Source organism: Streptantibioticus cattleyicolor NRRL 8057 = DSM 46488, from assembly GCF_000240165.1.
In the GTDB taxonomy this organism is placed as follows: Bacteria; Actinomycetota; Actinomycetes; order Streptomycetales; family Streptomycetaceae; genus Streptantibioticus; species Streptantibioticus cattleyicolor.
In genome coordinates, this window is the sequence record NC_017585.1 from 842278 (window position 1) to 899184 (window position 56907).

General features: G+C 73.8%; 48 protein-coding genes and 5 pseudogenes (2 of these 53 cut by a window edge). 25 read left to right on the plus strand and 28 right to left on the minus strand.

All coding sequences use genetic code 11. The annotated features are described in order from the left end of the window. Window positions 1-80, plus strand: partial view of an EthD domain-containing protein gene (locus SCATT_RS31420; protein ID WP_014151333.1) — the 3' end only. The gene continues 256 nt to the left of window position 1, outside the view; the window shows 80 of its 336 coding nt (coding positions 257-336); its start codon lies off the left edge, out of view; the stop codon is at window positions 78-80. Here SCATT_RS31420 and SCATT_RS39955 read toward each other — a convergent pair. The 5 genes from SCATT_RS39955 to SCATT_RS31430 form a co-directional block, all read right to left on the minus strand. Continuing rightward, on the minus strand, window positions 77-661 hold the full coding sequence (locus tag SCATT_RS39955) for a transposase (protein WP_014151332.1): 585 nt from the start codon (window positions 659-661) through the stop codon (window positions 77-79). The two genes, SCATT_RS31420 and SCATT_RS39955, sit on opposite strands and share 4 nt — an antisense overlap. Beyond that, window positions 634-810, minus strand: coding sequence for a transposase (locus tag SCATT_RS40640; protein ID WP_265736674.1), 177 nt, complete (start codon window positions 808-810; stop codon window positions 634-636). Before SCATT_RS40640 ends, SCATT_RS39955 begins: the two co-directional genes overlap by 28 nt. 70 nt (window positions 811-880) lie before the next feature. Beyond that, window positions 881-1402 carry a helix-turn-helix domain-containing protein gene (locus tag SCATT_RS39960; RefSeq protein ID WP_014151331.1) on the minus strand — a complete coding sequence of 174 codons (522 nt, stop codon included), beginning with the start codon at window positions 1400-1402 and terminating at the stop codon, window positions 881-883. Continuing rightward, the gene (locus tag SCATT_RS39965) at window positions 1403-1570 is read right to left on the minus strand and encodes a hypothetical protein (protein ID WP_231904910.1); all 168 of its coding nucleotides are present in this window, start codon (window positions 1568-1570) and stop codon (window positions 1403-1405) included. It abuts the gene before it with no gap. 108 nt (window positions 1571-1678) lie between these two features. Next, complete coding sequence (locus tag SCATT_RS31430) at window positions 1679-2077, minus strand: TIR domain-containing protein (RefSeq protein WP_014151329.1); 399 nt, start codon at window positions 2075-2077, stop codon at window positions 1679-1681. Window positions 2078-2132: 55 nt separating this feature from the next. Here SCATT_RS31430 and SCATT_RS31435 point away from each other — a divergent pair, with 55 nt between their 5' ends. Next, window positions 2133-2888: a DeoR/GlpR family DNA-binding transcription regulator gene (locus SCATT_RS31435; protein ID WP_014151328.1), complete on the plus strand. Its 756-nt coding sequence runs from the start codon at window positions 2133-2135 to the stop codon at window positions 2886-2888. A gap of 219 nt (window positions 2889-3107) precedes the next feature. Next, window positions 3108-5096: an elongation factor G gene (locus SCATT_RS31440; RefSeq protein WP_014151327.1), complete on the plus strand. Its 1989-nt coding sequence runs from the start codon at window positions 3108-3110 to the stop codon at window positions 5094-5096. 48 nt (window positions 5097-5144) lie between these two features. Here the strand turns inward: SCATT_RS31440 and SCATT_RS31445 are convergent, their stop codons facing one another. Together SCATT_RS31445 and SCATT_RS31450 are read right to left on the minus strand one after the other, a co-directional pair. Beyond that, window positions 5145-6122 (minus strand): L,D-transpeptidase, encoded by a 978-nt coding sequence (locus SCATT_RS31445; protein ID WP_014151326.1) that lies wholly within the window; start codon window positions 6120-6122, stop codon window positions 5145-5147. 161 nt (window positions 6123-6283) lie between these two features. Next, on the minus strand, window positions 6284-7540 hold the full coding sequence (locus tag SCATT_RS31450) for a threonine synthase (RefSeq protein ID WP_014151325.1): 1257 nt from the start codon (window positions 7538-7540) through the stop codon (window positions 6284-6286). 67 nt (window positions 7541-7607) lie between these two features. On the opposite strand from SCATT_RS31450, the gene SCATT_RS31455 reads away from it, so the two are divergent. Further along, the gene (locus tag SCATT_RS31455; RefSeq protein WP_407696582.1) at window positions 7608-8561 is read left to right on the plus strand and encodes a hypothetical protein; all 954 of its coding nucleotides are present in this window, start codon (window positions 7608-7610) and stop codon (window positions 8559-8561) included. Window positions 8562-8594: 33 nt separating this feature from the next. Here SCATT_RS31455 and SCATT_RS31460 read toward each other — a convergent pair. Beyond that, window positions 8595-9056: pseudogene (locus SCATT_RS31460) on the minus strand (SRPBCC family protein); the annotation flags it as partial. A gap of 293 nt (window positions 9057-9349) precedes the next feature. Between SCATT_RS31460 and SCATT_RS31465 the strand changes: the two are divergent. Genes SCATT_RS31465 through SCATT_RS31475 form a run of 3 tightly spaced genes read left to right on the plus strand, consistent with a single transcriptional unit; the run spans window position 9350 to window position 11873 of the window. Continuing rightward, window positions 9350-10207 (plus strand): ABC transporter substrate-binding protein, encoded by an 858-nt coding sequence (locus SCATT_RS31465; protein WP_014151322.1) that lies wholly within the window; start codon window positions 9350-9352, stop codon window positions 10205-10207. Beyond that, complete coding sequence (locus SCATT_RS31470) at window positions 10204-11067, plus strand: amino acid ABC transporter permease (RefSeq protein WP_014151321.1); 864 nt, start codon at window positions 10204-10206, stop codon at window positions 11065-11067. The genes SCATT_RS31465 and SCATT_RS31470 overlap by 4 nt, the downstream gene beginning before the upstream one ends. Window positions 11068-11069: 2 nt before the next feature. After that, window positions 11070-11873 (plus strand): amino acid ABC transporter ATP-binding protein, encoded by an 804-nt coding sequence (locus SCATT_RS31475; protein ID WP_014151320.1) that lies wholly within the window; start codon window positions 11070-11072, stop codon window positions 11871-11873. Between the two features lie 6 nt (window positions 11874-11879). Here the strand turns inward: SCATT_RS31475 and SCATT_RS31480 are convergent, their stop codons facing one another. Together SCATT_RS31480 and SCATT_RS31485 are read right to left on the minus strand one after the other, a co-directional pair. Then, the gene (locus SCATT_RS31480; protein WP_014151319.1) at window positions 11880-13721 is read right to left on the minus strand and encodes a glycoside hydrolase family 15 protein; all 1842 of its coding nucleotides are present in this window, start codon (window positions 13719-13721) and stop codon (window positions 11880-11882) included. A gap of 60 nt (window positions 13722-13781) precedes the next feature. Further along, entirely contained in the window at window positions 13782-14387 is a 606-nt protein-coding gene (locus tag SCATT_RS31485) for a HEAT repeat domain-containing protein (RefSeq protein ID WP_014151318.1), read from the minus strand. Window positions 14388-14643: 256 nt separating this feature from the next. Between SCATT_RS31485 and SCATT_RS31490 the strand changes: the two genes are divergently transcribed. Both SCATT_RS31490 and SCATT_RS31495 read left to right on the plus strand, forming a co-directional pair. Next, the gene (locus tag SCATT_RS31490) at window positions 14644-15807 is read left to right on the plus strand and encodes an alpha/beta hydrolase family protein (protein ID WP_041823653.1); all 1164 of its coding nucleotides are present in this window, start codon (window positions 14644-14646) and stop codon (window positions 15805-15807) included. A 217-nt stretch (window positions 15808-16024) separates the two neighbouring features. Continuing rightward, complete coding sequence (locus SCATT_RS31495; protein WP_014151316.1) at window positions 16025-17023, plus strand: beta-ketoacyl-ACP synthase 3; 999 nt, start codon at window positions 16025-16027, stop codon at window positions 17021-17023. Between the two features lie 38 nt (window positions 17024-17061). On the opposite strand, the gene SCATT_RS31500 is transcribed toward SCATT_RS31495, so the two are convergent. Both SCATT_RS31500 and SCATT_RS31505 read right to left on the minus strand, forming a co-directional pair. After that, entirely contained in the window at window positions 17062-17361 is a 300-nt protein-coding gene (locus SCATT_RS31500) for a glutaredoxin domain-containing protein (RefSeq protein ID WP_014151315.1), read from the minus strand. 134 nt (window positions 17362-17495) lie between these two features. Beyond that, window positions 17496-18629, minus strand: a complete 1134-nt coding sequence (locus tag SCATT_RS31505; RefSeq protein WP_014151314.1) for a uroporphyrinogen-III synthase — start codon at window positions 18627-18629, stop codon at window positions 17496-17498. A gap of 192 nt (window positions 18630-18821) precedes the next feature. Between SCATT_RS31505 and SCATT_RS31510 the strand changes: the two genes are divergently transcribed. The 5 genes from SCATT_RS31510 to SCATT_RS31530 are packed head-to-tail and all read left to right on the plus strand — an operon-like array spanning window position 18822 to window position 26890. After that, window positions 18822-21266, plus strand: coding sequence for a molybdopterin oxidoreductase family protein (locus SCATT_RS31510; RefSeq protein WP_014151313.1), 2445 nt, complete (start codon window positions 18822-18824; stop codon window positions 21264-21266). After that, window positions 21263-22495, plus strand: a complete 1233-nt coding sequence (locus tag SCATT_RS31515; protein WP_014151312.1) for an NAD(P)/FAD-dependent oxidoreductase — start codon at window positions 21263-21265, stop codon at window positions 22493-22495. Before SCATT_RS31510 ends, SCATT_RS31515 begins: the two co-directional genes overlap by 4 nt. Beyond that, the gene (gene nirB / locus SCATT_RS31520) at window positions 22492-25089 is read left to right on the plus strand and encodes a nitrite reductase large subunit NirB (RefSeq protein WP_014151311.1); all 2598 of its coding nucleotides are present in this window, start codon (window positions 22492-22494) and stop codon (window positions 25087-25089) included. The genes SCATT_RS31515 and nirB overlap by 4 nt, the downstream gene beginning before the upstream one ends. Next, window positions 25086-25478 carry a nitrite reductase small subunit NirD gene (nirD, locus tag SCATT_RS31525; protein WP_014151310.1) on the plus strand — a complete coding sequence of 131 codons (393 nt, stop codon included), beginning with the start codon at window positions 25086-25088 and terminating at the stop codon, window positions 25476-25478. The genes nirB and nirD overlap by 4 nt, the downstream gene beginning before the upstream one ends. Window positions 25479-25507: 29 nt before the next feature. Further along, entirely contained in the window at window positions 25508-26890 is a 1383-nt protein-coding gene (locus SCATT_RS31530; protein ID WP_014151309.1) for a nitrate/nitrite transporter, read from the plus strand. 16 nt (window positions 26891-26906) lie between these two features. Here the strand turns inward: SCATT_RS31530 and SCATT_RS31535 are convergent, their stop codons facing one another. Beyond that, window positions 26907-27842: an Lrp/AsnC family transcriptional regulator gene (locus SCATT_RS31535; protein WP_014151307.1), complete on the minus strand. Its 936-nt coding sequence runs from the start codon at window positions 27840-27842 to the stop codon at window positions 26907-26909. 111 nt (window positions 27843-27953) lie between these two features. On the opposite strand from SCATT_RS31535, the gene SCATT_RS31540 reads away from it, so the two are divergent. After that, a complete protein-coding gene (locus SCATT_RS31540) occupies window positions 27954-28751 on the plus strand; it encodes an inositol monophosphatase family protein (protein ID WP_014151306.1) in 798 nt (265 codons plus the stop codon). Window positions 28752-28970: 219 nt separating this feature from the next. Here SCATT_RS31540 and SCATT_RS31545 read toward each other — a convergent pair. The 5 genes and pseudogenes from SCATT_RS31545 to SCATT_RS40645 all read right to left on the minus strand — a co-directional run. Next, window positions 28971-29419: pseudogene (locus SCATT_RS31545) on the minus strand (SRPBCC family protein). A 16-nt stretch (window positions 29420-29435) separates the two neighbouring features. Further along, window positions 29436-29684, minus strand: coding sequence for a hypothetical protein (locus tag SCATT_RS31550; protein WP_014151304.1), 249 nt, complete (start codon window positions 29682-29684; stop codon window positions 29436-29438). A gap of 104 nt (window positions 29685-29788) precedes the next feature. Then, window positions 29789-30790 (minus strand): annotated as a pseudogene (locus SCATT_RS31555) (extracellular catalytic domain type 1 short-chain-length polyhydroxyalkanoate depolymerase); the annotation flags it as partial. A 199-nt stretch (window positions 30791-30989) separates the two neighbouring features. Further along, entirely contained in the window at window positions 30990-31403 is a 414-nt protein-coding gene (locus SCATT_RS31560) for an ATP-binding protein (RefSeq protein ID WP_014151302.1), read from the minus strand. Window positions 31404-31574: 171 nt separating this feature from the next. Next, window positions 31575-31777 (minus strand): annotated as a pseudogene (locus tag SCATT_RS40645) (winged helix-turn-helix transcriptional regulator); the annotation flags it as partial. On the opposite strand from SCATT_RS40645, the pseudogene SCATT_RS39985 reads away from it, so the two are divergent. Then, window positions 31777-32335, plus strand: a pseudogene (locus SCATT_RS39985) (imine reductase family protein); the annotation flags it as partial. The pseudogenes SCATT_RS40645 and SCATT_RS39985 sit on opposite strands and share 1 nt — an antisense overlap. An 87-nt stretch (window positions 32336-32422) precedes the next feature. Here the strand turns inward: SCATT_RS39985 and SCATT_RS31570 are convergent. The 6 genes from SCATT_RS31570 to SCATT_RS38275 all read right to left on the minus strand — a co-directional run bounded on the left by SCATT_RS31570 (window position 32423) and on the right by SCATT_RS38275 (window position 42067). After that, window positions 32423-32845, minus strand: a complete 423-nt coding sequence (locus SCATT_RS31570; protein ID WP_014151300.1) for a hypothetical protein — start codon at window positions 32843-32845, stop codon at window positions 32423-32425. 22 nt (window positions 32846-32867) lie between these two features. Continuing rightward, window positions 32868-39503 carry an RHS repeat-associated core domain-containing protein gene (locus SCATT_RS31575; protein WP_014151299.1) on the minus strand — a complete coding sequence of 2212 codons (6636 nt, stop codon included), beginning with the start codon at window positions 39501-39503 and terminating at the stop codon, window positions 32868-32870. 632 nt (window positions 39504-40135) lie between these two features. Beyond that, window positions 40136-40567 carry a hypothetical protein gene (locus tag SCATT_RS31580; RefSeq protein WP_014151298.1) on the minus strand — a complete coding sequence of 144 codons (432 nt, stop codon included), beginning with the start codon at window positions 40565-40567 and terminating at the stop codon, window positions 40136-40138. Window positions 40568-40598: 31 nt separating this feature from the next. After that, a complete protein-coding gene (locus SCATT_RS40860) occupies window positions 40599-40994 on the minus strand; it encodes a YunG family protein (RefSeq protein ID WP_014626911.1) in 396 nt (131 codons plus the stop codon). Window positions 40995-41086: 92 nt separating this feature from the next. Then, a complete protein-coding gene (locus tag SCATT_RS31585; protein WP_014151297.1) occupies window positions 41087-41848 on the minus strand; it encodes a metallophosphoesterase family protein in 762 nt (253 codons plus the stop codon). A gap of 72 nt (window positions 41849-41920) precedes the next feature. Beyond that, window positions 41921-42067, minus strand: a complete 147-nt coding sequence (locus tag SCATT_RS38275) for a hypothetical protein (RefSeq protein WP_014626912.1) — start codon at window positions 42065-42067, stop codon at window positions 41921-41923. 190 nt (window positions 42068-42257) lie between these two features. On the opposite strand from SCATT_RS38275, the gene SCATT_RS31595 reads away from it, so the two are divergent. Beyond that, window positions 42258-42719 (plus strand): DUF6098 family protein, encoded by a 462-nt coding sequence (locus SCATT_RS31595; protein ID WP_014151295.1) that lies wholly within the window; start codon window positions 42258-42260, stop codon window positions 42717-42719. 220 nt (window positions 42720-42939) lie between these two features. Next, window positions 42940-43353, plus strand: a complete 414-nt coding sequence (locus SCATT_RS31600) for a VOC family protein (RefSeq protein ID WP_014151294.1) — start codon at window positions 42940-42942, stop codon at window positions 43351-43353. Between the two features lie 27 nt (window positions 43354-43380). On the opposite strand, the gene SCATT_RS31605 is transcribed toward SCATT_RS31600, so the two are convergent. From SCATT_RS31605 to SCATT_RS31615, 3 genes are all read right to left on the minus strand, one after another. Continuing rightward, a complete protein-coding gene (locus tag SCATT_RS31605) occupies window positions 43381-44187 on the minus strand; it encodes an AfsR/SARP family transcriptional regulator (RefSeq protein WP_014151293.1) in 807 nt (268 codons plus the stop codon). 162 nt (window positions 44188-44349) lie between these two features. After that, window positions 44350-45498, minus strand: a complete 1149-nt coding sequence (locus SCATT_RS31610; RefSeq protein ID WP_014151292.1) for a P1 family peptidase — start codon at window positions 45496-45498, stop codon at window positions 44350-44352. A gap of 101 nt (window positions 45499-45599) precedes the next feature. After that, on the minus strand, window positions 45600-46589 hold the full coding sequence (locus SCATT_RS31615; protein WP_014151291.1) for an MBL fold metallo-hydrolase: 990 nt from the start codon (window positions 46587-46589) through the stop codon (window positions 45600-45602). A 142-nt stretch (window positions 46590-46731) separates the two neighbouring features. On the opposite strand from SCATT_RS31615, the gene SCATT_RS31620 reads away from it, so the two are divergent. Then, on the plus strand, window positions 46732-47421 hold the full coding sequence (locus SCATT_RS31620; RefSeq protein ID WP_231904909.1) for an NUDIX hydrolase: 690 nt from the start codon (window positions 46732-46734) through the stop codon (window positions 47419-47421). Window positions 47422-47515: 94 nt separating this feature from the next. On the opposite strand, the gene SCATT_RS31625 is transcribed toward SCATT_RS31620, so the two are convergent. Then, the gene (locus SCATT_RS31625) at window positions 47516-48295 is read right to left on the minus strand and encodes a phytanoyl-CoA dioxygenase family protein (RefSeq protein WP_014151289.1); all 780 of its coding nucleotides are present in this window, start codon (window positions 48293-48295) and stop codon (window positions 47516-47518) included. A 414-nt stretch (window positions 48296-48709) separates the two neighbouring features. Between SCATT_RS31625 and SCATT_RS31630 the strand changes: the two genes are divergently transcribed. The 6 genes in view from SCATT_RS31630 to SCATT_RS31655 are tightly spaced (at most 55 nt apart) and all read left to right on the plus strand, a layout consistent with a single transcriptional unit that may run on beyond the window. After that, window positions 48710-50164, plus strand: a complete 1455-nt coding sequence (locus SCATT_RS31630) for a B12-binding domain-containing radical SAM protein (protein ID WP_014151288.1) — start codon at window positions 48710-48712, stop codon at window positions 50162-50164. Then, entirely contained in the window at window positions 50161-51579 is a 1419-nt protein-coding gene (locus SCATT_RS31635; protein ID WP_014151287.1) for an aldehyde dehydrogenase family protein, read from the plus strand. The genes SCATT_RS31630 and SCATT_RS31635 overlap by 4 nt, the downstream gene beginning before the upstream one ends. A 38-nt stretch (window positions 51580-51617) precedes the next feature. After that, window positions 51618-52721: an AMP-binding protein gene (locus SCATT_RS31640; RefSeq protein WP_014151286.1), complete on the plus strand. Its 1104-nt coding sequence runs from the start codon at window positions 51618-51620 to the stop codon at window positions 52719-52721. Between the two features lies 1 nt (window position 52722). Continuing rightward, window positions 52723-54099: an asparagine synthase C-terminal domain-containing protein gene (locus SCATT_RS31645; RefSeq protein WP_014151285.1), complete on the plus strand. Its 1377-nt coding sequence runs from the start codon at window positions 52723-52725 to the stop codon at window positions 54097-54099. Continuing rightward, window positions 54071-55495, plus strand: coding sequence for a B12-binding domain-containing radical SAM protein (locus SCATT_RS31650; RefSeq protein WP_014151284.1), 1425 nt, complete (start codon window positions 54071-54073; stop codon window positions 55493-55495). The genes SCATT_RS31645 and SCATT_RS31650 overlap by 29 nt, the downstream gene beginning before the upstream one ends. A gap of 55 nt (window positions 55496-55550) precedes the next feature. Next, window positions 55551-56907, plus strand: partial view of a B12-binding domain-containing radical SAM protein gene (locus SCATT_RS31655; RefSeq protein WP_014151283.1) — the 5' portion only. Its footprint extends 689 nt past the window's final position; the window shows 1357 of its 2046 coding nt (coding positions 1-1357); it begins with the start codon at window positions 55551-55553; the stop codon falls past the right edge of the window.

Consider the following 56907-nt stretch of genomic DNA (forward strand, 5'->3'; position numbering starts at 1 on the left):
TGGTGCACCCGGACGAGAGCGAGTTCATCGACATGGATTCGGTGGCGGTGATGGTCACCGAAGAAACGGTTGTGGTCTAGCCGGCCGGACCGCGCGCGTCGGGCCGTGACTGTGCCCGCTCCGCGCACCTCGACGGCCTGGCGCGCGGCCCGTCGTCGAGCGGGCCGGCCAGGGCGGCTGACCGCGGCTCTTCGAGCTCAATCGTGCTCAGGGGCCTGATTGTCGTGGTTGGGCGTGGGGGCTGCTGGTCCGGGGTGCGAGGTGGCCGCGCGCGGCGGGTGGTGGCAGCGCGGGTGCGTAGGCGCTGGTTGACGGGGTTGCGGTGGCCGTAGGCGCAGCGTGTGTCGGTCTTGATGACGCGGTTCACGCCTTCGGAGCCGGGGTTCGTGACGCCGGTGGTGATTCCGGCGAGGTTCTGCGGCCACCAGGTCGAGATGGTCTGGGCCAGGCGTTCGCACTCGGGCAGTTCGCTGGCGGTGGCGTTCTCGTAGAACGTGGTGAGCAGGGAGCTGATCTGGGGTCGGGTCGGGTGGGTGCTGTGCAGGGCGAGCAGGTCCATCAGGTCTTCCTTGACGTTCCAGGCCGTGAGGATCGGCTGCCCGGTCCTCTTCGGCACCGCCCGCAGGCCGTCGATCATCGCGTCCAGGTGCGTCGCGTGCATTCGCGCGCCCGAGCGGGTGAGCCTGTTGCGTAGTTCCCATTCCCGGTCGCCTTTGCGTCCGCGCCGCCCGGCTGTTGAAGGGTGACCCGGCGGCGCACCTCGGTGACGGCGGCGTTGGCCAGTTGAGCCAGGTGGAAGCGGTCGACCACGATCGTCGCGTGCGCCAGGCTGCGGCGGATGGCGGCCTTGCATACGGTGCACTGTCAATCGCCACGACCTTCACTCCCGCCCGCCACTCGGCGCTTTGCGCCTCGAGCCAGGTTGAAACGGCCTGCGCGGTGCGTCCTTCGACCTGCCCGAGCAGTCCGGCTCCGCCGGACAGGTCGGCGAAGCCGATGTGCCAACGGTCCGCGGTGACCTCCCAGGTGTCGGCGCCGTCTGCCTCGACGCGGCGGAAGCGCGTTTGCCGCGCCGGATCTCGTCGATCCCCAGATGCTCGACGGGCGGAGTGCCGGTGGGCAGAACCGCTGCCGCCCGTGTTGCGAACGCGGCCTGGGCCACCGGCCATGAGACTTCGAAGTCGCGTGCTGCCTGGATCACCGTGCGCGCGCCGTCCGCCACCGCGGCCCCGATCGCGGCCCTGGCCCGCGCGGTGATCCGGTGCCGGGGCGGGATCTGCGGGACGGACTCGGTGAACGTGCGGCGTGCACTTCCCGGGTTGCGGCAGCGCCAGCGGCGTTTCGTCCATTCCAGCGCGGTGTGCCGCCCGGCCGGCGGCACATCCCGCAGCCGGGTGCGCACCTACGCGTGCGGATGGTGCGATGTGACGCCGCGGTTCGGGCAGCGCCTGGCCTGCTCGGCGGCCGTCACCAGGGCCAGGATCGGATTCGCCTCGCGATCGAGGGCGATTGAGGCCACCTCGACCCCTTCGAGGCCGAACAGCAGCGTCACATCGTCGGGCAAGCTCACGGCCTCCCGGGTGCACCGACCGCTGTCGGGTCGGGGTGGAGGATCGACGGATTCGGGCACGGCGGCCAGGGCCGCCGGCCGGGCCTTGGCCGATCGGCGCGGGCTTCGTCAGGAATGCGATGTCGGTGGAGCGACCTGCGCGGTGCGGCGCGGGATGTCGGTGGCGTCGTAGTAGACGGGCAGGCCCAATCCGGTCGCGATCTGCACATCCTGGTCGGCGCCTGCGGACCTGCCCGGCAGCCGCAGCACCGCGTCGCAGTGCTGCAGCAGGCGCTGGGCGGTGGGGTAGAGCACCTGCTCGGCCAGCGGGTCCTCGATGGTGGCACCCGCCGAGCGCAGCACGGGCAGTGCCACCCATTCTCCGATCATCGGGATGTGGCCGGCCTCGAACACCGGCCACGCCGCTTGTTCGAGCCGGGTGAGGTTCGCGGCCATCGCCTCGGGATCTCCGTCGGTGCCGGAGCGGTACGGCCCGGCGATCAGTATCAGCATCGGGGTGTCGGTCATGGCGCTACGCTACACACATGCACGCAGAAACATGCAAGACCAGGAAGGAATAGGAATGCTGGCTGCGGAACGACGTGACTACCTGCTGGGCGTGCTCACCGAAGAGGGCAAGATCGTCGCCAAGGACATCGCCGAACGGCTCGGCCTGTCCGACGACAGCGTCCGACGCGACCTGCGGGAACTTGCGGCCGAAGGACTCTGCCAACGGGTGTACGGCGGAGCGCTGCCCGCCTCCCCGGCCATCGCCGACTACGCCACACGGCGGCAGGTGGCGCCGGCGAGCAAGCAGAAAGTCGCCACCGCTGCCGCCGGACTCATCCGACCCGGATCCACCGTCATCCTCGACGGCGGCACCACCACCCTGGCCCTCGCCCAGGCCCTGCCCGCCAACCTGGACTGCACCGTGATCACGCACAGTCCCACCATCGCGACGGCCCTGGTCGAACACCCCACGGCCGAGGTGTTCCTACTCGGCGGAAAGATCTTCAAGCACTCGGCCGTCGCCTGCGGATCAGCCGCCGTCGAAGCCGCCCAACAGATCTCCGCCGACCTGTGCCTGCTGGGAGTGACCGGTGTGCACCCCGAGGCGGGACTGACCACCGGCGACCCCGACGAAGCCGCGATGAAACGCGCACTGGCAGCCAGGTCCGCAGACACCTACATCCTCGCCTCGACCGAGAAGATCGGCGCAGCATCCCGCTACCGCGTCCTGCCTTGGGAAGAGATCAGCGGCCTGATCACCGACGCGCCTCCGGCGAACCCCGTAATCACCCAACTCGCGCAACACGGCACCAACATCGTCGCCGCTTGACGTATACCGAAGAGCCTTGACCGCTCCCGGCTGACCGTCCCCGGAAAAAATCAGCGGCGCCGGCCCCTACGTCCCTGCAACAATGCCCCGACCCGGCCGGACGTGACCGCGTGACCGCACGTCCGGCGACCACCGGCGGAAGGGCAGACACGATGCGCCGACTCCTCGAATTCACCCAGCTCCCTGTTCTGGCGTACGAATCCGAGGATCCCCGCACGTATGACCCCCGCACCGGCAACCCTGAACATCGGCATCCTGGCGCACATCGACGCCGGTAAGACCAGCCTGACCGAGCGTCTGCTCTTCGACACCGGGGCCATCGACCGCCTCGGCAGCGTGGACGCCGGGGACACCCGCACCGACAGCGGCGAGATCGAGCGCGAACGCGGCATCACCGTGCGCTCCGCCGTGACCGCGTTCCGCGTCGGGGAACGGCAGATCAACCTGATCGACACCCCCGGCCACAGCGACTTCATCGCCGAGGTGGAACGCGTGCTCGGCGTGCTCGACGCGGCCGTGCTGATGATCTCCGCCGTCGAGGGCGTCCAGGCGCAGACCCGCGTCCTGATGCGCACCCTGACCCGGCTGCGCCTGCCCACCGTGCTCTTCGCCAACAAGACCGACCGCACCGGCGCCCGCGACACCGCGCTGCTGGCCGAGATCCGCCGCAAGCTCACCCCGCACGTCCTCGCGGTCAACGAGGTGCGCGCGACCGGCACGCGCGGCGCCCACTGCCTGCCGCGCCCGCCCGCCTCGCCGGAACACCTCGCCGAGACCGCGGAGGTCCTCGCCGACCACGACGACGGGCTGCTGGCCGACCTCGTGGACGGACGGGTGCCGCCGCCCGCCGTCGTACGCGCCGCGCTCGCCGCGCAGACCGCGCGGGGGCTGACGCACCCGCTGGTCTTCGGCTCGGCGCTGACCGGACAGGGCGTCGACACCTTGATCGACACCCTCGCCGGGCTGCTCCCGGTGCCCGAGGCGCCCCGGGACGAGGTGGTGCGCGGCCGGGTCTTCGCGGTGGAACGCGGTCCGGCCGGGGAACGGATCGCCCTGCTGCGGCTGCGGTCCGGGAGCCTGCGCCGGGGGCAGCGGCTCACCTTCCACCGGCTGTCACCGCTGGGCGCCACCACCCGCTCCGCCCGGGTCGGCGCGCTGGAGGTGGTCGCGCCGGAACCCGGCACCCTCCGCGCGCCGGCCGCCGGGGACATCGTGCGGCTGTGGGGGCTCACCGGTGTCCGGGTCGGCGACCACACCGGACCGGTCGGACCGGGGGACGCCGACGCCCACTTCCCGCCGCCCAGCCTGGAATCGGTGGCCGTGCCCAGGCGCCCGGAGCAGGCCCCGCGACTGCACGCCGCGCTGACCGTCCTCGCCGACCGCGACCCGCTGATCGGCGCCCGTACCGTGCCCGGACGCGGCACCGCGGTGCTGCTCTACGGGGAGGTGCAGAAGGAGGTCATCGCCGAGACGCTGCGCCGCGAGTTCGGGGTGGAGGCCGACTTCGAGCCGACCCGGGTGCGGTACCTGGAGCGTCCGGTGGGCCGTGGCGAGGCCGCCGAGGTGCTCGACCGGCACCGCCGGCCCGACTTCTGGGCCACCGTGGGCCTGCGGGTGGAACCCGGCGGCTCCGGCACCGGGGTCGTCTTCCGCCGCGAGACCGAACTCGGCGCGCTGCCCGCCGCGTTCGACCGGGCGGTGGTGGACTCCGTGCACGGCACGCTCCGGCAGGGGCTGCACGGCTGGCCGGTGACGGACGTCGTGGTGACGCTGACGCACAGCGGGTTCGTCGGCCCGATCAGCACCGCCGCCGACTTCCGCGGGCTCACCCCGCTGGTGCTGATGCGCGCGCTCGCCGAGGCGGGCACCCGCGGGTACGAACCGTGCCACGCGTTCGAGGCGGAGGTGCCGCACGACTGCCTCGGCCCGGCGCTCACCCGGCTCGCCGCGCTCGGCGCCGACGTCACGGCGGCCACCCCGCTGTCCGGCCGGTGGCAGGTCACCGGGACCCTGCCCGCCCGCCAAGTGCACGTCTTCCAGGGCGAGTTGCCCACCCTCACCGGCGGCGAGGGGCTGTGGTGGTCGCGTCCCTCCGGCGACCGCCCGGTCACCGGGGCGTACCCGTACGCCGAACGCACCGACGGCAACCCGCTGGACCGCAAGGAATACCTGGGCCACCTGGCCCGTACCGGCGGCGCCCGGGTCTGAGACCGCCGCGCGCCCGCCCCCGTACCGTTTCCGGGGGCGGGGCGCGGGTCAGGAGGCGGAGGTGGTCTGCTCCCCGGTGGCGCTGCCGGTCAGCCACTGCGACCAGTCGACGTTGAAGTCGGCGTAGCCGTTGTCACCCTCGGCCTTGCCGCGCGGCGAGCCGGTGATGGTGATCGGGTCGCCCACGTGGACGTAGTCGTAGAACCACTCGGCGTCCGAGTAGGACAGGTGGACGCAGCCGTGCGAGCCGTAGCTGTGGCCGGGCTGGGGGTCGCCGGTGGAGTAGTGGACGTAGGTGCCCGAGGTGGTCAGCTGGACGTCCCACGGCAGCGTCAGGTCGTAGTAGTTGGCGCTGCCCTTGGTGCACGAGATGCCGACGCTGCACGAGGTCATCCGCACCTCGCGTTCCTTGTCCATGACGGCCATCGTGCCGTCCCAGGACGGGAAGTCGGGGCTGCCGGCGTCGATCGGCATGGTGCGCACCACCGAGTGGTCCCGGGTGACCTTCATGGTGTGGTCGGGGACGGAGACCGAGACCTCGGTGTCCGGGCCGACGGTGAAGGTGTGCTTGTAGTCGTGGGTGCCGTAACGGCCGTTGCCGTTGCCCACCCCGGTCAGGCGCGCGTCCAGGGTGACCTTGGTGCCGGAGGGCCAGTAGGACTTGGGGCGCCAGTCGACACGGGTGCTGCCGAACCAGTGCCACGCGCCGGTGACCGGGGCCGAGGCGGTCACCTTCATGTGCTTCTCGATCTGGGCCCGGGCGGAGGCGGCCACCGGGTTGCTGAACTCCACGGATATCGGCATGGCCACGCCGACCGTGGCGCCGTCCTGCGGGGCGATCGTGTCCAGCAGCATCGGCGGCCCGGCGGGCTGGGTGTGCGTGGGGTGGGGCTTGACCGGGTGGGCCGTCGTGGCCGCCTTGGCCTTCGCGTCCGAGGCCGTCGCGGCGCCGCCGCACGCGCTGGTGGTCGCCAGCACCACCCCGGCCAGCAATGCGATCCCCACGCCGCTCTTGATCCGCCCCACGCCCTGCTCCCGCTCGCGTTCACTTCACCGGATGGACATCACCCGTTCACCGGGTGTCCGGCGCCATCGAAGACGTTCAACTCTACGCAAGCGGTTGCGGCGACCACGTAAAGCGATGGCCAAGCTTTGCCCTGGTGACCGGGGGTGAGCGGCGGGGGAGGTCAGGCCCCCTGGCGCAGCAGCTCCCGCACGGCCGGCCACTCCGGGGTGGTCGCCGGGTACGTCCCGGTGCCGGTGGCCAGGTCCTTGAAGCCGCTGGAGGTGGCCACGCAGACCACCGGGCCGTCCCCGTCCTCCGCCGCCGCGCCCGACGCCCGCCGGGCGCGCAGTCCGGCCAGGCCCGCGGCCGAGGAGAGCTCCACCCACATCCCCTGCGCCGCCAACTCGGCGCGCGCGGCGGTCAGTTGGGCGTCGGTGACGGCCAGCGCCGCGCCGTCGCTGCGGCGTACCGCGACCACCCCCCGGTAGCCGCCGACCGGGCAGGCGATGCCGTACGCCCCGGTGGGGCCCACCGGCACCTGGGCGGCGGGCCGTCCGGCGCGCAGCGCGGCGCCCAGCGGACCGCCCGCGGCCGGCTCGCACGCGTACAACCGCGGCACGCGGTCGGCCCGCCCCAGCAGCGTCAGCTCGTGGAACCCCTTCCAGACGCCGAAGAGCAGCTCCCCGTACCCGGTCGGCACGTAGACCGCCGCCGGGACCCGGCCGAGGTCGCGGAAGATCTCGTACGCGATGGTCTTGTACCCCTCCGGGCCGAAGGGGTGGCCGGTGTGCGCGGTGTCGGTGACGCTGCTCACCGGGTGGTAGCCGAACTCCTCGACGACCCGGCGCACCAGGGGCCGCAGCCACTCGCGCTCCACGGTGACCACGGTGGCGCCGTAGGCCCGGACGAACGAGGCGACCGCGGGCGGGGTGTGCGGGGAGGTGAAGACCGCGCAGCGCAGCCCGGCGCGCGCCGCGTAGGCCGCCGCCGCGGCGCCGTGGTTGCCGGAGGAGGCCACCACCACCCCCGGCGCCCCGGACTCCTTGGCGGCGCTCACCGCGACCCGGTTCAGCCGGTCCTTGTGGCTCCACGTCGGGTTGCGCGACTCGTCCTTGACGTGGACGCCGCCGCCGATCGGCACCAGCGGGGTGTTGCCCTCGCCGAGCCCCGGCGCGGCCAGCGGTGGCAGCAGCGGCGCCCACCGTTCCAGCCCGGGCCCGGCCGGCCGCCGGAACAGGTCCTCCGGCACCGCCGCGTAGTCGTACTCGACCTCCAGCGGATACACCGTGTCCCCGTCGGCCGTGCGCGGGCACCCCGCGGTCAGCGGCGGCCACAGCGGATAGCGCACCGATGGGTCCCCCAGCGAACGCTGCCCGGTCGCCAGCGAACGCGCGGGGTGGTACGGGACGGCTTCGGGTTCCCTGGGCGACGACTCCATGGAGTGGATCATGCCAGGCGGCGGCCGGGGACGGCCACGGGTGCGAACGCGGACGGCGCGGCCGATGATGGTGTCCGTGGACGGTTCCCGCGGCCCCGGCCGTGGTGCGGACCCGGCGGATTGCGCGCGCGAGGCGGACGGCGATCCGCTGTGGCGGGGGCTGGCCGGTTTCGCGGCGGTGCCGGTGCGGGAGACGCGGGTCAGGCGGGAGCTGGCAGCCCGGCTGCTGGCGTCGCCGGGGGCCCGCGAGCGGCTCGCCGGGGGCGCGCGGGGGGCGGACCGGCGGGCGGCCGTGCTGGACGTGGCCCGCCTCGACGTGGCGGAGGCGGGCGAACGGGACTGGACGCGGCGGGCCGAGTCGTGGCTGACCGCGGTGCGGGCGACGTGGTGGGAGTCGGCGGCGTTCTGCGCGGACGTGGCGTGGACGGCCCGGCGGGAGGGGTACGGCCCGGCGTGGCGGCTCACCGTGGCCGACGTGCTCGCCCCCCGGCTGCCGCCGCCCGCCGCCCGCGCCCGGCTCCATCTGTACGCCCTCGGGCTGCGGTACGACTTCCGGTGCGACGCCCTGCGGTCGCTCTTCGCCGCCCACCCCGTGCCGGTGGCGGCGCTGGACCCGTACAGCCGGGCGCTGCACGCCTTCGCCGTGCTCGGGGAGTCCGATCCGGCGGGCCTGGGGGCGCTGGAGGCGGTGCCGGCCGCGGCGGGGGACGACGTCAAGACGCTCCACGCGCTGCTGCACGGACTGTGGCTCGGCGTCGACCTGCCGGACGGCCCGCTGCGCACCCTGGCGCTGGTCGGCCATCCGGCGTTCGCCGTCCGCGAGGACCCGATCGCCGGGTACCGGGAGGCGTGCGCGCTGCGCCGGCTGCGCCGCTACCGGGCGGCCACCGCCGCCATCGAGCGGGCCCTGGACGGTCTGCCGCCCGGCACGGAGGAGTCGGTCCGCCGCGACCTGCTGCGTGAGCGCCTGGTGATCACGGCGATGGCGGGCGCCGGGCGAGATCGTTCCGGGGGACGGTGACAGGGCGCCATCCGGGGGGTACCGGATGAGCGGTCAGGGCATGAGCCATGGCTCGGTGGGCAGCGGTTCCCCGGTCTCGACCAGCGTCTTGAGGTTGGCGAGCACCGCCGTCCAGCCCGCCGCGGCGGCGGCGCGTTCGTCCTCGTCGGCGAGGTCCTCGTGGGTCACGGTGAGCCGGACGATGCCGTCGTGCCCCTGGATGCCGAAGGTGACCCGGGAGGGGACGCCGGCCGCCTCGCCGTCCGGCGACGCCCAAGTGGTGACGAGACGGTGCGGCGGGGCGCTCTCGACCACCGTGCCCACCACGTCCGCGACCCCGCTGCCGTCGGTACGCCGGTGCTCCCACCGCGACCCCGGCCGCCAGTCCGAGACGTTGGCGTGCCCCCAGTACCGCGCGGTCAGCTCCGGATCGGTCAGCGCCCGCCACACCTGCTCCGGCGTGCCCGCCACGTACGTGGCGTTGGCATACGCCGCCCGGACGTCCGGCACCTCGGCATCGCTCATGGCGTCATCCGCCCGTCGTCACGGAAACCGGGCCCGCGTCCTCGGCGAGCCCCGGACGCGGCCAGCCTACGAGGGGGCGGTGGCCGCCGCGACCCGGGCGGGGTGGGGGGCGCGGCGGTGCGCGGGACGGATCACTTCCGGCCGGGGTGCTCTATGATGTGCGCGCTCGACCGTGTGCGCACGTCATCCGCAAGTTCGTTGGCCGTCGGTAAGTGATCCGTCCGCTGTTGTGAACTCCAGGAAGGCCGAAGCCCGTGCCCCGGACCGCACCTGTACGTCGTCGCATGTCCACCCTCGCGTTCGCCGTGGCCGGGCTGGTGCTCGCCGCGGGGTGCTCGTCGACCGGAGGGGCGAAGGGGGCGACGGCCGACGGGGTGCCGTTGGTGGCCGCCGGGCGGCTGAAAACCTGCACCCATCTGCCGTACCCGCCCTTCCAGTTCGAGCGTGGCGGCAAGGTGGTCGGCTTCGACGTGGACCTGCTCGACCTGGTGGCCAAGCGCCTCGGGGTGCGCCAGGAGATCGTGGACACCCCGTTCGAGAACATCAAGACCGGGGCGTTCCTCAACTCCGGCCAGTGCGACGTGGCGGCGGCCGGGATGACGATCACCGCGGAGCGCCGCAAGAACATCGACTTCTCGGTGCCGTACTTCGACGCCACCCAGGCGGTGGTCACCCGCAAGGACAGCGGCATCACCTCGCTCGCCGACGTCAAGGCGAAGAAGCGCAAGCTGGGGGCGCAGGCGCAGACCACCGGCGAGGACTACGCCGACCGGGGCGGCTTCGACCCGGTCTCCTTCGACACCTCCGACGCGCTCCTCAACGGCCTGCGCACCGGCCAGGTGGCCGCCGTCATCGTCGACTACCCGGTGGCCCGCGGCTGGCTGAAGGACCCCGCCAACTCCGGCCCGTTCCACCAGGTCGACAACCTCCACACCGGTGAGCAGTACGGCATCGGCGTCAAGAAGGGCAACAACAAACTGCTCGCGGCGATCGACAAGGCGATCACCGACGCCAGGGCGGACGGCACCTACCGGAGTCTGTACGAGAAGTGGATCGGCCCGCTGCCGTCGTCCGGCTCGCCGGGGCGGTCCATCGCCTCGGGTGAGCCCGCCCCGGCCGGCTCGGCCTCGGAGCGTTCATGACCTCGGCCACCGGCCGTACCACCAGCGGCGGCCCGCGCCCGGACACCGGGAGGGCCGGCGACGGCCGCCGTCTGACGAGGCGTCAGAGAAGGCGGCTGGTACGCGGCGCGCAGTACGCGGTCTTCGTCGCGGCGGTCGCGGCCGTGGCGGCGGGCGCCGACTGGGGGCGGCTGGCGAACCAGTTCGCCCAGCCGGCGCTCTTCCGGCAGCTCTTCCCGGAGATCATCACGGTGGCGCTGCGCAACACCGTGCTCTACACGGTCGCCGGCTTCGTCTCCGGACTGGTGCTGGCGGTGCCGCTGGCGTTGATGCGGCTGTCGTCGGTGGCGCCGTACCGCTGGGCGGCGGGGGTGTACATCGAGTTCTTCCGCGGACTGCCCGCCCTGCTGATCTTCATCTTCGTCGGGGTCGCGGTGCCGTTGGCGTTCCCCGGCACGCAGATCGCCGGGGGCACGTACGGCAAGGTGGCGGTGGCGCTGGGGCTGGTCTCCGCCGCGTACATGGCGGAGACGATCCGGGCCGGCATCCAGGCGGTGCCCAAGGGGCAGGTGGAGGCGGCCCGTTCGCTGGGCTTCTCGGCGCGCCGGGCGATGGTCTCGGTGGTGATGCCGCAGGCGCTGCGCATCGTCATCCCGCCGCTCACCAACGAACTGGTGCTGCTCTTCAAGGACTCCTCGCTGGTGCTCTTCCTCGGCGTCACCCTCCAGGAACGCGAACTGGCCAAGTACGGCCGCGACCTGGCCAGCGAGAGCGCCAACTCCACCCCCATCCTGGTCGCCGGCGTCTGCTACCTGCTGGTCACCGTGCCCCTGGGCTACCTGGTACGACGCCTGGAGAACCGCACCGGAAGGGGACGCTGACCATGGCCGGGACGACCGACGCGGCGACCGAGGTCGACGTCCGCGCGCTGCGCAAGACGTTCGGCACCGGAGCCGACGCCAACGAGGTGCTGCGCGGCATCGACCTGAGCGTCGCGGCCGGCCAGGTCGTCTGCGTGATCGGCCCCTCCGGCTCGGGCAAGTCGACCCTGCTGCGCTGCGTCAACCTGCTGGAGGAGCCGACCTCGGGGCAGGTCTTCGTGGGCGGCACCGAGGTCACCGATCCGGACGTGGACATCGACGCGGTACGCCGCCGGATCGGCATGGTCTTCCAGCACTTCAACCTCTTCCCGCACCTGACCGTCACCGGCAACCTGACGCTGCCGCAGCGCCGGGTGCTCGGCCGGGGCCGGGCCCGTGCCGCGGCCGTCGCGGCGGAGAACCTGGCCCGGGTGGGGCTCGCCGACAAGGCCGACGCCTACCCCGCGCAGCTCTCCGGCGGCCAGCAGCAACGGGTCGCCATCGCCCGGGCGCTGGCGATGGGGCCGGAGGTGATGCTCTTCGACGAGCCCACCTCGGCGCTCGACCCCGAACTCGTCGGAGACGTGCTCGCCGTGATGCGCTCCCTCGCCGACGACGGCATGACCATGATCGTGGTCACCCATGAGATGGGGTTCGCCCGCGAGGTGGCCGACCGGGTGGTCTTCATGGACGGCGGTCGCATCGTGGAGGAGGGCACACCGCACGACGTCCTCACCACACCACGCGAGGAACGCACCCGCGCCTTCCTGGCCCGGGTCGCCGCCCCGGTGCCGGCCCCTCCGGTCCCGGACGGCGACGGCCGCTAGCCGGTCTCACCCCAGCGCCCGGTCGAGGTTGAACGCCGCGCTGATCAGCGACAGATGGGTGAACGCCTGGGGGAAGTTGCCGAGTTGTTCGCCGGTGGGGCCGATCTCCTCGGCGTACAGGCCGAGGTGGTTGGCGTAGGTGAGCATCTTTTCGAAGGCCAGTCGCGCGTCCTCCAGGCGTCCGGCCCGGGTGAGCGCCTCGACGTACCAGAACGAGCAGATGGAGAAGGTGCCCTCGGTGCCGCGCAGCCCGTCGGGGCTGGCGGACATGTCGTAGCGGTAGACCAGGGAGTCCGAGACCAGGTCGGTGCCGAGGACGTCCAGGGTGGCGAGCCACTTGGGGTCGGTGGGGGAGACGAACTTGGCCATCGGCATCATCAGCAAGGAGGCGTCCAGGATGTCGTGGTCGAGGTCCTGCACGAAGGTGCCGCGGGTGTCGGACCAGCCGCGGGCCATGATCTGCCGGTAGATCGCGTCACGGCTGACCCGCCAGCGGGTCAGGTCGGCTGGCAGGCCGCGCCGGTTGGCCATCCGGATGGCGCGTTCGATCGCCACCCAGCACATCAGCCGCGAGTAGACGAAGTTCTTGCGCCCGCCCCGGGTCTCCCACACCCCTTCGTCGGGCTGGTCCCAGTGCGCGCAGACCCAGTCCACCAGGGCGCCGATCTCGTCCCACCGCTCGCTGCCGATCGGCCCGCCCCACTTGTCGTAGAGGTAGACCGAGTCGATCAGGGCGCCGTAGATGTCGAGCTGGAGTTGGTGGGTGGCGGCGTTGCCGATCCGCACCGGGGCCGAGCCGAGGTGGCCGGACAGATGCGGCAGGGTGCGTTCGGGCAGCTCGGTGCGGCCGTCGATGCCGTACATGATCTGTAACGGGCCGGTGGGCCCCGGGTCGTCGCCGCGCAGGATGCCGTGGTCGGACAGGAAGCCGATGAACGCCTCCGCCTCGCCGGTGAAGCCCAGCCGCAGCATGGCGTAGACGCAGAAGGCGGCGTCCCGGATCCACACGTACCGGTAGTCCCAGTTGCGTTCGCCGCCGAGCTGTTCCGGCAGGCTGGTGGTGGGGGCGGCCACGATGGCGCCGGTGGGGACGTAGGTGAGCAGCTTGAGCACCAGCGCCGAGCGGTGCACCATCTCCCGCCAGCGCCCGTGGTAGCGGGACCGGGACAGCCAGCGCCGCCAGAACCGTACGGTCGCCTCGAACTGCTCCTCCGCCTCGGCCCGCGGGCACGAGCGCGCCGGGACGTTGTCGCCGATCCGGTCCAGCGCGAAGACCACCGACTCGCCCTCGGACAGCTTGAACCGGCACCGCACGTCGCGCCCGTCGCACTCGACCGGAACGGTGGAGGTGAGCGCCAGCGTCAGATCCGGGGAGCGGAAGACCGTGGCGCCGTCGCACGCCTCCGCGGTGTGTGGCTCGGCGCCGTACCCGAACCGGGGCGCGACCAGCGCGCGGAACGGGAGCGTGCCGCGGGCGCAGACCACCCGCCGGATCAGCCGGTGCCGTCCGGCCTCCCGGGACTCGTCGGTCACCGGCATGAAGTCCTGGATCTCGGCCACCCCGTCGGCCGAGAAGAACCGGGTGATCAGGACGTTGGTGTCGGGGAAGTAGAACTGCCGGGTGCGGGTCGGCACGTCCGCGGTCAGCTCGAAGGAGCCGCCCTTCTCCGGATCGAGGACGGCGCCGAAGACACTGGGCGCGTCGAAGCGCGGGCAGCAGTACCAGTCGATGGTGCCTTCGGTGTCCACCAGCGCGGCGGTGCGCAGATCGCCGATGAGGCCGTGCTCGGCGATCGGCGGACGACGGGGTTCGTCGGCCGTCCCGGGCCCGGCGGTGTCGAACGCCATGCCGGACGCCTCCCACCCGGTCGCAGCGGTACGGGCGTACTTCCATGGTAAAGCGTGAGGTCACCGGGTGCGTGGTGGAGGCGGCCCCGGCGGTGGGTCCGCGGGGCGCGTGAGCCCGGCCGCCACCCGGCGCGCGGTGCGGGCGATCTCCGGATCCGGGTCGTGCTCGGCCAGCTCCAGCAGGGTCCGGCGGTACTCGGACCAGCCGGCGTAGGCCATCGCCCGCACCGCGGCCTCGCGCACCCGGGGGTCGTCGTCCCTGGCGGCCCACTCCACCACGGCGATCACCGCCCCGTCGGGGTCCGGCGGGGAGGCGACGCCGAGGCGGCGCACCGCCCTGGCCCGGCCCGCCGGGTACACCCGCACCGTGGCCTCCAGGACCAGGTCCTCCAGCGGCCAGACGGCCACCCCCGCGCCGATCGCGGCCACCAGACGGGCCCGTGCCCCGGCGTCCTCGCCGGCCACGACGACGTACCGTTCGGCCATCAGCTCGTCCTCGACGTAGTGCACCGAGGTGTCGCCGCCGGCGTCCCACCTGATCTCGAAGTGGACGCCGTTCGCCGGGTCCCGGGGGACGTGGCCGGCCAGCCGCCAGCCCCGGGCGTCCGCGAGGTTCCGCAGATCCCGCACGGTCACCGAATCCCTCACCACGATCCGGTGACTCATGGGTCGATCGCCAGACATCGTGCCTTCCTCGCCGGTCGGGGACAGTCGCCTCGTGCAGTGTCGCACCGGAGACTGACGCTCCATCAGTAAACGTGCCAAACCGGGTAGTCGGCCGCCGAGAGCTTCGTGCCCGGACCGGGTGACCCCTAGGGGGCCGGGTCATCCCGGGTGGGGAGGAAGGGATGGTTCCGGGGGTGAGATGCCTTCCCCCTCCAGGGTGACGCCGTTACGTGTGGTGCGTTCTAGCGTCCTCGGCATGACACGAATACGTCGCACGGCCGCAGCCGCCGTGCTCGCGCTCGTCCTGCCGCTACCGGTGCTCGCCGCGGTCCCGGCCTCGGCAGCCGCCCCCGTCGCGGCGTCCGAGACCCGGGAGAGACCCGCGCAACTGCCCCGCCCCACCGGTCCGTACGCGGTCGGCCGGGAGATCCTGCACCTCGTCGACGAGCACCGGCAGGACCCGTGGGTGCCGTCGGCGGGACCGCGGCAGCTCATGGTGTCGATGTACTACCCCGCCCGGCCCGGCACCGGCGGACCGGCCCCGTACATGACCATCGACGCGGCCCGGATGATGCTCCAGATGAAGCTGCCGGGCACCACGGTCCCGCCGGAGCTGGTCAGCGGGACCCGCACCTGGTCGCGCACCGGCGCGCGTCCGGAGCACGGCAGGTTCCCGCTGGTCGTCCTCTCGCCCGGCTTCACCATGCCGCGCACCGAACTCACCTCGCTGGCCGAGGAGTTGACCAGTCGCGGTTACGTCGTCGCCCTGGTCGACCACACCTACGAGAACTCCGGCACCACCTTCCCCGACGGGCGGACGCTCCCCTGTGCCATCTGCGACAAGCCGCCGGCGGGCGGACCCGGGGTGGTGGCGGAGAGCCGGGCGAAGGACATCTCGTTCGTCATCGATCAGCTGACGAGCCGTCACCCGGCCTGGCGCTACGCCCACCTGATCGACGCCAGGCGGATCGGGGTGGCCGGCCACTCCCTCGGCGGCGACGCCGCGGTGACCACGATGGCCGCCGACAAGCGGGTACGGGCCGGGGTCAACCTCGACGGCACCATGTTCGCGCCGGTCCCCGGGAACGGGCTGGGCGGCCGGCCCTTCATGCTCATGGGCCACGCCCTGCCGGCCGGCCAGGAGGACGAGACCTGGACGAGCGGCTGGGCCCACCTCGACGGCTGGAAACGCTGGCTGACCGTCAACGGCGCCAACCACAGCAGCTTCACCGACCTCCAGATCCTCGCCGACCGGATCGGCGTCCCCGAACCACCCGGCACCACGATCTCCGCTCCGCGGTCGGTCCAGCTCACCCGCACCTACGTCGGTGCCTTCTTCGACCTGCACCTGAAGGGCATCGCGCAGCCGGTCCTGGACGGCCCCACCGCGGCCGACCCGGAGGTCACCTTCCACCCGTGACACCTCGGTGCCGAGCGCCACGCGGGCGGGGCGCGTGGCGGGGGCAAGGTGGGCGCGGGCGCTCCGGTGTGCGTCCGCGCGCCGATCACGGCGCCCGACCGGGGCATTGCCGCCGGCGGGCGCCCGAGGTGACCATTTTGGAGGAAAGAGGACCAATTCATTTACTTTTCGTATGGTGACGGCGTCCTTGGCGGGGGCCGTCCGAGGGGGGAACGCCATGCTGGTGGACACGACCCCGGCGCACGCCCGGCTCGTCTCGGTCGCCGGATACCGGCCCCGGGCCCGGGTCGGCAACGCCGAGCTGGTGCGGGCGGGCGCGCTGGACACCTCGGACGAGTGGATCAGGCAGCGCACCGGGATCACCGCCCGCCACCTCGCCGACGACACCGAACCCATCGAATACCTCGGCGCCCGCGCCGCTCGCACCGCGGTGCGCCGGGCCGGTCTCGCCATGGCCGACATCGACTGCGTGATCGCGGCGACCATGAGCCACGCCCGCCACGGCCGCTCCCTCGCCCGGGGCATCGCCGACCGGCTGACCCCGGCGCCCCGTGCCGCGCTCGACGTCAACGCGGCCTGCGCGGGCTTCTGTTACGCCCTGGAGATGGCCCGCACCCTGATCGGCGGACGTACCTTCGAGCGGATCGTGGTGGTCGGCGCCGAGCGGATGAGCGACATCGTCGACCACGGCGACCGCACCACCCGGGTGATCTTCGCCGACGGGGCCGGCGCCGCGGTGGTGTGCCGGTCCGGCGAGCCGGGCATCGCCGCCCCGGTGTGGGGGAGCGACACCGCCTGCCGTGACTTCCTCACCCGCCCCGCCGGGGCCGGGCCGGACGGGGCGCGCGCCCCGTGGACCCCGGGCCACCTGAAGATGCAGGGCCCCGCGCTCTACCGCTGGGTGCACGCCCATGTGCCCGAGGCGGCCCGGGCCGCGGTGCGCCGGGCCGGCGTGCGCCTGGAGGACCTGCGCGTCTTCGTCCCCCACCAGGCCAACGACCGCATGATCAGCGGGATCGTGGCCGCCCTCGACCTGCCGCCGACGGTGACCGTGGCCCGCGACATCACCCGTACCGGCAACACCTCCGCGGCCTCCATCCCGCTGGCCCTGGACGCCCTGCTCCACCGCGACCCGACGCTCTCCGGCGAACTCGCCCTGCTCATCGGATTCGGCGCCGGGCTGAGCTACGCGGCCCAGGTCGTCGTGGTGCCCTGAACGCCCCCGCACCCTGAACGCCCGCGCACCCGGTGCCGTCAGCCCCGGCGGCCCGCCCGGCCGCCCGGCGCGGCGAGCAGATGCGGGGCGTAGGTGCGTACCGCGCCCAGCAGCCGGCGGCGCGACGGGTTCACCATCGCCTTGCCCGCCACCGTGACCGTCGGCACCGTCTCGTTGCCGCCGGCCACCGAGCGGACGAAGGCGGCGGCCTCGTGGTCGCGCCAGATGTCGACCTCGGTGAAGGGCAGCCGGGACAGCCGCAGCAGCAGCCGCAGCTTCATGCAGTACGGGCACCCCGGCCGCCAGTAGACGACCACGCCGTCGTGATCCGCGGACATGCCACCCCCTGCCGCCCGTTCCCGTGTGGCCACAGCGTAGTGCAGCATGTGCCGGTGGCGGGTGCGTTCGGTCGGGCGCGGCCGGTATGTGACGGTGCGTCAGTCGGCGTCCACGGTGTGCGGGCGGGTGCCGGTCAGCCCACCGCGAGCCGGTAGCCGCGCTTGGGCACCGTGCGGACCAGCCCGGCGTGGGCGCCCAGCGCGCCGCGCAGCCGGGCCACCGCGGCCTCCACGGCGTGTTCGTCGGCCTGGCCGGAACCCCAGACGCGGCGCAGGAGTTCGGCCCGGCTGAGCACCCGGCCGGGTTGCTCGGCCAGCGCCCGCAGCAGCGCGGCCAGCATCGGCGGCAGTGTCACCGCCCCGTCGTCCACCACCACCGCGTCGCCCTGGAGGACGACGCGCAGCGCCCCGCTGACCAGTTCGACCCGGCCACGCGCCGGGAGGCGTTCGGCGAGGGTGCGGACGAGCGCGCCGAGCCGGCCGCGTTCCGGCACCACCGCGTGGATACCCAGGTCGAGCAGGGGCCGGGCGCACAGCGGGCCCACGCACGCGGCGAGCACGTCACCGCCGAGCGCGGCGAGCACCTGCGCCCGCCGTCCGGCGGAGTCGGCGCACCGCAGCAGCGCGTCGATCGCCGGGGCGCTGGTGAACGTCAGCGCGTGCACCTCCCGCCGCACCGTCAGCTCCACCAGGCGGCGCACCGCCTCCGGGTCCTCCGGCGGGCCCCAGCGGTAGACCGGCACCTCGATCACCTCGGCGCCACGGTCCCGCAGCGCCGCGGCGAAGCCGTCGAGCGGGGCGCCGTGCTCCTGCACCGCGACCCGGCGGCCGGCCAGCTCCCTCGCCAGCAGCCAGCGCAGCAGCTCACCGGTGGCCTCCGAGCCCGGCGAATACGTCTCGGCCAGCCCCGAGGCGCGTACCGCCCCGGTCGCCTTGGGGCCACGGGTGAGCACGGCGGCCCCCCGGCAGGCCGCGGCGAGCCCGGCGGCCAGCCCCCACCCGTCGGCGGCGCTCATCCAGCCGCGCCAGCCGAGCCCGGTGGTGGCCACCACGTAGTCCAGCGGCGCGGCCAGGCAGCGCTCGGTGGCCCGGCGAAGCGCGGCGTCGTCGTCCAGCGGGACGATCCGCAAGGTGGGCGCCTCGACCACCCGGGCGCCACGGCGGCGCAGCAGGGCCACCAGCTCCTCGCGGCGGCGCGTCGCGGTCACGCCGATGGTGAAACCGGTCAGCGGTCCCGGCGGCGGCGCGGCGGTCGTGGCAGTACCCATGGGGTGCAGGGTCGGTCCCGGATGTTACCGGCCGGTTCCCGGCAGGTCACGAGGCAGTAAGCGAACGCGTCGCCCGTGTTACGGAAGATGTCGTCCGCCTCACCCGCCACCGGCGACGACGTGAGCCGGCCGTGCCGTCACCGCAACACGGCGGACCTCGCGGTGTAACGGCCACGGGCGAGTCTCGTTGCCATGACGACGACCGACACCCACTGTCCGTACTGCGCGCTCCAGTGCGGCATGCGCCTCGCGGCGCGGGACGGCGCCGGCGTGGAGGTGCGGGAGCGGCCGGAGTTCCCGGTGAACCGGGGCGCCCTGTGCGGCAAGGGCCGCACCGCCCCCGCCCTGCTGGACCGGGCCGCCCGGCTCACCTCGCCGCTGGTCCGCGACGGCCGCGGCGCGCCGCTGCGCGAGGCGACGTGGGAGGAGGCGCTGGACCGGATCGCGGCGGGGCTGACCACGGTGCGGCGACGGTACGGCGCCGACGCGGTCGGTGTCCTCGGCGGCGGCGGGCTGACCAACGAGAAGGCGTACGCGCTCGGCAAGTTCGCCCGCGTGGTGCTGCGCACCGCGTCCATCGACTACAACGGCCGGTTCTGCATGTCGTCGGCGGCGGCGGCGCACAAGGCCGCCTTCGGGCTCGACCGCGGACTGCCGTTCCCGCTGGCCGACATCGCCCGCGCCGGGTGCGTCGTGCTGGTCGGCGCCAACCCGGCCGAGACGATGCCGCCCGCGCTGCGTTACTTCCGCGAACTGCGGGAGAACGGCGGCCGGCTCGTCGTCGTCGACCCGCGCCGCACCCGCACCGCCGAACAGGCCGACCTCCATCTGCGCCCGGTCCCCGGCACCGACCTCGCGCTCGCCCTCGGCATGCTGCACCTGCTGATCGCCGACGGCCGGGTGGACGAGGACTTCGTCGCCGCCCGCACCACCGGCTTCGAGCAGGCCCGCGCGGCGGCGATGGCTCACTGGCCGGAACGGGTCGAGGCGATCACCGGCGTCCCGGTGCCGGCGATGCGGCAGGCCGTCACCGCGTTCGCCGACGCCGCCACCGCCATGGTGCTCACCGCCCGCGGCTCCGAACAGCACAGCAAGGGCACCGACACGGTGGGCGCCTGGATCAACCTGTGCCTGGCGGCCGGCAAGGCGGGGCGCCCCGGCTCCGGTTACGGCTGCCTCACCGGCCAGGGCAACGGCCAGGGCGGCCGGGAACACGGCCAGAAGGCCGACCAGTTGCCCGGCTACCGGTCCATCACCGACCCCGCCGCCCGCGCCCACGTCGCCCGCGTCTGGGGCGTCGACCCCGACGACCTGCCGGGCCCGGGACGCTCCGCGTACGAACTCCTCGACACCCTCGGCCGGGACGGCGGGGCCCGGGCGCTGCTGCTGATGGGGTCCAACCCGGTGGTCTCCGCCCCGCACGCCGCCCATGTCACCGAACGCCTGCGGGCGCTGGACTTCCTCGCGGTGGGCGACGTGGTGCTGTCGGAGACCGCGTGCCTGGCCGACGTCGTCCTGCCGGTCGCCCAGTGGGCCGAGGAGACCGGCACCATGACCAACCTGGAGGGCAGGGTCGTCCTGCGGCAGGCCGCGCTCACCCCGCCCGAGGGGGTCCGCACCGACCTGCGGGTGCTGCGCGACCTGGCCGCGCGGTTCGGGGTGCGCGACGGGTTCTCCGACGACCCCGAGGAGGTCTTCGACGAACTGCGCCGCGCCTCCGCGGGCGGCCCGGCCGACTACGCGGGCATCAGCTACCGGCGGATCCGCGCCGGTGAGGGGCTGCACTGGCCCTGCCGCGACCAGTCCGACCCCGGCACCCCGCGGCTCTTCCTCGACCGCTTCGCCACGCCGGACGGACGGGCCCGGTTCGCCGCCGTCTCGCACCGCCCGGCCGCCGAGGTGCCCGACGCGGACTTCCCGCTCCATCTGACCACCGGCCGGGTGGTCGCCCAGTACCAGAGCGGTGCCCAGACCCGGCGCGTCGCCGAACTGGCCGCCGCCGCCCCCGGGCCCTTCGTGGAGCTCCACCCCCACCTCGCCGCGCGGCTCGGCGTGGCCGAGGGCGACCTGCTCACGGTCACCAGCCGGCGCGGCCACGCCCTCGCCCCGGCCCGGGTCACCGACGCCATCCGTCCCGACACCGTCTTCATGCCCTTCCACTGGGACGGCCCCGGCCGCGCCAACACCCTGACCAACCCGGCGCTCGACCCGGTGTCCCGGATGCCGGAGTTCAAGGTGTGCGCGGTCCGCGTGGAGAAGTCCCCGGCGGCGCGACCGACCCCGGTGCGGGAGGGAGCCGCGGCGGGTGCCGCGCTCGCGCGGGTGCCGGACGTTTCCGGCGCGGCCGGGGGCGAGTTCGTGCCGGGTTCCGGTGCGGGTGCGCCGGTGCAGCCGGCCGCGGTGCCGGAGGGAGCCGCGGCGGGTGCCGCGCCCGTGGCGGGGGTGGGTGCCGTGCTCGCGGGGGCGCCGGAGGTTTCCGGCGCAGCGGGGGGCGAGTTCGTGCCGGGTTCCGGTGCGGGTGCGTCGTCGGGGTCGGCAGGGGTGCCGGACGTCGGCCTGGCCGGGGGTGCGTTCGTGCCGGGGGCCGGCGCTCGGGGCGCTTTCGTGGCGGGGACGGGTGGGGAGGGGGCGGCGTGAGCGGGGTGCGGGTGGTGGCGGGGGCGGTGCGGAGGGTGGCGGTGGTCGGGGCGGGGATGGCCGCGGCGCGGTTCGCGGAGCAGATGGCGGGGCGGGCGCCGGAGGTGGAGGTGACGTTGTACGGGGCGGAGGCACACGTTCCGTACAACCGGGCGCTCCTGGCCGAGGTGCTCACCGGGCGGCTGCGGCCGGAGGATGTCGCGCTGCCGGCCGGGAACGGGACGCGGGTGCGCACCGGGACCCGGGTGGTGGGGGTGGACGTCGCCGCGCGTGCGGTGCGGCTGGCCGACGGCAGCGGGGCCGGGTACGACCACCTGGTGCTGGCCGTCGGGGCGGAGCCGGTGCTGCCGCGGTTGCCGGGGCTGCGTACCGTCGGCGGACCGGCCGAGGGCGTACACGTGCTGCGGACGCTGGACGACTGCGGGCGGCTCGCCGGGGCGGCGGCGTCGGCCGGCCGCGCGGTCGTGGTCGGCGGCGGCGTGCTCGGGGTGAGCGCGGCGCGCGCCCTGACCGCGCTCGGGGTGACCACCGAACTCGTCCACGAGGCAAGCCACCTGATAGGGCGTCACCTCGACGCGGGCGCGTCCGGCACGCTGGTCCGCGGGCTCACCGCGCTCGGCATAGGCGTCCACCTCGGCGCCCGCCCGCACGCACTGCGCGGCACCGGCCGGGTCACCGGGGTGGAACTCGCCGACGGCCGGGTGCTCGACGCCGACCTCCTCGTCCTGGCCTGCGGGGTCCGCCCGCGTACCGGGCTCGCCCGCCGCGCGGGCCTGCGCACCGCGTACGGCGTCGTGGTCGACGACCACCTCGCCACCTCCGCCCCGCACATCTCGGCCATCGGCGACTGCGCCGAACACCGCGGTGTCGCGCACGGCCTGGCCGGACCCGCCTGGGACCAGGCCGACGTGCTCGCCGCGCGGCTGTCCGGGGCCGGCCCCGAGGCCGCCTACCCCGGGTCGCCGCGGCTGTTCCGGCTCACCGCCGGCCCGCTGGAGTACGCCGCCTTCGGCGAGACCGGCGACGTACCCGGCGCCGACGTGGTGCGCCTGGCCGACGCCACCCGGGGCTCGTACCGCAAGCTCGTGCTGCGCGGCGACCGCCTCGTCGGCGGGATCCTGCTCGGCGACCTCACCGCCGTCGGCGACCTCACCCGGGCCTTCCTGGACGGCGCCCACGCGCTGCCCGGCGACCCGACGCACCTGCTCACCACCGAAGGAGCCGCATGACGAACCCCTCCCCGACCGCACCCGGCCACCTCGTACTGGTCGGCCACGGCATGGTCGGCCAGCGATTCCTCGAAGCGCTCTTCGACTCCGGCGCGGGGGCGCGCTGGCGGGTGACCGTGCTCGCCGAGGAACCCCGCCCGGCGTACGACCGGGTCCATCTGACCTCGTGGTTCGCCGGAACCACCGCCGAGGAACTGTCGTTGTGCGACGACGACTTCCTCACCGGGCACGGCATCGAACTGCGCCTGGGCGACCCGGTGACCTCGGTGGACCGCGCGGCCCGCACCGTCACCACGGCCGCCGGCCACACCCTCGGCTACGACGCGCTGGTGCTGGCCACCGGCTCGTACCCGTTCGTCCCCCCGGTGCCCGGCCACGACGCCACCGGCTGCCACGTCTACCGCACCCTGGACGACGTCGCCGGGATCCGGGCGGAGGCCGCCCACGCCCGCACCGGAGTGGTGGTCGGCGGCGGGCTGCTCGGCCTGGAGGCGGCCGGTGCCCTCACCGAGATGGGGCTCGACACCCACGTCGTCGAGTTCGCCCCGCGCCTGATGGCCCTCCAGGTCGACGAGGGCGGCGGCCAGTTGCTGCGCCGCCGCATCGAGGAGCTGGGCGTCACCGTGCACACCGGCGCCGGCACCCAGCGCATCGACCCCGGACCGGACGGCCGGGTCGCCGCCATGGAACTCTCCGACGGCACCGTGCTCGACACCGACCTGGTGGTCTTCTCGGCCGGCGTCCGCCCGCGCGACCAGCTCGCCCGCGACTGCGGCCTGCCGGTCGGCGAACGCGGCGGCATCACCGTGGACGCCCGCTGCCGCACCGCCGACCCGCACATCTGGGCCATCGGCGAATGCGCCCAGGCCGCCGACGGCCGGGTCTACGGCCTGGTGGCCCCCGGCTACGCCATGGCCGAGGCCGCCGCCCGCGACCTCACCGGCCACGACGCCTCCTTCACCGGCGGCGACACCTCCACCAAGCTCAAACTCCTCGGCGTCGACGTGGCCAGCTTCGGCGACCCGCACGGCACCGCCGAGGGCGCCCTGGAGGTGCTGTACGCCAACAGCCGGGCCGGCGTCTACAAGAAACTCGTGCTCGGCGCGGACGGCGCCCTGCTCGGCGGCGTCCTGGTCGGCGACACCGAGTCCTACGGCACGCTGCGCCCGCTGGTCGGCTCCACCCGGCTGCCCGCACCGCCCGAACGGCTGCTGCTGCCGGCCACCGGCGGCGGCGCCCCGGCCGGCCCCGGCGCCCTCCCCGACGACGCGGTGATCTGCTCCTGCCACAACGTCGCCAAGGGCGTCATCCGCCGCGCCGTCACCGACCAGGGGTGCGCCGGCGTCACGGAGGTGAAGAAGTGCACCAAGGCCGGTACCGGCTGCGGGAGTTGCCTCAAGACCGTCACCGCGATCGTGGAGTCCGAACTGGCCGCCTCCGGCGCCGAGGTCGCACCGGGACTGTGCGAACACTTCACCCACACCCGCGCCGAACTCTACGAGATCGTCCGGGCCAAGGGGATCACCACCTTCTCCCGGCTGGTCGACGAACACGGCACCGGCGAGGGGTGCGAGGTCTGCAAACCCGTCGTCGCCTCCATCCTGGCGTCCCTGACCAACACCTACGTCCTCGACGGCGAACAGGCCGCCTTGCAGGACACCAACGACCACGTGCTCGCCAACCTGCAACGCAACGGCTCCTACTCGGTCGTACCGCGCGTCCCCGGCGGCGAGATCACCCCCGAGGGGCTGATCACCATCGGCGAGATCGCCCGTGACTTCGGCCTCTACACCAAGATCACCGGAGGCCAGCGCATCGACCTGTTCGGCGCCCGCCTCGACGACCTGCCGCGCATCTGGCGCCGACTGGTCGACGCCGGCTTCGAATCCGGCCACGCCTACGGCAAGGCGCTGCGCACCGTGAAGTCCTGCGTCGGCGAGACCTGGTGCCGCTACGGGGTGCAGGACTCGGTGGCGCTCGCCATCGAACTGGAGCTGCGCTACCGCGGACTGCGCTCCCCGCACAAGCTCAAGGCCGCCGTCTCCGGCTGCGCCCGCGAGTGCGCCGAGGCGCAGAGCAAGGACTTCGGCGTCATCGCCACCTCCGCCGGCTGGAACCTCTACGTCGGAGGCAACGGCGGCATGACCCCGCGCCACGCCGACCTGCTCGCCGCCGACCTCGACCGCGACACCCTGATCCGCACCATCGACCGCTTCCTGATGTTCTACATCCGCACCGCCGACCGCCTGGAACGCACCGCGCCCTGGCTGGAACGCCTCGACGGCGGCCTCGACCACCTGCGCGAGGTCGTCCTCGACGACTCGCTCGGCATCTGCGCCGACCTCGACGAACTGATGCAACGTCACATCGAGACGTACCAGGACGAGTGGGCGGCCACCCTCGCCGACCCCGACCGCCTGCGGCGCTTCGTCTCATTCGCCAACGCCCCCGACGTCCCCGACCCCACGGTGCGCTTCGTCCCCGAACGCGGCCAGATCCGCCCGGCCCGCCCGGAGGAGGCCGCCGCCCCCGACGGCGAACTCGTCGGCGCCACCGTGATCGCCGGCCCGCGACTGGAGGTCCGTCCCCGATGACCACGCTCGTCCCCGTCCAACTCCCGAACGCCACCGTCGAGATCGACGACGACGGCACCTGGACCCCGGTCTGCGCCTACCGCGACCTGCTGCCCGGACGCGGTGTCGCCGTGCTGGTCGGCGGCGCCCAGGTGGCGCTCTTCCGGGACCGCTCCGGCGCGCTGTACGCGGTCGACAACCTCGACCCGTTCAGCCACGCGTACGTCATCGCCCGTGGCATCACCGGCACCCGCGACGGCGTCCCGGTGGTCTTCTCCCCGATGTACAAGCACGCCTTCTCGCTGCGCACCGGCGACTGCCTGGACGAGGAGACCACCCCCGACGGCGCCCCCGCCCGGCTGCGCTGCCGCCGCGTCCGCCTCGCCCCGGACACCGCGCACCACCCCTGACCCGAGCCCCCACCACCCGGCAGGTGCCCATGACCACGACAGTCCCGCCGTCCGGCCGCGCCCGCGCCGCCGCCCCCGGCGCACGCCCCCGTACCCTCGACGAATGGCGGCCGGAGGACCCCGCCTTCTGGGCGGCCACCGGCGCCCGGGTGGCCCGGCGCAACCTGGTCCACTCGGTGCTCACCGAACACATCGGCTTCTCGGTGTGGAGCCTGTGGTCGGCGCTGGTGCTCTTCCTCGGCCCGGAATACCACATCGACCCGGCCGGCAAGTTCCTGCTGACCGCGGTGCCCACGGCCGTCGGATCGGCGCTGCGGCTGCCGTACACCTTCGCGGTGGCCCGGTTCGGCGGACGCAACTGGACGGTGTTCAGCGCCCTGTTGCTGCTGGTGCCCACCGTCGCCGCCGCCGTGCTGCTGCGCCCCGGCGTACCGTACGGAACCCTGCTGGCGCTCGCCGCGGTGGCCGGGGTGGGCGGCGGCAACTTCGCCTCCTCGATGGCCAACATCAACGCCTTCTACCCGCAGCACCTCAAGGGGCGCGCGCTGGGCATCAACGCCGGCGGCGGCAACGTCGGCGTGGCCGCCGTGCAACTCGTCGGACTGCTGGTGCTCGCCACCGCCGGCGCCGCCCACCCGCGGCTGCTGCCCGGCGTCTACCTGCCGCTCGTGGTGCTCGCCGCGCTCGGCGCCGCGCTGCGGATGGACAACCTGCCGGCCACCGGTACCGGCGCGGACCGGCGGGCGCTGCGCGAGATCCTTCGGCTGCCGCACACCTGGGTGGTCTCCCTGCTGTACGTGGGCACCTTCGGCTCGTTCATCGGGTTCGGCTTCGCCTTCGGACAGGTCCTCCAGGTCCAGTTCCACCAGCAGTTCGACACCCCGCTCAAGGCCGCGTACCTGACGTTCCTCGGGCCGCTGGCCGGATCGCTGGCGCGTCCGCTGGGCGGGGCGCTCGCCGACCGGTGGGGCGGGGCGCGGGTGACGCTGGCCGCCTTCGCGGCGATGGCGGCCGGCGCGCTCACCGTGCTGATCGCCTCCCGCACCGCCTCGCTCGCCCTCTTCCTCACCGGGTTCGTGGCGCTCTTCGTCCTCAGCGGCGTGGGCAACGGGTCGACGTACAAGATGATCCCGGCCGTCTTCCAGGCCCGGGCCCGCGCCGCCGAACGGGCCGGCGCCGATCCGGCCGCCGCCGGTGCCACCGCCCGCCGGCACGCCACCGCGCTGATCGGACTCGCCGGAGCCGTCGGCGGGTTCGGCGGCGTCCTGGTCAACCTCGCCTTCCGGCAGACGTTCCTGACCGCGCACCACGGCGACCCGGCCTACCTCGCCTTCCTCGCCGCCTACGGGGTGTGCGCGCTGGTCACCTGGGGCGTATACCTGCGACCGGGGGCCCGCACGCCCGGGGTGTGAACGGCCCCCGGGCGCTTCACCGGCCGGCCCACGACCACCGTCTCCGCCTCGGCCACCCCGAGCCCGCCGAGGTCACGCGTGACGAACCGGTACAGATCCGCCAGGTCCCGCAGCCACACCGCGGCGTACAGATTGGCCGCCCCGCGGTGGCGAACGCCCCGTGCACCGCCGGATGACGGGCGAGCGCGCGCCCCACCGCGTCCAGCCGGGCCGGGGCCACCCGCATCAGCACGTTGGCGTCCACGGCGAGCCCGAGCCGCCGCACGTCCGCCCAGACCTCGGTGCGCAGCAGCCCGCGTCCGCTCAGCGCGGCGATCCGGCGGCGCACCGTGGAGTCGGGGTGCCCGCAGGCGGCGGCGACCGCGGCGGCCGGGGCGCGGGCGTCGTCCCGCAACGCGGCGAGCACGTCCCGGTCCACGGCGTCCAGGCCGCGGGCGGCGGCGGGGGCCGGACGCGGCGGGGCCAGCGCCGCCCGCTCGGCGGGGGTGAGCACGTCGTGGCGCCAGTCGGAGGAGTAGGCGAACACGTGCACCACCTGCGCCGCGGTGACCGAGGTGACCGCCCGGGTGGCGGTCAGCCGCCGGAACACCAGCGCGTCCCGCGCGCCCGCGGCGCTCACCGCGACGGCGTGGATCTCGTCCCCGGTCGCCGACAGATCCACGTACGGCACGTCCGGGCGGGCCGCGAGCGCGTCGGCGATCACCTCCACCGTGCCGCGCAGCACCTTCACCCGCAGCAGCGTCGCCCCCAGCGCGCCGCCCCGGTCCGGCGCCGCCACCACCCGCACCACCCCGTCCGCGAGGAGCGCGCGCCATCGCCGGTGCACCGTCCGCGCGCTCAGCCCCAGCACCCGCCCGGCCCGCTCGGCGGTGAGCCGCCCGTCGCACTGCAAAGCGGCGATCAGCCGCTGATCCGTGTCGTCGAGGGCATCGACCGCCATCTCACGCGTCATGGTGTCCATTTTCGCTCACCCAGCGGGCACCGAGCGCCGAAACGTCCCACATCGCGGCCACGCTGGTGATCACCGGCCCTCCCGGGCCGCCCGACGACTCACGGAGCCGCCATGTCCCACGCCGACCTGCTCGCCCCGCTCGCCGCCGCCGTCCGCGACGTCGGCGACCGGCTCGCCGCCGCCCCGCGCCCGGCCGTCGCCGCCACCTTCGAGCAACTCAAGGAGAACTTCGAGGAGTTGGAGGCCCCCTTGGCCGCCGAACTCCGCACGCGTCTGACCCGGCTCCGGCCCGGGGTGCCGTGGGCGGACGAGTTCGGCACCGGCGAGCCGCCCGCCTCGGGGGAGGTGTGGGTGGTGGACGTGATCGACGGCGCGGTGCAGTTCCTGCGCGGGCTGCCGCACTTCTGCGTCAGCGTGGCGCTGGTGCGGGACGGCGAGCCGGTCGCCGCCGCGCTGTACGCGCCGCTGCTCGGCGAGACCTACCTGGCCGCCGCCGGTCACGGCGCCACCCGGGACGGACGGCCGGTCACGCCCTCGGCCACCACCGACCTCGCGGCGGCCGTGGTGGCGACCGGCCAACCCCCGTTCCCCGCCCGCCAACCGGGGACGGCCCGCGCCGCGGGCGCCTCGCTCACCGCCGTCCTGCCCGCCGTGGCCGCGGTACGCAACCTCGGCCCCACCTCCTGGCAGATCGCCGACACCGCCGCCGGCCGCCTCGACGCCTTCTGGCTCCACGGCCACGACGCCGCCAACCTCCTCCCCGGCGCCCTCGTCGCCCGCGAAGCCGGCGCCCTCGTCACCGACCTCACCGGCCACCCCTGGCACCCGGGCGCCGCAGGTTTCCTGACCGCGCCGCCGACGGTGCACGGGGGGTTGCTGCCGCTGTTGTCGCCACCGGCTCGCGGGTGAGCGCCGCCGGTGCCGAGCCCGCGGTGCGCGGCACCGGGTCACGGCGCGGGTCCGTCGGCGGGCCGCGCCACGGGGGGCGCCGTGGTATAGGCTTCGAAGACGTCGGGCGACGGCACCGCACCGCCGCCGTCACGACATCTCCCGCGTGCGCCGTACGGCGTCAGCGGGCGACGACCGGCCCTGGTCGGCGATCCCCCCCCGTGCCGACCAGGGCCACCCTCATCCCGTGCCGTCCGGGTCCCGGAGCAGGGCGTTCACCACCCGGCCGAACAGCAGGCGTGCCGTCCATCGCGTCGGCGCGTCGAAGAGTTGTGGTAGCCCGGCGATCCGTACCGCCTCGCGCCATACCACCCGGGCCCCGCCGGCCGCCGGCTCCACCTCGATCTCGGCCCATCCGACGACCACCCGGCCCCGCTTCTCCAGCCGGCAGCGCCCGGACGCCGTACCGCACGGCGGCTCCCAGCGGACCACCTCCATCGGGTCCTCGAAGCCGGCCCCGGCGATTCCGGTACGGGCGACCACCAGCGAGCCGGTCCGGGTAAACCCGGCGGCACCACCGCGACGGTGGTCAACGGGGTGTGGACGCCGTGCCGTTCCCACGCGGTCAGCCGCCGCCACGCCTCCCCGGGCGGCAGCGCGGTACGCCGTTCCACCCGGATCACCGGCATCGGCCGCCACCCCGGCTCACGACGGCGGCCACTGCGCCACGGCGTCCGGTTCCGCGGCGGTGTCGTGCCCCTCCCACACCAGCACCCGCATCGCGGCCGGCGTCCCGCCGGGGGCGTTCCTGCGGTCCGCGACGGCCGCGGCCAGCTCGTGCCGCGCGCACTCCTCGGGCGTCCCGGCGAAACCGATCCGCTCCCCGTCCGGCCGCTCCGTCCGCCACTCACCCGCCCGGTCGGACACCTGCACCACCCGGCGGTACAACGCCATGACCAACCTCCCTGACCCCGCCATTGTCGTCCACACGCTCCCGCCCCCGCATCCGGAGCGGGACCGTGCGGAACGCGGGGCCGTCACCGGTGCGGCACGGCACCGCCGTCCAGCCCCCAGAAGAGCCCGGTGTAGTAGGTGGAGCAGATGGCGTCCAGGAAGTACGCGCCGACGGCACCGCACGCGTCGGCCGCCGAGCCGGGGTGGACGGCGAGGCCGTGGCCCAAGCCGGCCACCGAGTAGACCTCGACGGCCGGGCGGCCGGACCCGTCGGCGTAGACGCTCGCGGTGGTGCCGCCGGGCAGGCTCACCGTGCCGGACGGGGTCTGCCCGATGCCCCACACGTCCGTCCACTGGTCGCGCAGTTCGGTGGCGTTGACCGGGCGGACGGTGTAGTCGGCGGTGCCCTGCCAGATCGCCACCCGGGGCCACGGACCGGCGTGGCCGGGGTCCGAGCGGCGCACCTTGTCGCCCCACTGCGCCGGGGTGAGCCCCTGGTCGCCCGACTGGCAGCCGTACGCGGCCGTCAGCGAGGCGGCGCACTGGGCGGGCAGCCCCGAGTCGATCGCGCCGCCGGCGAAGACATCGGGGTAGTCGGCGAGCAGATCGGCCGCCATGCCGCCGCCGGCCGACAGTCCGGTGACGTAGACGCGGTGCGGGTCGCCGCCGTACTGCCGCAGCGCGTACCCGGTCATCTGCGCCACCGAGGCCGCCTCGCCGACGCCCCGGGCGTCCTTGGCCGGATCGAACCAACTGAAGCAGGACATCAGGTTGTTGGCCGTGGTGGTCTGCGGGAGGACCACCGCGAAACGCCACAGGTCGGCGTACTTGGCCCAGCCCGAGTCGGCGTAGTAGTCGTCCGCCGACTGGGTGCAGCCGTGCAGCGCCACCACCAGCGGCGCCCCGGCGGGCAGCCCGGCGGGGGCGTACTCGTACATCTGGAGGTTGCCCGGGTTCGAGCCGAACCCGGTGATCTGGCGCAGGGTGCCGTCCGCCGCGAAGGCGCCGGGTACGTCACCGGCGGTGACCGCCAACGCGGCGAGGAGGCAGAGCGCGACGAACGACGCCAGGCGCCGGGTCGCGTCGCGTACCGTCGAGATGCGCATGGGTGCTCCCGGATCGTGACCGTGGCGGGGCGGCCCGTGCGTCGGCGTGGCGTCGCGGACCGTCCTAACCCGCTTGCTGTGACGGCAGGTTAGGACGGTGGGACGGCCCCGCCCATGGGACGGCGGTCCATGCGGACGGCGGCGGGTGTGGTGGCCGTCACCATTGCCTCCCTCCGGCTCGCCCGTGCGGGCGCCGGGGTCAGCCGGTCGCCACCACCGCGCACACCGTCTTGCCGGCGGCGTGGCTCTCCACCTCGACCGACGTGGACAGCCGGCGCACCAGCGGCCAGCCGAAGCCGCCGCCGCCGTGCAGATCGGGGGTACGGGGGCGGGGCGGGGTGGGGTCGAGGTCGGAGACGGCGATCCGCACGCCCTCCGCCACGCCGGTCAGCTCGATCGAGCACACCTCGGAACGGGCGTGGCGCACGGCGTTGGTGACCAGCTCGGAGACGACCAGGTCGATGGCGTCGGCCACCTCGGCCGGTGCCGGCGACGGCAGGCCGCCGAGGAAGTCACGGGCCATCCGCCGGGCCCGTGCCGCAGTGTCGGCTCCGCACGCCAGCGTGGCCCGTACCGAGGAGACGGCCCCCGCCGTCCGGCCGGTGATCGTCACCGCGCATCAACCCCCCTCGTACCGGCGCCCCCCGTCAGGGCAGGTGACGCACCACCGGCTCAGGTCCGTTCGAGAGGGTCACCCGGCGTACGGGGGTTCCGCCGGGTGACCCGTCCACTCTCCTTCCCCGCTTCGCGCCGGACATGCCTGTCCGAATCGAGGCGCCTGGCGCTACCCGCCGGAGCCGTGCGCCGCCGGGCCCGGACCCAGTACGTGTTCCCGGCCCCACGCCCCAGCGGGGCCGGCGCCTCGTTGAGCGAGACGCCCAGCGGGGTCGGCGAGTACGCGACGCGCGGCGGCACCTCGTCGTACACCTCGCGGTGGACGATGCCGTCCTGCTCCAGCTCGCGCAGATGGGAGGCGAGCACCTTTTGCCTGGCTCACCGCCGGGCAGCCGCTCACCGTCTGGAGCCGCGACCCGGCCAAGGCGGCGCCGCCGGCCGCCCTCGGTGCCCGGGTGGCCGGCAGCGCGGCGGAGGCGGTGGCGGCGGCCCGGCTGGTCGTGGTCTGCCTCCTCGACGACGCCTCGGTCGGCGCGACGCCGGTGCTGGACGGCGGGATCATGGCCGTGCCGCCGATGATCCGGGAAACGCTGGCGGTGCCGGCCGGCACCCGGTACGTGGGCGACGACCCGGGGCTCGCCGCGTCGCACGACGTGGCGTCGCTGAGCGCGACGTACGGGATGTTCGCCGGCATCACGCACGCCTTCGCGCTGATCAGGTCGGCGGACGTGGCCCCGGGCGAGTTCGCCCCGCTGCTCGCCGGGTGGCTGACCGGGGATGGCGGGATCGGTGTACCGCACGGCGGAACACATCGAGTACGGCGACCACGCCAAGGACGTGGTCTCCACCCTGGCCATGCGGGTGGCCGGCGCCCCGACGCTGCTGGGCACCGCCGCCGAGCAGGGCGTCAGCCCCGAACCGCTCACCCCGGAGCGGTGGAACTGCTGGTCCGCGACGGTGCCGCGCGGGGCGGTCGAACGCCCCGCGCGGCACCGTCACGTCCACCTCCCCGCGGGGCTACCCGGCCCGGCCGATCCGCCAGCCGTCCACCGACGGACCGCGCCGGTAGACGGTGTCGGGCTGCACCGGCTCGCACAGCGCCACCAGCACCTCACCCGCGCGCAACGTCACGGTACGGGTGACCGAGGTGCCGCCGCGGGTCCGGGTGACCGCGAACTCCAACTCGTGGGTGCCTGGCGGCAGCGCCGCGAACTTGGGGAACTTCGAGGTCTTGCTGCACATGCACAGCCGCTTGCCGCCCTCCCGGACCGAGACCACGCTCGACCGGGAGGAGACGCCGCGGACCGGTTCGTGGATCGCGGCGTGCAGCAGGACCCCGGCGGCGCCGTCCCGCCGGGCGCGCCGCAGCAGCCGCCGGGCGCTCCAGGGGAGCTTCTCGTCCGGCTGGAGTTCGGTCACGTGGGCCGGTTCGTCCGTCATACCGGGGTCCTTTCCGCGGGTGTCAGTTGTCCGGGCAGGAACTGTGGTCGGTCAAGTCTCCTCCGGTCAGGGTGCCGACGCCGGACCAGAGGACCGACTGCGAGTTGAGGGCGAAGGCGTACCCGCGGAACATCCAGGAAATCCCCTTCGTCAACCAGCGGGTGAGGAAGAAGCTCTCGGCGGCGGCCTCTTCGGCGAGCTTGTCCGCGTACCTGCCGGCCGCGAAGCCGCCCGCGGACAGCCCGAGGCTGGCTGCCCCGATGACGCAACTGCCCCACTGCTGGCGTGCGCAGGAGTCGGCGGTGGTGGCGACGCTGAGCACGGTGCCGGTGATCAGCGCCGCGTCGGCGACCCAGCCGAGCGGGGTGACCATGGAGATCACGCCGAGCCCGACCTCGGCCCAGCCCAGCGCGGTCTGGTGGGCGTCCACCCAGTCGTCCGCGGTCTTCACCGCCGAGCCCACCGCCTTGGCCGCGCTGCACGCCCAGCCGAAACCGGACCAGCACAACCCGGTGACGTCGGTGAGGTTGAGCGGGTTGTCGTCGGTGTAGGCGTACGGCTGGCCGGTCTTGCCCACCGCCGGGTCGACGGTGAGGAACTGCGCGGTGGCCGGGTCGTAGTAGCGGGCGCGCAGGTAGACCAGGCCGGTCTCGGAATCGGTGTACTGGCCGGTGAAGAGCAGCGGTGTGGTGGCCGTCCCGGTGTGCTGGACGACGGCGCCGTAGGCGGTGTAGTCGTATCCGGCGACCACGGTCCCGCTCGCGTCGGTCAGGGCGCGGGTGGAGCCGACCTGGTCGTGGAAGTACCACTGCCGCGCGCTGCCGGATATCTGCTCCACCGGCAGCCCGCCGGGCCCGTACAGATAGCAGGTGGTGCCGTCCGAAAGGAGCACCGGGGTCTGTCCGGCGTCCCAGGTGAACGCGGTCGTGGTGGTGCCCACCGTCTTGGCGGCCCGCAGTCCGGTGCCGTCGTAGGAGTAGCTCGCGCCGACCGTGCCCGAGGTCACCGAGGTGAGGTGGCCGGCCTGGTCGTAGCCGTAGCCGGTGGTCCCGGCGGTGCCGGTGGCCTTGGTGCGGTCGCCGCGGGCGTCGTAGGTGTAGGTGGTGGCCCCGCTCGGCGGGCTCGCGCAGGACGGGCTCGTCGGCATGGTGCCGGTGGTGGACCAGCACAGCTCCCCGGCGGCGTCGAACTGCTGGCCGGTGCCGCCGAGTTGGACGGGGTTGTCGGCCTGGTCGTAGCCGTAGCCGGTGGTGGCCGAGCCGGCGGTCGCCGACTGCAGCTGTTCGCGCGCGGTGTACTGGTAGCTCTGCGCGCTGCCGGGGACGCCGGTGCGGGTGTCGCCGGTGAGCTGTCCGGCGTTGTCCCGGGTGTAGCCGAGGGCGGCCAGGGTGGACGAACCCGCGGTCAGGGTGTCGGAGGACGGCTTGCCGGAGTCGTCGAACCGGGTGGTGGCGGTGGCGCCGTTGGGGTAGGTGGTGGACTGCCAGGCGCCGTCGGCGTTGTAGCCGAACGTGGTCGCCTTGCCGCCCCAGTCGGTCACCCCGCTCAGCCGGCCCGCCTTGTCGTAGGAACGGGTGACGGTGCCGGTGGCGGCGCCCGGGTAGGTGATCGAGGTCTGCGCGCCGGCCGCGTCGTAGCCGTAGCCCACGGTCGAGCCGGCCCCGTTGGTCTGCGAGACCACCTCGCCGAAGACGTCGTAGGACCAGGTGCTGGTGCCGGTGGCGTCGGTCATGTTGGTGCGGTGGCCCATGGCGTCGTAGCCGATGACGCTGACCGCCGGGGTGGTGCCGTCGGAGTAGCTGACCGACGCGGTGTGGCCGGCCGGGTCGTAGGTGTAGGTGGTGGTGGCCCCCGAGGGGTCGGTGACCGTCTTGAGGCGCCCGGCCGCGTCGTACGCCGAGACCGTCTTGCGGCCGGCCGGGTCGGTGGTGGAGGTACGGCGGCCCTGGGCGTCGTAGCCGTACGTCGTCTGCGCGCCGGAGCCGTCGGTGGTGGCGGCCACCGTGCCGTCGGCGTTGTACGCGGTCTTCGTCACGGTGCCGTCGGCCTGGGTAAGGGTGGTGCGCCGGTCGGCATTGTCGTAACCGTAGGTGGTCCGGCGTCCGTTGGCGTCGGTGGCCGAGGTCTGGTCGCCGTCGGCGTCGTAGGCCGCCGTGACGGTGTGGCCCTGGGGGTCGGTGGTGGTGGTCTTGTTGCCCCAGGCGTCGTAGGCGTAGGTGGTGCACCCCTTGGCCGGCGGGGTGCAGCCGGGCTTGGTGCCGGCCGCGCTGCCGGAGGGGGAGACCTGGGAGGTCAGCAGCGACCGGTTGGTGTCGTAGCCGTACTGCGTCTCGTCGCCCGCCGGGTCGGTCACCGAGGTGATGTCGCCCTGGGCGTCGTAGGTGGTGCTGGTGGTGTTGCCGCGGGCGTCCACGGCCCGGGTGGCGTCGCCGGGGTGGGCGCTGTCGTCGTAGTAGGTGGCGGTGGTGCGGGCGGGCACGCTGCCGTCGGCGGGCTGTGCGGTGGTGCTGGTCACCAGCCCGTAGCCCGTGCCGCCGGCCGCGATGTGCCCCGCCTCGTCGTACGCGTAGTCGGTGCGCAGCCCCGAGGGGTCGATGACGGTCAGCAGGTTGTCGTTGTCGTCGTAGGCGTGGGTGGTGGTGAAGCCGCGGGCGTCACTGGCGGAGATCTGGTTGCCGTGGTCGTCGTAGGCGAAGGTCTGCAGGTTGCCGTCCGGGTCGCTGACCGAGGTGACGCCCAGGCTCACCGGGTCGTAGGTGTACGTCCAGGTGCCGGCGTCCGCCGTGCCGTAGCCCTTGGTCTCCGACTGGAGCAGCCCGTTGGCGTAGGTGTCCAGCGTCTTGTGGCCGGCCGGGTCGGTCACCAGGGTCTGCCCGGCGGACAGCCCCGTCCCGGAGTCGGGGCCGTAGGTGAACGTGGTGGTGTGGCCGAGCGGGTCGGTCTGGCTGATCACCCGTTCCGAGCCGTCGTACGTCATCGAGGTGACCGGCGCCGGGGTGTCGGTGCTGCCGTAATGGGCCGGTGAGCGCAGCGAGTTGAGCAGGTGCGCCGAGGTGTAGCCGTACTGGGTGTGGTCGTCGTCCTTCAGGGAGGGGCTGCGGGTGGTGCCGACACCGTAGACGTCGGTGAGGTTGTCGTTGGCGTCGTAGCCGTAGGTGACGGTGCGGCCGGCGGAGTCGGTCAGCCCCGTGATGTGGCCGCCGGTCCAGGTCAGGGTGTAGACCCGGCCGCCGGGGTCGGTGATGGTGTGCAGATGGCCGCCGGTGTCGTAGGCGAGCTGTGTCGCGTACGGCGGGTTGGCCTTGCTGCCCACCAGATCGGTCTCGGACAGCAGCCGTCCGGTCGCGGCGTCGAAGGTGAAGACCTGCTTCGACTTGCGGGTGAAGACGTAGCTGGTGCCCGACTTCACCAGCGTGGCGTCGTACCGCGGCGCGCTCGGGGCGTACGTGCCCTGGGAGTCGGTGAAGGTGACCTGCGAGCCGTCCTCCTGCTTGACGGTCACCGCGCCGCTGCCGCTGTCGGTGGCGGCGGACAGGTTGTAGGAGTAGGTCCACCCCCAGCCGAACGGACCGTCCTGGGCCAGCGCCGAGTTGGGGCCGGACGGGCTGGCCGTCGCGGAGGCGTAGGTGCGGGTGAAGTCCAGCGGCATGCCGCGGCCGGGCGTGGACAGGTCGGTGAAGGTCTCACCGAAGTAACCGGTGCTGGTGTCCACCGGGTCGCCCGCGGTGCGCCGCACGCAGCCGCACTGCACCCACGCCGGGTTGCTGCCCTTGGGCGCGTCCTGCACCTGCGGCGGGCCGCCGATCGGCTGGCCGGGGGTGCCGCCCTCCGGGATGAAGGCGACGGCGTCGTAGGCCACGTCGTAGTCGGCGTAGTTGATGTTGCCGGAACCGGTGATGTCGCTCTTGTTGGTGAGGGAGACCGTGGCGCCGTTCTCCATGGCGAAGGTGCCGATGGTGACCCACTGCTCGGAGCCCCAGTCCTGGTTGACCCGGATCTTCCAGGGGCTGGCGCCGCCGCCGGGGTTGATGGTGTACACCACGTCGGTGGCGGTGGCGGCGGTGGACGGGAAGTGCAGCTTGATCTTGTAGTACTGGAGGCTGGGGAGGCTGGGCGTCCAGGTGCCGGTGTTGATCTCGGCCGGGTTGGAGCCGTCCTCGGTGTGGGTGAACAGGATGTGGCCGCCGAAGCCCACGCCGAGCTGATGGGTGTCGATGGCCCCGATCGGGTTGCCGGAGGCGTCGGTGCCGTAGGCGTAGGTGAAGGTGCCGCCCTGCGACCAGTTGGACGACCCGCAGCCCACCAGGTTCAGCGGTGGCTGGCTCTGCGACTCGTCCACGATCACCGGGGCGCCGTGGCCCTCGTCGTGCACGTGCGTGGTGTCCAGCGAGCAGGACGGCGGATGCGGGTGCGGCTGCACCATGGCCGGCTCGCTCGACCCGGCGCCCGCGGTGTAGGCGCTGGTGGCACAGGTGGTCGAGCAGTCCGGGACGAAGGTGACCGGCTGGTGCCACCAGCACTCGTAGTCGGACAGCGAGCAGTAGGACGAGCTCTGGGCGCCGGTCGGGTCGCACTTGTTGTCACTGGTGCAGAAGGCGTCCACCGGCGGGATCTGCAGCCACGTCGAGCCGCCGTGGTAGTCGGGCTTGTCGTAGGCCGCCTGGTTGAAGCGGAGGATCGGGGAGCCCATCCAGCCCATGATGCGTTCTTGGTACGGCCAGTTCCCCGGGTGGGCGGCGTCGGCGTAGGAGTCCCGCAGGTACGGCGGACGGGTGGGCGGGTAGTCGGGGTTGCGCGGGTTGTTGGCCCAGCCCAGGCCCCAGGTGCCGTCCGGGCCGGTGCAACTCGGGCCCGGGGTGCAGCCGGTGGTGTTGCCGAACGCGGCGGTGGGCTGGATGCCGGAGTTGTAGGCCCAGGCGGCGAAGTACCAGTTCTCCAGGTAGCGCGGGTCGCCGCCGTTGACGGTGATGCCGGCGTCGTAGAGCTGGTTCCAGGTGCGCTCTAGGATCTGCAGCCCGGCGGCCACGTTCTCCTGGTAGTCCACCGCGATCTTCCACTGGCCGTGCACGGAGTACGTGGTGTCGCCGGCGGACATGCCGTTGGTGACCTGGCCCAGCCCGTAACCGCAGTCGGCCTTGGCGTAGTTCATGGTGGAGATGGATCCGCCGGCGCCGTAGTAGTCGGCGATCAGCGGGTTGCCCGGGATGCCCGGCAGCGAGTGCCAGGACGCCTGGCTGTAGTTGCTCTCCTGGGCCACGATGGCCTGGTACACCGAGCGCGGCACCGAGTCCCAGCTGTCACCGGACGGGTGGTGGAGCGCCACCTTGCCGAAGTCGCCGTTGGGCGAGTAGGCGACGAGCCCCAGGTTGGCGAAGTTGGCGGGGCGCTGGTACGCCGAGCCGGTCAGCAGCCCCTGCTCGGCCATCTGCACCGCCCACGACACCTGGGCCGTGCCGGGCTGCATCACCTGCCGGTTCTCCTCGTTGCGGCCCACCGCGCACTTGGGCGTCGCGGTCAGCGGGGAGACCGTCCCCCTGACGCCCGCCGACGACGGGGTGAGCCCGCCCGCGGCACCGCCGAACGCGCCGGGCGGCGGCACCGGCAGCACGGTGTCCGGCCGCCGGGCCGAGGGCGCGGCGGAGCGCTTGAGCACCTTGCCGGTGCGGGTGGCCAGCACCAGTGGCGCCGACGCGGCGGTCCTGGCGCCGAGGCCCAGCACCGCGCCGCCGTCCAGCGAGACACCGGTGGCGGCACCCGGCAGACCACGGGTGGCGACGGCGCGCACCCCGCTGCCCGGGACCAGGCGGGTGGCCTCCAGCGCCAGGGCGTGGCCCGCCCTGCCCTGCATCAGCCGCAGACCGGTGTGGGTGCCCTCGCCCAGCGTGGTGAGGTGTCCGGAGCGCTCCCGGACGATCAACGAGCTGCGGCCCGCGGCCCGTTGCACCGCGAAGTCCACGCCGCCGCCGGCCGCCGGACGCAGGTCGTAGGCGAGCCCGCCGACCGACGCCAGCGCGACCGGGCGTGCCGTCCGGCCGCCGTCCTCCGGTATCCGCACCAGTTCGCCGCCGAGCACCCCGACCGGCCCGTCACCGGCGGGGACCACGGAGGTCACCTGGCCGGGCACGGTGGTGACGTGGGTGAGGCGTCCGGAGGGCAGATCGGCCGAGAGCACCTGGGTGGCCCGCTGGTCGTTGCCCGGGTCGATGGTGAACTCGGCGGTGTCGCCGGTGCCGCACCCCGGGGTGTGGTACTTGAGCGCCACGCCCGCCGCCACCGGCTTGACCGCGCCGGAGCGCAGGTCGACGGAGTAGGCGAAGGCACCGTGGTCGCGGGCGACGGCCAGGTTCACCGCGGACGCGGGCAGGATCGCCACCGCCGCGTACCGCCCGTCGCCGGAGACGCACTGGTAGCCCGTCCAGGACGAGTCGTCGATGCCCGCCGGGCGCAGCACGGCCAGCTCACGCCAGTCGTAGCCGCCGCTGCCGGTGGCGACGTCCAGGTGGTAACCGGCGCCGTCGCCCCAGCCGTTGACCAGCACGTCGCCGGCGGCGGTGGTCGGCGCGGGCGGCGGGGGAGCGGCGGACGGGGCGGCTCTGGGCGTCGTCGCGGCGATGGCGGGGGAGACCACCCCCGCGGTGAGCGCCAGCGTCAGCGCCACGGCCAGGGCCGAGGCGGGCCGCGAACACCGCGACCGCTCGCCCGGCCCACGTACCGGGCGGTGTCTTCGGCCGCGTGTGACCGTTCCGGCCCCGTCGCGTAATCCTCGGCCGGGCCGGCTGATGCGGTGGAACATGGCGTCCTCCTGGGTGGGCCGGGGGCAGCGCCGGGTGCGCCCGCGCGGTGACGCGCGCGGGCGTGGGTGAAGTCGTCGGCGGGGAGGTGCGGGCAGGGCTCCGCGGCATGCCGTGCCGTCGCGGGTACGCGCCGTCCCCCGCGCGTCACCGGTGCGTTGCCCGTGGTGGGCGGTGCTGCTGCGCCTTGCTTGCTGCGTGGACCGGGTGGAGTGCGGATTGCGGACGTTGCGGCTTCCAGCGGCTGCGGCGCGGGTGCCGTCGTGGGCACCCGGGGCCGCAAGCGCGACGTTGCGTCACTCGGCCACTGAGGGAACCACCGCGCCACCAGGGCGTCAAGGCCGCGCATAACCGGCCGGGAACCGGCCAACTCGCCCCAATCAGCGCGTCGTTCCACAACCACGCCCGGGCGAAGACGGATCTTTCGGTGCCAACGGGACCGTAAATCTTCCTTAAAGGCGGTCTGGACGGTCCCGGTGGCGCCGGGGGCGGCCGGTGGTCACTCGGGGTCGGCGGATATGCGGCCGGAGAGGCGTTCGTAGCGCTGGCGCGCGGCCTGCGGGGTGCCGAGGCCGAGGCCGAAGGCTATCTCCGGCCAGGTGAGGCCCCGGCCCCGGGCCATCTTGAGCAGGCCGGCCTCGATCTCGTCCAGGTCGGCGCGGGCCGCCGGCAGCAGCGTGAGCGCGGCCAGCAGATCCGCGCGGTCCACCTCCGGCTCGTCCTCCTCGTGCTGCGCGGCCCCGCTCAGCAGGAAGGCCACCAGCCGCACCGCCTCGTGCGGAGCGAGCACGTACGGATGCGTCTGACGCCGCCGCCGCTCCTCCGTCGCGGCGTGCCGCTCGGCTATCCGGAACAGCGAGGTGGCCACGCGCTCGGCGCGCGCCTGCTCGGGGCTGGGCGGGGTGAACGGATCTTCGATGGACTCAGGCATGAGTCAATCATGTGTTCGGTTGCGGGCATTGTCAACGGGTTGATGTGAACGAGTTGTTCACTGTGTGGAGTTGGTCCCCGCAGGGTCGGGCAGCACGCCGAGCCTGCCGACCACCCGCTCGCGCAGCAGCAGGTATTCCGCCCAGCGATGCCGGGTCGGCCCCGGGGGACGGCGTACCAGGCGCGGCGCGACGATGCTCTACCCGAGCCGGAACTGATGTACCGAGCCGTACCTCGCCGCACACCAGGTCACCGCCGAGCAGATCGTTGACGAGCAGCGCGGTGATGTCGCAGTGCCCCCACGCCGGGTTGCCCGGGGACCACGGGGCGCGGGCCAGATCGTCGGGGGAGCAGGTGTCCGCGGCCCAACTGGCGCGCAGGGCACGTTCGATGGCGGTGAGGGTCCAGGGCGTCATGACGGCGAGCATCCCACCGGCCACCGACAACGCCCCGCGCCCCAGCGCCGATCGTCCCGCACACCCGGCGGCCCCGACCCCGACCGCCCCGCGCCCCCGGTGGACTACCCTTCCGCCCCGCGTCCGTCCCTCGGGCCGAACGCCGCCAGCGCCTCCGTGTCCGTCGCCCGGGCGCGCACGTAGTAGTCGGCCCACTCGGCGATGGCGGGGTAGCCGCAGTCGCGGGTGAGGCGGGCGATGGCGGCGTCGGTGTCGTAGGGGGTGCGGCGCAGGTCGACGCCGGGGCCGAGGAGGGCCCAGTGGGCGCCGGAGCGGCCGTAGGGCATGCCGACGCTGCCGGGGTTGACCACCAGGCGGCCGTGGGCGAGGCGGACGAAGGGCATGTGGGTGTGGCCGCAGATCACGGCGTCCACGTCGGGGCCGAGGCCGTCGAAGACCTCACGCCAGCGGTCCGGACGCGAGTCGACCACCACCACCTCCTCGTCGTCCCGTGGTGTGGCGTGGCAGAAGAGCACCGTGCCCAGCCCGGCCACCGGCAGCCGCACCGAAAGCGGCAGGGAGGCCAGCAGCTCCAGGTGGTCGGGGCGGAGCTGCCGCGCGGCCCACGGGCCGATGGGGTCGGGGATCGTCTCGCGTACCCCGCGCCGGAACTCCACCAGTTCGCGGTCGGCGTTGCCGGCGACCCAGGTCACCCGGTCGCCCAGCGCGGTCAACAGGTCGAGCACCTCGGCCGGTTGCGGGCCGCAGGCGATGTCACCGGTGAGGACGACGCGGTCGGCGGCCCGCACCTCGGGCTCGGCGAGCACGGCTTCCAGTGCGGGAAGCACCCCGTGGATGTCGGAGAGTACGGCTGTTCGGTTCGTCATGATCCGACTGTGCCGTGCGGAGCGCGGGACGCCGCCGGTGTTCGCCCGGCGCGTAGCCGCCGCCCCGGGGTGTCACCACAGATCGCGCCGCGACCGCCGGGAGACCACCCCCATCAGCAGCGCCACCACGACCAGCAGCGCAGCGGGGACGCCCGCCTCCGGCCACGGGCGCCCGTCCGTCCAGTGCTGTACCAGCAGGGCGACCGCGCCGCCCGCCACCGCCAGGACCGTCAGCCGTAACCACCATGCGAGAGTGTTCATGGTCCGCGCCTACCCCGCGTTCCGGCGGCCACCCGTACCGCCCCGGCGGGCGTACCGCCCGGGACGGGTGCGCCGGGTGTCACCGGCGTGGTCCGGGGTACGCGGCAGACATGTCCGGTCGGCCGTACCCGCCCGCCGGAGGTCGCCTGTGACCTCTTCGGCCGGGCTGCCCGTGCTCAGCAGCCTCGACGACCTCGCGCGGCTCGCCGACGGCAGCCGCGGGCTGTACGTGCGCTGGTCCCGCGGCCCCCGCTACGACCTGCGGGAGACCGGGAGCGCCGACAGCCTCACCGGCATCTCGCTGCCCGGCCTGTCGGCGAACCCGCTCGACGTGGACGACTGGTGGGCCGGCCGCCCGCTCCGGCTGTGGGTGGCCCGCCGCCTGTACGACTACTGCCACCTGCGCCACGACATCGGTCCCGGGGTCCGCCCCTGGGTGCTGCGCGGCCGGGAGGTGGGACGCGGCCCCGACAACGAACCGCTGCTCACCGACGTACGCCCGATCGCCTGGATCGACCCCGAGGTGATCCACGAGGCCCGCGACGAGGTCGCCCGGCAGCGTGGCGACTGGGGCCCGCTGCGCCGCCCCCCGCAGGCGTCCGGGGGCTGACCGCCCCGCGCCCGGTAACGGCGTTGTCCGGGCGTCCGGACCGCCGTTATGATCACGGACGTGACTGCCGGGTCGGCCTTGGGCCACGCACGAGTGAGGGTCCCGGCCTCGGCTTGACGCCGGGGTGGGGACGAGGCCCGCCCGTCTTCCGTGTCTTCGTTTCCGGCGCCCACGCGTGGCGCCTCGCTCCCGCAGTTTCCGAAGACTGGAGAGACACCTGATGACACCGCACGACTCCGCGTCGCCCACCGCGACCGTCCGCCTCGACCACACCGCCGTCTACGCCTCCGACCGCTACCTGTCGGCGGAGTTCATCGCCGCGATCCTCGGCCTGGAGGTCGGCAAGCCGTTCGGGCCGTTCCTCCCCGTCGACCTCGGCAACGGGGTGACGCTCGACTACTACGAGAAGCGCGACGAGCCGATCCAGTCGCAGCACTACGCCTTCATCGTCCCCGAGGACCGGTTCGACGCCGTGATCGACCGGCTGGAGACCGTCGGCGTGACGTACTACGCCGACCCCGCGCACACCGAACCGGGCCGCGTCAACGGGCTGTTCGGCGGCCGGGGCGCGTACTTCGCCGACCCGGACGGACACAACATGGAGGTCATGACGCGCCCCTACGTCCGCCCCTGACCCCCGCCCCCCGCCGGGACGGGCCGGTCAGGGCACCGCCGCGCCGGCCAGCAGCGACTCGTCCTGCCGCAGGATGGCCCGCTCCAGGCCGGCGAGGCGGGGGCCGGGGCGGACGGCCAGCTCGTCGGCGAGCACCCGCTGCGCCCTGCGGTAGACGGCGAGCGCGTCGGACTGGCGGCCGGAACGGTACAGGGCGAGCATCAGGTCGGCGTAGGCCGCCTCGCGCAGCGGATGCTGGGCGATGAGGTCGAGGAGTTCGCCGATGGCCGTCTCGTGGCGGCCGAGCGCGAGGTCGAGCCCGGCGCGCTGCTCCAGGGCGAAGACCCGTTCCTCCTCCAGCCGGCGGGCCCGGGGCTGGAGTCCGGCGCCCGCCGCCGCGCCGAGGGCGGGGCCGCGCCACAGCGCCAGCCCCTCGTCGACCCGGGCCCGGGCCTGGGCCAGCCGCCCGTCCCGCTGCAACTCCCGGGCGGTCAGCACCGCGTGCCGGAACCGGTCGCTGTCGAGTTCGTAGTGGGCCGGGTCGAGCAGGTAGCCGGCCGGGGTGGAGCGGACGACGCACTGCGGCGCGCCCACCGAGGCGAGCGCCCGGCGGATCATCCACACGCTGGTCTGGAGCTGCCGGGCGGCGGTGCGCGGCGGCTCGTCCGCCCACAACGAGGCGATCAGCCCCGCGGTGGAGAGCACCCGTCCGGCCTCCAGCGCGAGCGCGGCCACCACCCTCAACTGGCGCCGCCCGGTCACCGGCACCGGCCGCGTGCCGCAGGCCAGCTCCACCGGGCCGAGCAGGCGGATCCGCACGGTGCCCGCCCGCGCCCAACAGTCGTCTGCGTCCATCAGTGGATCCCCCCAAACCCGCGAACGCGGCGGGACCGCCGGCACAGGCCGGTCAAGCCTGTGTCAAGGATTCGTCAAGTGCAGTGTAGGCAGCGGCAGTTGGCCGGTCAACGAAGCGGCTGGTCACGGCTTCGAGTACGGCGGCAGGGCTTCGGGCACGGCTCAGGGACGCGCGTACAGCTCCCGGTAGGACGGGTGGACCCCGCCGGGGGTGTCCACCCCGGTGGCGGCCAGGACGGCGTGGACCACGGCGCGGGTGAGGACGTCGGCGCCGGCCGCCAGCACCTCGTTGAGCGCGCCGGCCTCCAGGTGGACCCCGAAGGCGCGGGCCGCCGTGGCGTCCGGCCGGTCGGGCAGGAGCGGCCGGCGGCCGGTGGAGAGCGCGAAGACGGTGTCGCCGTCGGAGAGCAGGTGCACCGGGCGCACCGCCCGGGCCAGCCCGTCGTGCGCGGTGCCGGCCAGCTTCTGGGCCTGGGCGCGGGTGAGCGTGGCGTCGGTGGCGACCACGGCGAGCGTGGTGTTGAGGGTGGCGGCGCCGCCGGCCCGGCGCCGGGCGGTCTCCTCGGCGGCCTCGGCCAGCCGTGCCCGCGCCCGGGCGTGCGTGTCGGCGCCGATCGCGTCCGGCACCCCGTATCCGGCGAACTCCCCGGGCAGTCCGGTACGGGCGCCGTAGAGCACGCCGGTGGCCGGATCCACCGCGGAACCGGCCGCGTTGACGGCGGCGAGCGCGGCCACCGTGGCGCCGGAGTCCAGCACCACGCTGGCCGTGCCGATGCCGCCCTTGAGCCCGCCGACCACCGCGCCGGTGCCCGCGCCCACCCCGCCCTGCTCCACCGGGTCACCCTCCGGGCGGGCGGCGGCGGCCTCGACGGCGGCCCGGCCCAGCGCGGCGTCCGGCCGCGCCCGCCACGTACCGCCCCGGCCCAGGTCGAACAGGGCCGCCGCGGGCACCACCGGAACCACCTGGGACGGGTCGGCGCCGACCGGGAACCCCCGGCCCTGTTCCTCCAGCCAGGCCGCCACCCCGCCCGCCGCGTCCAGCCCGAAGGCGCTGCCGCCGGTGAGCACCACGGCGTCGATGGTCTGCACGAGGTTGCGCGGATCGAGGGCGTCGGTCTCCCGGGTGCCGGGGCCGCCGCCGCGGACGTCCACGGCGGCCACCGCACCGCCGGGCGGAGCGAGCACCACGGTGACCCCGGTGAGCCAGCCGTCCCCGGTACGCCCGGCGTGGCCGACCCGCACCCCGGGTACGTCGGTCAGCCCGTTGTGCGGACCCGGCACGCCGCCGATGCCCCCGCTGTTCGCGCTCACCCGGTGAACTCCCTTCAGCCCGCGGGCCCTTGATCCGGCCTCGGGGTCCACTCCAGCACACCGTGCGGCCCGGGAACACCCCCGTGGCACGGGATCCGCGATCAGAGCGTGAACGCGTCGCAGTACTGCGGTTCGGTCACCGCGCACCCCGGGCCGAGCGCGCGTACCTGGTCGCGGAAGGAACGCATCTGCCCGGGGTCCACGCTGGCCGGCCGGAACAGCGGGGTGTCGAGCTGGTCGTGGTGGGTGGGGATCACGTGCGGCGGATGGCCGAGCGCGGTGAGCACCCGCTCCAGATAGCGGTGGGTGGCCCCGCACGGCGGCACCGCGACGATGGCCACGTGGGGCCGCAGCCCGGTCAGCTCCCGCTCGATGACGTTGGCGGTGCCGATGTTGACGACGCTCGCCCCGCTGTCCGAGGTGATGTGGTACGCGAGCGTGCCGCCCTCCAGCAGGTCGCCGACGGTACGGGCGCGGCGCGGCGGCGCGGTGAGCGTGCCGGGGGCGAAGTAGCGGTGGTCGGGGCCCATGCTGTGCAGGCTGGGCAGGACGCGTACCGCGAAGTCGCCGAAGTCCAGGTATTCGCCGCCACGGGCCCAGATGACCCGGTCGGTGGGGGCGCCCATGGCGGTGAGCAGATGGGCGTGGGTCTCGGTGGCCACCACCGGGGCGGACGGGAACTTCCGCATCACGTACGGCAGATCGCCGATGTGGTCGTAGTGGCCGTGGGTGAGCAGGATCAGATCGGCGGCGCGCAGGTGGCGGTCGACGGCGGAATGGTCGACGGTGAGCGGGGTGTCCGGGTCCACCCGTCCGTCCGGCCGCTGCGCGGTGAAGCGGGTCAGCCACGGGTCGACCAGCACGGTGCGCCCGCCGAAGCCGATCTCCCAGGCGTTGGTGCCGAACCACCGCAGCCGGGTCGTGCCGCCGACCGGACCGGGCCGGGCGGCGGCGGCCGGACGCGCCCCGAGGGAGCCGAACCCGGCGGCGAGCCCGGAGATCCCCGCCAGCGAGGTGCCGATCAGCCCGCGTCTGCTGGGGCCGGCCCCGGCGGTCCCGGCGCGGGCGCGGAGGAGACGGTGACTACCCATGGCTGACGCGACCTCACTCTCGGTGGCTGCGCCGCCCATCATGGCAGGGCCCCGGGGACCCCGCGCACCGGGAGTCCACGGGGGAGTGTCTTTTTCGGCGATCAGGGTGATGGCGGACGGCCCCGGTGCCTACGCTGACCCGGTGGACCTCGATCGCGTGTACCCACGACACCGAACTGATGTTCCGACCTGGCTGACCGGCCTGGCCCGGCAAGCGGCCGACGACAGCCCTCCCGAGCTGGTGCGCTACCTCCTCGACGACCCCGCCCGGGGCCGCCCCTCCGCCGTGCTGGTGCTCTTCGGCACCGGCGACGCCGGGACCGACCTGCTCCTCGTACGACGCTCCCGCACCCTGCGCTCCCACCCCGACGAGGTGTGCTTCCCGGGCGGATCGGTGAGTGCGGGCGACCGCGACGTGGTCCACACCGCGCTGCGCGAATCCGCCGAGGAGACCGGGCTCGACCCGGCAGGCGTCGCGGTGGCCGGCACCCTGCGCCCGCTGCGCATCGCCTGGACCGACTTCCGGGTCACCCCGGTGCTCGGCTGGTGGGGCGCCGAGGCCGAACCGCGCGGTGACCGCGGCGAGGTGGTCTCGGTGCACCGGGTGCCGCTCGCCGAGTTCGCCGACCCCGCCAACCGGTTCCGGGTGCGCTACCAGGACGGTTACATCAGCCCCGGGTTCCTGGTGCGGGAGCTGTTCGTGTGGGGGTTCACCGGGAGCATCGTCGACTGGCTGATGCGGCTGGCCGGCTGGGGGCGGCCGTGGGACACCTCCCGGATCGAGGAGCTGCCGGACGCGCTGCGCCGGTACGGCGGCGGTTTCGGTCGCTGACGGGCCATCAATTTCCGTACGCGCCAAGGCGAAAGCCCGCACCGGAGGGCGGTCCGGTGCGGGCGGCTCGGTGTCGCGGTGACGGGGCGCGCCCTCACCCGCCGCGGACCAGGTCGCCGACGAGCGGGAACGAGGTCATCGGCTCGCCGCGCATCGTCACCCCGTCGCGCACGTAGACCACCACGTAGGCGCGGCGCGGTCCGTCGCTGAGGTTGGGCCCCGAGCCGTGCAGCGTGTTGACGCTGTGCACCAGGGCGTCCCCGGCGGGGGCCGGGTAGGCCACCGGCTCCTGCTCGGTACGGGCCTCGATCATCACCGCGCCCTCCTCGGGACGCACGTGCTCCACCCGGCCGTGGCGGTGGCTGCCGAGGACGTAGTGGACGCACCCGTTCTCCACGGTGGCGTCGTCCAGCGCCATCCACACCGTGATGGCCTCCGGCGGGTCCAGGTGCCAGTAGCGGTTGTCCTGGTGGAGCACCATGCGGCTGCGGTCGCCCTTGCCCGGCGGCTTGTAGAAGACGTGGTCGCGGTAGAGCCGTACCGGCCCGCCGAGCAGCGCCTCGGCCCGGTCCGCCAGGTCGGCCCTGGCCACCTGGGCCGCGCACGCCTCGTCGGTCCGCCACAGGTTGATCTTGTGCAGCAGGGCCAGGTCGAGCGGGCGGCCCTGGCGTTCGGACAGATCGCGTACCCCGTCGGCGGGGTGGCCGTCGCGGAAGAAGGCACGCTCCACCGAGGACCGCAGCGCGTCGATCTGATCAGGCGTCAGCAGGCGGCCCCAACGCACCACTCCGTCACGGGCGAACGCCGCTCGTTCGCCGGACGTGGAACCGACGGTCCGGTCCGTGGCGTCTGCCGTGTCATGTGAGGCGGTCATCCGCACCTTCCCATCACCATCCGACGAGCGCACGTGATCTGGCCTCAGCGATGCTGCCACACCAACCCGGCCGCAGGGAGTGTCCCCGGCGCATCGCGGTGATGGCCCGCGGGCATGGCCGCCCGTTCCAGACCGATCCCATGTCCTCACGGCATTGGCGCGACCCGGTAAAGGCATTGGACCGGGCATTACGGCCCATGTTCATCTGGTGAAGACTTCTTCCCAACTGCCGCTGACCGACGGCGCAAGTCCCGGGAACCGCCGCCGGCTTCGAACCCGTCCTGCTGCCCCGGCGCCAAGCCGCCGACCGGGCAGGAGCGCTTCTTCACGCCACGGAATCCCCGTGTGCGCGGGGCTGCCGGCGGTCGGCCCCGCCACGCCCGGGGCTCTCCAACCGCAGGAGGCAGACCTGACATGCAAGTTCTCCTCGTGAACGCCCGCCGGTCACCGTACTCGGGAGAGTCGATCTCCGCTCCGCAACTGGGCCTGCTGTCGCTCGCCTCGGTGCTCCGGGAAGGGACCTTCCACGACACCGCCGGCACCGACGTGCACTTCATCGACGACCAGCTCTTCGTCCTCCAGCGCCCGCTGTCCACCCCCAGCGAGTTCCTGCGCGGCTACCGGCCGGACATCGTCGGCATCCAGGTGCTCACCTCCAGCCTGAAGAACGGCATCAAGCTCGCCTCCGAGGTACGCCACCGCCACCCCAACGCGCTCACCGTGCTCGGCGGCGTCGGCGCCAGCCCCATCGCCCGCAAGCTCATCGAGGAGAACGCCGCCGACGTGGTGGTGCGCGGCGAGGGCGAGTACTCCTTCTCCCAACTCGTCCACGAATTCGGCAAGAACGGCCGGAAGAACTTCGCCAAGGTCCGCGGCATCACCTTCCGCGACGACGAGGGCGAAGTGGTGGAGACCCCCGCCGCCCCGCAGGTGGTCAACCTCGACAAACTCCCCAAGCCCGCCCGCGACCTGGCCGACCTCGACCTGTACCGGCGGATCTCCCGGGGCCGCTCCGGCAACCTGGTCACCAGCCGCGGCTGCTCCTACGCCTGCGCGTACTGCTACTCCAAGCACCAGTGGGGCGTCGGCCAGCGCCGGCACAGCGCGGCCCGGGTGGTCGACGAGATCCGCGAACTGGTCGAGGTGTACGGCTTCGACCGGATACGCATCGAGGACGACGACTTCGTCGAGGACGTCCCGCGCATGCAGGAGCTGTGCGACGGCATCGCCAAGTCCGGACTCCAGGGCAAGTTCGAGTGGGAGGCCAAGGCCCGCCCGGACCTGATCAACGACGACATGGCCCGCATGCTGCGCGAATCCGGCTGCTTCCGGCTGCTGGTGGGCGTGGAGACACTGAGCTGGAACCTGCTCAAGCGGCTCGGCCGCCCGGTCAAGGTGGACGTCACCGAACGCGCCATCAGCTGCCTGACCAACAACGGCATCGGCGTGCAGGCCACCATGATCCTGGGCATCCCCGGCGAGACCGACGAGGCGATGCGCACCACCATCACCTGGCTCCAGGCCCGGCTCGGCAAGAACAAGCACGACCTCGTCTCGCCCTGCTTCTTCGTCCCCTTCCACCAGGAGGTGGAGAAGGACATGGCCAAGCGGGTCGACTTCACCGTCGAGACCAGCGACACCGACTGCTACACCGGCCACATCCCGGTCACCTCCAGCATGGGGGCCTCCATCGACGAGCTGTGGAAGCTCTACGACGACATGACCCCCAGCCGCAGCCAGGGCCAGTACAAGCGGATCGCGTTCCTCGCCAACCTCCAGACCGTGCAGACCCGCCTCGGCCTGCTCGACGGCGACGGCGCGAGCAACCTGTCGAACGAACCGGCCGCACTGGTACCGGAGGTCCAGTGACGACCGTCACCACCGGACACGCCGGCCCGCAGCGGGCCGGCGCCGTCCTCGACGTCCCGGCCTACGCCGGGCGCCGGCCGGTGATGTCCAGCAGGCCGGCCGCGCTCACCGGCACCACCGGCGAGACGGTGGCCCGGGTCGGGGCGGCCGGCCGGCTCGTCCAGTTCCAGATGGCCCAGGAGGCCGCCGCGGTCGCCCGGCGGCTGCGCGCCACCGACGACGACGCCTGGTTCGCGCTGCTGCGCCGCGCCGCGGACACGCTCACCGCACGCGTCGCCGACGGCACCGCGCAGCCGTGGCTGACCGCCCTCTCCGCGGCGAGCGGGCTGCCTCCCCGGCGCGCCGCCCGCGGCATCGAGACCGTCGCCGCCGACCTGGCCCGGATGGACGAGATCCTCGCCGCCCAGTCACCGGACGGCACCGTCGCGGCCTACCGCACCGGCGGCCACCACCCCCGCTGGAGCTGGCGCCCGGCCGGCCGCTCGGTGCTGGTCAAGGTCGCCGACAACTTCCCCACCATCAACATCGAATGGCTCCAGGCGCTCGCCGCCCGCCGCCCGGTGCTGCTGTCCACCTCCCGGCACGACCCGTTCACCCCGGTGCTGCTCACCGAGGCGCTGTACGAGGCCGGGCTGCCCGAGCACGCCGTCTCGGTGGTGCACGGCGACGCCCCGGCGCTGCGCCGCCTCGCCGACCAGGTGCTCTGGCCCGGCGAGGACGTCCCCGCCGACCTGCCGCCGGGCAAGGCGAAGACCTACCACTTCGGCCGCAGCCGGGCGGTGGTGGGCGCCGGCGCCGCCGACGACGCGTGGCCCCGGCTGGCCCGGGCCGCCTTCGCCGGCTGCGGACGGCTGTGCACCAACGTCAGCTCGGTGATCGCCCTCGGGGACGCCCGCCAGGCCGCCGACCGCCTCGCCGAGGAGTTCGCCACCCGGCCGGTGCTGCCGCTGGACGACCCGGCGGCCACCGTACCGGCGTTCCCGGACCGGGCGCGGCGCGACGCCCTCGCCACCCGCATCGAACGGGAGATCGCGGCCGGTGCCGTCGACGTCACCGAGGCCGTCACCGGGGTGCCGCTGCGGGTCGAGGTGGACGGCGCCGCCTTCCTGCGCCCCACCGTGCTCCTTGTCGACCCGGGGTCACCGCTCTTCGGCACCGAACTGCCGTTCCCGTTCACGGCCGTTGCCCACGTGCCGCGCTCCAAGGCGGTGGCCGCCTGCGCCGGTTCGCTGATCGTCTCGGTCCTCGGCGACGCGGCCGGACTGCTCGGCGCGCTGGCCGAGGAGCCCGGGGTGGACAAGGTCTTCGGCGCCGAGGAGTACGACCGCGGCTACCACCCGTGTGACCCGCACGAGGGCTACCTCGCCGACTTCCTGTTCCGGAAGAAGGCGGTCATCCCGGGCGCGGCCGGGTGAGCGGAAGCCAGGACAGCGACGTACGAGGGAGACTGCTGATGCCAAGTCCGTCCAAGCTCCGTCCGATCACCGACGAGGACGTGCGACGGGCCGTACGACTCCACTTCGACCCGCAGGACGGCACCCCGTACTGGCTGGAGCGCGACCGGCGCGACGGCACCGACGCACTGCGCAAGGTGCACGGCATGCTGGACGCCCAGCAACTGATCGGCTTGCGCGACGGGCCGGACCAGGCACACTTCGAGGAGGCGTCCCGGCGCACGCCACTGGCGAACTTCGTGCCGCGCCGCGTCCTCACCGAGGGCGGACCGCTGTGGGCCGCGCAGACCGGCGGCACCACCGGACCCGCCAAACACGGCACCTGGGGCGCCCGTTACTGGGCCGACATCCTGGAGTTCTCCGACGAGTTCCTCGACCTGCACGGCGTGCCGCGCGGCGTCGACTGGCTCTTCGTCGGCCCGATGGGACCGCACACCACCGGACGGCTGGTGGTCGCCTTCGCGGAACGCCGGGGCGGGATGTGCTTCTCCGTCGACCTCGACCCGCGGATCGTGAAGATCTTCGGCGAGGAAGGCATGACGGCCGCCTATGACCGCTACGTCCAGCACATCTGGGACCAGGTCGCCGAAGTCGCCCGCGCCCAGCGGATCGGGGTGCTCTTCTGCACCTCACGGCTGCTGGAGATGCTGCCGGAACGCCTCGGCACCGAAGCGCTGCCGGGGCTTCGCGCCATCGTCCACGCCGGCACCACCATGGAGCCGGAATCCCACCGCCAACTGCGCGAGGACTTCTTCCCCGGGGTCCCCGTGGTCGGCATGTACGGCACCTCCACCACCGGCATCAGCTGGCAGAAGCCGTTCGAGCCGGAGGACGACCACCACGTGGTCTACGTGCCCTGCCAGCCGCACATCGCCCTGGACGCGGTCGACGACGACGGCAACGAGGTGCCGTTCGGCGAGGAGGGCCGGGTCCGCGTCTGGCGGCTCACCGACGACGCCCTGCTGCCCGGCTTCCTCGAACGCGACCGGGCCCGCCGCGTCCAGCCCTACGGAGCGGCCGCGGAACGCTACCCGTGGCCCTGGCTGGGCGACCCGTACAGCCCCGAATTCACCGAGGGACGCCGGATCGAGGGGGTCTACTGACATGGCCGGATTCCTGCTGCGCTGCCGCCCGGAGGGTGCCGTCCCGCAACACCTCGGCGCCGGCACCGGGCTCGCCACCGAGGTGACCCGGGACGGCGCCGACGTCCTCGTGGTCCACGGCGACCCGCTCACCCCGGGCGGCCAGGCGCCGATCCACGCCCCGCTGGACGAACTGATCGCCTGGACGGTCCGCGCCTACTCCCGCTTCTGCGCGGTGCTGGTACGCGACGACCGCGCGGTGCTGTGGAGCGACAACGGCGCCACCTGCCCGCTGCACTACGCCCGCGGCGCCGACGACACCCTGCTGGTCGCCACCTCGGCCGGCGCCCTGCTGCCGCTGCTGGGCACCGCTCCGGTGCTGGGCGAGGGCGACCGCGCGGTGCTGCCCGGCGGCCGGTTCGCCGGGGTCACCGCCGTCCCCGCGGGCACCGCGGTCACCCTCGCGGTGGCCGGGTTCGACACCGAGCCCCTGCTCACCCGCCGCTACCACCGGCTGCCCGCCCGGCCCACCGAGACCGACCCCGAACGCGCCGTCACCGCCGTCCGCGACGCGCTGACCCACGCGGTCGGCCGCCTCGCCACCGGGCTGACCGAGGCCGGGGTGATGCTCAGCGGCGGCGTGGACTCCTCCTCGGTGGCCGCGCTCGCCGCCCGCGAGGTGACCTCGCTGTCCACGTACACCGTGGGCACCCCGTTCGGCGACGAGTTCGCGCAGGCCGCCTGGTTCGCCGAACGGCTCGGCAGCAAACACCACGAGCTGGTCTTCGAACCGGAGCAACTGACCGCGCTGCTGCCGGAGATGATCCGCTCGCTGGAGACCTGGGACCTGCTCACCCTCCAGATCGCCGCCCCCGCCTGCTTCCTGCTGGGCCACATCGCCACCGGCGCCCGCCAGGTGATGCTCTCCGGTTACGGCGCCGACCTGATCTTCGCCGGCCTCGGCGGCACCGGCACCGAGACCCGGATCGAACGCTCGGTCGCCGCCCAGACCGCCGCCACCGCCGTCAGCAACGAGTTCAACCCCGCCTACGCCGACGCCCGCGACGTGGTGGTGCGCTACCCGTACTGGACCCGCGAGGTGATGTCCACCGCGCTCGGCATCCGCGGCCGGCTCAAGGTGCGCCCCGACACCGCGAAGTGGGTGCTGCGCAGCGCGGTCACCGGCATCCTGCCGGACGAGGTCGCCTGGCGCCCCAAGCGCGGCATCCACGAGGGCACCGCCATGAGCCGCATGTTCGCCGCCGCCCTGGGCAGCGACGACCGGCACACCCAGGCAAGGCGGCTGTACGAGATGGCCACCGAGGTCTTCCGCGACACCGCTGCCGGTACCGACGAGTTGGAGGGATCCGATGAGGGTCTTGCTGGTGTGGCCTCGTAACGAGCGGGCCCTCCTCAGCGACCGGCTCAGCTGTTGTGAGCCGCTGCCGCTGGAATACCTGGCGGGCGCCCTGCGCGGCGCCCACGACGTCACCATCCACGACCTGCGGGTGGACACCTCCCTGGAGGAGTACGCCGCCACCCACGAGGCGCCCGACCTGATCGGCGTCGCCATCCCCTACACCACCAGCGTCCGGGTCTCCCGGGACGTGACCCACCAGGCCCGGCGGCTGTGGCCGGGCACCCCGATCGTGCTGGGCGGCCACCACCCGACCGTCAGCGCCGAGTGGCTGACCGGGTTCGCCGCCGACTGGATCGTGGCCGGCGAGGGCGGCGGACCACTGGCCCACCTCGCCGCCGAACTGGAGGCCGGCCGCACCCCCGCCCCGGTACGCGGCCTCGCCCCCTACGACGCCCGCACCGGGCTCGAACGCGACCGGCGCCCCAAGCCGTCCGCCCTCGACGACCTGCCGATGCCGGACCGCACCCGCCTGGCCCACCACCGCGGACGCTACTTCCACTCCATCTACCGGCCGGTGGCGCTCATCCGCTTCACCGCCGGCTGCCCGTACACCTGCAAGTTCTGCTCGCTGTGGCGGATGACCGACCGCCGCTACCTGGTCAAGGACATCGACCGGGTGCTCGCCGAGATCGCCGACATCGACGGCGACAACCTCTACGTCGTCGACGACGAGGCGTTCATCCAGCCGGTCCGCATGCTGGAACTGGCCGACGCCATCGACAAGGCGGGCTTCCGCAAGAAGTTCCACATGTACGTACGCACCGACACCGCGCTGCGCCGCCCCGACGTGATCGCCCGCTGGGCCGAGATCGGGCTGGACTCGGTGCTGGTGGGTGCCGAGTCGATGACCGACGAGGAACTGACCGGCTACCGCAAGGGCACCGACCCCGGCCAGACCAGGCGCGCGCTGGACCTCTTCCACGGCAACGGGGTCAAGGTCCGCGCCAACTTCATCGTGCAACCCGACTGGTCCGAGGCGGACTTCGCCCGGCTCGGCCGCACGGTCGACGAACTCCAGGTGGACATGCCCAGCTTCTCGGTGCTCACCCCGCTGCCGGGCACCGACCTGTACGACGAGGCCAAGCTCGGGCTGATCAGCGACAACCCCGAACTCTTCGACTGCTACCACTCGCTGTTCCGCACCCGGCTGCCGCTGGAGCGGTTCTACGGCGAACTGGCCGACCTGCTGGCCGGCGCCAGCGCCCGTACCGCGCCCGGGGTGACCGGGGAGAGCGACCCGTCGGTCTTCTACTACTCCGACGACGACGCCTTCGACCAGATGCTGCGGGAACTGCGACGCGGCGCCGACTGGTCGCACCCGCGCGAGAGCTGGTCGCCGACGCGCGAGCCCGAGACGGTCGCCGGCACCGGATGACACCGCCCGGTGCCCGCAGCCGGCAACAGCCCCGAACCCGAGGAGCCGTGAGAGCATGACCGTCCCCGCCGCGCGCAGCGGTCGCAAGGTGTACTTCATCGGCCTCAACGCGGTGCCGTTCCTGCCCCTGGTGGCCGGTCTGCTGCGCACCTACGCGGAACAGGATCCGCGCGTCGCGGCCGGATACGACTTCCAGGAACCGGTGTTCCTGGTCGACGGGGTCCAGGAGATGGCCGCCGGGATCACCGACCCGGACGTGCTGGCGCTCTCCTGCTACGTGTGGAACTTCCGCCGCCAGATGAAGGTGGCCCGGCTGGTCAAGGAACGCCACCCGGGGATGCTGGTGGTCGCCGGCGGCCCGCACGTCCCCGACCGGCCCGGTGACTTCTTCGCCCGCCACCCCTACGTCGACGTGCTCGTGCACGGCGAGGGCGAGACGGCCTTCCGGGAACTGCTCATCGAGCGGCTGGCCGACCACCCCGACTACACCAGGGTGCCGGGCGTCTCGGTACGCCACGGCACCGAGGCGGTGCCCGGCCGCCCGGCCGAGCGGCTGCCGCGCCGCATCGAGACCCCCAGCCCCTACCTGCTGGGCGTGATGGACGGCGCGGTGGCCACCTGCCGCCAACGCGACCTGCGGTTCTACGCGCTGTGGGAGACCAACCGCGGCTGCCCCTACTCGTGTGCCTTCTGCGACTGGGGCTCGGCCACCATGAGCGCGCTGCGGCTCTTCGACGCCGAACGCCTCCAGGAGGAGATCGAGTGGTTCGCCGAACACGACGTCGAGGACCTCTTCGTCTGCGACGCCAACTTCGGCATCCTCCCCCGTGACCTGGAGATCGCGCGCGCCCTCGCCGACGCCCGGGCGGCCACCGGGGCACCCAAACTGATCCGGGTCAACTTCGCCAAGAACTCCAACGACCGGGTCTTCGAGATCAGCAAGACCTGGCACGACGCCGACCTGCTGATGGGCACCACCTTGTCCATGCAGTCCACCGACCTCGACGTGCTGGAGGCCATCGACCGCAAGAACATCGGCCTGGAGAACTACCGCAAACTCCAGCAGCGGTACGCCACCGAGAACATCCACACCTACACCGAACTCATCCTCGGCCTCCCGCTGGAGTCACCGCGCAGCTTCCGGGACGGCATCGGCTCCCTGCTGGAAGCCGGCAACCACGAGGACATCCGCGTCTACGAGTTCGGCATCCTGCCCAACGCCCCCATCAACACCCCCGAGAAGATCGCCGGTTACGGCCTGCGAACCGTACCCAAGCGGCTCTACGTCGAAGAGCCCGGCACCCCGGACGACGAGGCGGAGACCGTGGACATGGTGATGGAGACCAACGCCATGTCCCGGGACGAATGGGTCGACTGCTTCGGCTTCGTCCAGGCCGTGCAGTTCCTGCACA

Bases quoted from the DNA above. Each gene is read 5' to 3' on its own strand.
- SCATT_RS39955 (WP_014151332.1), bottom strand. From the start codon at position 661: ATGCACGCGACGCACCTGGACGCGATGATCGACGGCCTGCGGGCGGTG.
- SCATT_RS31430 (WP_014151329.1), bottom strand. From the start codon at position 2,077: ATGACCGACACCCCGATGCTGATACTGATCGCCGGGCCGTACCGCTCC.
- SCATT_RS31435 (WP_014151328.1), top strand. From the start codon at position 2,133: ATGCTGGCTGCGGAACGACGTGACTACCTGCTGGGCGTGCTCACCGAA.
- SCATT_RS31440 (WP_014151327.1), top strand. From the start codon at position 3,108: ATGACCCCCGCACCGGCAACCCTGAACATCGGCATCCTGGCGCACATC.
- SCATT_RS31450 (WP_014151325.1), bottom strand. From the start codon at position 7,540: ATGGAGTCGTCGCCCAGGGAACCCGAAGCCGTCCCGTACCACCCCGCG.
- SCATT_RS31455 (WP_407696582.1), top strand. From the start codon at position 7,608: ATGGTGTCCGTGGACGGTTCCCGCGGCCCCGGCCGTGGTGCGGACCCG.
- SCATT_RS31465 (WP_014151322.1), top strand. From the start codon at position 9,350: ATGTCCACCCTCGCGTTCGCCGTGGCCGGGCTGGTGCTCGCCGCGGGG.
- SCATT_RS31470 (WP_014151321.1), top strand. From the start codon at position 10,204: ATGACCTCGGCCACCGGCCGTACCACCAGCGGCGGCCCGCGCCCGGAC.
- SCATT_RS31475 (WP_014151320.1), top strand. From the start codon at position 11,070: ATGGCCGGGACGACCGACGCGGCGACCGAGGTCGACGTCCGCGCGCTG.
- SCATT_RS31480 (WP_014151319.1), bottom strand. From the start codon at position 13,721: ATGGCGTTCGACACCGCCGGGCCCGGGACGGCCGACGAACCCCGTCGT.
- SCATT_RS31485 (WP_014151318.1), bottom strand. From the start codon at position 14,387: ATGAGTCACCGGATCGTGGTGAGGGATTCGGTGACCGTGCGGGATCTG.
- SCATT_RS31490 (WP_041823653.1), top strand. From the start codon at position 14,644: ATGACACGAATACGTCGCACGGCCGCAGCCGCCGTGCTCGCGCTCGTC.
- SCATT_RS31495 (WP_014151316.1), top strand. From the start codon at position 16,025: ATGCTGGTGGACACGACCCCGGCGCACGCCCGGCTCGTCTCGGTCGCC.
- SCATT_RS31500 (WP_014151315.1), bottom strand. From the start codon at position 17,361: ATGTCCGCGGATCACGACGGCGTGGTCGTCTACTGGCGGCCGGGGTGC.
- SCATT_RS31505 (WP_014151314.1), bottom strand. From the start codon at position 18,629: ATGGGTACTGCCACGACCGCCGCGCCGCCGCCGGGACCGCTGACCGGT.
- SCATT_RS31510 (WP_014151313.1), top strand. From the start codon at position 18,822: ATGACGACGACCGACACCCACTGTCCGTACTGCGCGCTCCAGTGCGGC.
- nirB (WP_014151311.1), top strand. From the start codon at position 22,492: ATGACGAACCCCTCCCCGACCGCACCCGGCCACCTCGTACTGGTCGGC.
- nirD (WP_014151310.1), top strand. From the start codon at position 25,086: ATGACCACGCTCGTCCCCGTCCAACTCCCGAACGCCACCGTCGAGATC.
- SCATT_RS31530 (WP_014151309.1), top strand. From the start codon at position 25,508: ATGACCACGACAGTCCCGCCGTCCGGCCGCGCCCGCGCCGCCGCCCCC.
- SCATT_RS31535 (WP_014151307.1), bottom strand. From the start codon at position 27,842: ATGACGCGTGAGATGGCGGTCGATGCCCTCGACGACACGGATCAGCGG.
- SCATT_RS31540 (WP_014151306.1), top strand. From the start codon at position 27,954: ATGTCCCACGCCGACCTGCTCGCCCCGCTCGCCGCCGCCGTCCGCGAC.
- SCATT_RS31550 (WP_014151304.1), bottom strand. From the start codon at position 29,684: ATGGCGTTGTACCGCCGGGTGGTGCAGGTGTCCGACCGGGCGGGTGAG.
- SCATT_RS31570 (WP_014151300.1), bottom strand. From the start codon at position 32,845: ATGACGGACGAACCGGCCCACGTGACCGAACTCCAGCCGGACGAGAAG.
- SCATT_RS31580 (WP_014151298.1), bottom strand. From the start codon at position 40,567: ATGCCTGAGTCCATCGAAGATCCGTTCACCCCGCCCAGCCCCGAGCAG.
- SCATT_RS40860 (WP_014626911.1), bottom strand. From the start codon at position 40,994: ATGCTCGCCGTCATGACGCCCTGGACCCTCACCGCCATCGAACGTGCC.
- SCATT_RS31585 (WP_014151297.1), bottom strand. From the start codon at position 41,848: ATGACGAACCGAACAGCCGTACTCTCCGACATCCACGGGGTGCTTCCC.
- SCATT_RS31600 (WP_014151294.1), top strand. From the start codon at position 42,940: ATGACACCGCACGACTCCGCGTCGCCCACCGCGACCGTCCGCCTCGAC.
- SCATT_RS31605 (WP_014151293.1), bottom strand. From the start codon at position 44,187: ATGGACGCAGACGACTGTTGGGCGCGGGCGGGCACCGTGCGGATCCGC.
- SCATT_RS31615 (WP_014151291.1), bottom strand. From the start codon at position 46,589: ATGGGTAGTCACCGTCTCCTCCGCGCCCGCGCCGGGACCGCCGGGGCC.
- SCATT_RS31625 (WP_014151289.1), bottom strand. From the start codon at position 48,295: ATGACCGCCTCACATGACACGGCAGACGCCACGGACCGGACCGTCGGT.
- SCATT_RS31630 (WP_014151288.1), top strand. From the start codon at position 48,710: ATGCAAGTTCTCCTCGTGAACGCCCGCCGGTCACCGTACTCGGGAGAG.
- SCATT_RS31640 (WP_014151286.1), top strand. From the start codon at position 51,618: ATGCCAAGTCCGTCCAAGCTCCGTCCGATCACCGACGAGGACGTGCGA.
- SCATT_RS31645 (WP_014151285.1), top strand. From the start codon at position 52,723: ATGGCCGGATTCCTGCTGCGCTGCCGCCCGGAGGGTGCCGTCCCGCAA.
- SCATT_RS31650 (WP_014151284.1), top strand. From the start codon at position 54,071: ATGAGGGTCTTGCTGGTGTGGCCTCGTAACGAGCGGGCCCTCCTCAGC.